The sequence below is a fragment of the Sphingomonas sp. AOB5 genome (genome assembly GCF_029433115.1).
GTDB lineage: Bacteria > Pseudomonadota > Alphaproteobacteria > Sphingomonadales > Sphingomonadaceae > Sphingomonas.
Window position 1 is genome coordinate 1 of record NZ_JARNTV010000028.1, and the last position, 44,104, is coordinate 44,104.

40 protein-coding genes and 1 tRNA gene are annotated in these 44,104 nt (G+C 66.7%); 19 read left to right on the plus strand and 22 right to left on the minus strand.

What is annotated here, in order from left to right; translation table 11 throughout:
* A partial coding sequence (locus P1X14_RS12975) for a zinc-binding dehydrogenase (protein ID WP_277315800.1) occupies positions 1-537 on the plus strand: 537 nt, incomplete at its 5' end.
* Between the two features lie 10 nt (positions 538-547).
* On the opposite strand, the gene P1X14_RS12980 is transcribed toward P1X14_RS12975, so the two are convergent.
* Positions 548-638: transfer RNA gene (locus P1X14_RS12980), tRNA-Ser, on the minus strand.
* Between the two features lie 78 nt (positions 639-716).
* On the opposite strand from P1X14_RS12980, the gene P1X14_RS12985 reads away from it, so the two are divergent.
* Positions 717-1,616: a peptidylprolyl isomerase gene (locus P1X14_RS12985; protein WP_277315801.1), complete on the plus strand. Its 900-nt coding sequence runs from the start codon at positions 717-719 to the stop codon at positions 1,614-1,616.
* A gap of 201 nt (positions 1,617-1,817) precedes the next feature.
* Here P1X14_RS12985 and P1X14_RS12990 read toward each other — a convergent pair whose 3' ends face one another.
* From P1X14_RS12990 to P1X14_RS13005, 4 genes are read right to left on the minus strand one after another with little or no spacing between them, the layout of a single operon-like run.
* Positions 1,818-2,405, minus strand: coding sequence for an ABC-type transport auxiliary lipoprotein family protein (locus P1X14_RS12990; protein WP_277315802.1), 588 nt, complete (start codon positions 2,403-2,405; stop codon positions 1,818-1,820).
* 10 nt (positions 2,406-2,415) lie between these two features.
* Positions 2,416-3,378 (minus strand): MlaD family protein, encoded by a 963-nt coding sequence (locus P1X14_RS12995; protein ID WP_277315803.1) that lies wholly within the window; start codon positions 3,376-3,378, stop codon positions 2,416-2,418.
* 7 nt (positions 3,379-3,385) lie between these two features.
* The gene (locus P1X14_RS13000; protein ID WP_277315804.1) at positions 3,386-4,225 is read right to left on the minus strand and encodes an ABC transporter ATP-binding protein; all 840 of its coding nucleotides are present in this window, start codon (positions 4,223-4,225) and stop codon (positions 3,386-3,388) included.
* Positions 4,222-5,322: an MlaE family lipid ABC transporter permease subunit gene (locus P1X14_RS13005; protein ID WP_277315805.1), complete on the minus strand. Its 1,101-nt coding sequence runs from the start codon at positions 5,320-5,322 to the stop codon at positions 4,222-4,224. Before P1X14_RS13005 ends, P1X14_RS13000 begins: the two co-directional genes overlap by 4 nt.
* A 79-nt stretch (positions 5,323-5,401) precedes the next feature.
* Between P1X14_RS13005 and P1X14_RS13010 the strand changes: the two genes are divergently transcribed.
* On the plus strand, positions 5,402-6,073 hold the full coding sequence (locus tag P1X14_RS13010) for an HAD-IB family hydrolase (RefSeq protein ID WP_277315806.1): 672 nt from the start codon (positions 5,402-5,404) through the stop codon (positions 6,071-6,073).
* 34 nt (positions 6,074-6,107) lie between these two features.
* Here the strand turns inward: P1X14_RS13010 and P1X14_RS13015 are convergent, their stop codons facing one another.
* From P1X14_RS13015 to P1X14_RS13025, 3 genes are all read right to left on the minus strand, one after another.
* Positions 6,108-7,313: a DUF445 domain-containing protein gene (locus tag P1X14_RS13015; RefSeq protein ID WP_277315807.1), complete on the minus strand. Its 1,206-nt coding sequence runs from the start codon at positions 7,311-7,313 to the stop codon at positions 6,108-6,110.
* Between the two features lie 105 nt (positions 7,314-7,418).
* A complete protein-coding gene (locus tag P1X14_RS13020) occupies positions 7,419-10,565 on the minus strand; it encodes an efflux RND transporter permease subunit (RefSeq protein ID WP_277315808.1) in 3,147 nt (1,048 codons plus the stop codon).
* 28 nt (positions 10,566-10,593) lie between these two features.
* A complete protein-coding gene (locus P1X14_RS13025; protein ID WP_277315809.1) occupies positions 10,594-11,793 on the minus strand; it encodes an efflux RND transporter periplasmic adaptor subunit in 1,200 nt (399 codons plus the stop codon).
* Between the two features lie 262 nt (positions 11,794-12,055).
* Here P1X14_RS13025 and P1X14_RS13030 point away from each other — a divergent pair, with 262 nt between their 5' ends.
* Positions 12,056-12,316 carry a GlsB/YeaQ/YmgE family stress response membrane protein gene (locus P1X14_RS13030; protein WP_277315810.1) on the plus strand — a complete coding sequence of 87 codons (261 nt, stop codon included), beginning with the start codon at positions 12,056-12,058 and terminating at the stop codon, positions 12,314-12,316.
* A gap of 82 nt (positions 12,317-12,398) precedes the next feature.
* The gene (locus P1X14_RS13035; protein WP_277315811.1) at positions 12,399-13,112 is read left to right on the plus strand and encodes an SIMPL domain-containing protein; all 714 of its coding nucleotides are present in this window, start codon (positions 12,399-12,401) and stop codon (positions 13,110-13,112) included.
* 165 nt (positions 13,113-13,277) lie between these two features.
* Here P1X14_RS13035 and P1X14_RS13040 read toward each other — a convergent pair whose 3' ends face one another.
* The 3 genes from P1X14_RS13040 to P1X14_RS13050 form a co-directional block, all read right to left on the minus strand.
* The gene (locus P1X14_RS13040) at positions 13,278-13,535 is read right to left on the minus strand and encodes a GlsB/YeaQ/YmgE family stress response membrane protein (RefSeq protein ID WP_277315836.1); all 258 of its coding nucleotides are present in this window, start codon (positions 13,533-13,535) and stop codon (positions 13,278-13,280) included.
* Between the two features lie 203 nt (positions 13,536-13,738).
* Positions 13,739-14,038, minus strand: coding sequence for a DUF1153 domain-containing protein (locus tag P1X14_RS13045; protein WP_169557411.1), 300 nt, complete (start codon positions 14,036-14,038; stop codon positions 13,739-13,741).
* A gap of 108 nt (positions 14,039-14,146) precedes the next feature.
* Complete coding sequence (locus tag P1X14_RS13050) at positions 14,147-14,374, minus strand: hypothetical protein (RefSeq protein WP_277315812.1); 228 nt, start codon at positions 14,372-14,374, stop codon at positions 14,147-14,149.
* 162 nt (positions 14,375-14,536) lie between these two features.
* Between P1X14_RS13050 and mnmA the strand changes: the two genes are divergently transcribed.
* Positions 14,537-15,643 carry a tRNA 2-thiouridine(34) synthase MnmA gene (gene mnmA / locus P1X14_RS13055; RefSeq protein ID WP_277315813.1) on the plus strand — a complete coding sequence of 369 codons (1,107 nt, stop codon included), beginning with the start codon at positions 14,537-14,539 and terminating at the stop codon, positions 15,641-15,643.
* A 147-nt stretch (positions 15,644-15,790) separates the two neighbouring features.
* On the opposite strand, the gene P1X14_RS13060 is transcribed toward mnmA, so the two are convergent.
* The 3 genes from P1X14_RS13060 to pdxH are packed head-to-tail and all read right to left on the minus strand — an operon-like array spanning position 15,791 to position 18,077.
* The gene (locus P1X14_RS13060; RefSeq protein ID WP_277315814.1) at positions 15,791-16,582 is read right to left on the minus strand and encodes a PhzF family phenazine biosynthesis protein; all 792 of its coding nucleotides are present in this window, start codon (positions 16,580-16,582) and stop codon (positions 15,791-15,793) included.
* Positions 16,579-17,502 carry a cation diffusion facilitator family transporter gene (locus P1X14_RS13065; protein WP_277315815.1) on the minus strand — a complete coding sequence of 308 codons (924 nt, stop codon included), beginning with the start codon at positions 17,500-17,502 and terminating at the stop codon, positions 16,579-16,581. The genes P1X14_RS13060 and P1X14_RS13065 overlap by 4 nt, the downstream gene beginning before the upstream one ends.
* The gene (pdxH, locus tag P1X14_RS13070) at positions 17,499-18,077 is read right to left on the minus strand and encodes a pyridoxamine 5'-phosphate oxidase (protein WP_277315816.1); all 579 of its coding nucleotides are present in this window, start codon (positions 18,075-18,077) and stop codon (positions 17,499-17,501) included. The genes P1X14_RS13065 and pdxH overlap by 4 nt, the downstream gene beginning before the upstream one ends.
* Positions 18,078-18,250: 173 nt before the next feature.
* On the opposite strand from pdxH, the gene P1X14_RS13075 reads away from it, so the two are divergent.
* The 8 genes from P1X14_RS13075 (at position 18,251) to P1X14_RS13110 (ending at position 26,265) form a co-directional block, all read left to right on the plus strand.
* Positions 18,251-20,731, plus strand: a complete 2,481-nt coding sequence (locus tag P1X14_RS13075; RefSeq protein WP_277315817.1) for a circularly permuted type 2 ATP-grasp protein — start codon at positions 18,251-18,253, stop codon at positions 20,729-20,731.
* On the plus strand, positions 20,731-21,621 hold the full coding sequence (locus P1X14_RS13080) for a transglutaminase family protein (protein WP_277315837.1): 891 nt from the start codon (positions 20,731-20,733) through the stop codon (positions 21,619-21,621). Before P1X14_RS13075 ends, P1X14_RS13080 begins: the two co-directional genes overlap by 1 nt.
* A 53-nt stretch (positions 21,622-21,674) precedes the next feature.
* On the plus strand, positions 21,675-22,616 hold the full coding sequence (locus P1X14_RS13085; RefSeq protein WP_277315818.1) for a DnaJ C-terminal domain-containing protein: 942 nt from the start codon (positions 21,675-21,677) through the stop codon (positions 22,614-22,616).
* Positions 22,617-22,694: 78 nt separating this feature from the next.
* Positions 22,695-23,588, plus strand: coding sequence for a YihY/virulence factor BrkB family protein (locus P1X14_RS13090; protein WP_277315838.1), 894 nt, complete (start codon positions 22,695-22,697; stop codon positions 23,586-23,588).
* Positions 23,585-24,388, plus strand: coding sequence for an enoyl-ACP reductase FabI (gene fabI, locus P1X14_RS13095; RefSeq protein WP_277315819.1), 804 nt, complete (start codon positions 23,585-23,587; stop codon positions 24,386-24,388). The genes P1X14_RS13090 and fabI overlap by 4 nt, the downstream gene beginning before the upstream one ends.
* Positions 24,385-24,912: an N-acetyltransferase gene (locus P1X14_RS13100; protein WP_277315820.1), complete on the plus strand. Its 528-nt coding sequence runs from the start codon at positions 24,385-24,387 to the stop codon at positions 24,910-24,912. Before fabI ends, P1X14_RS13100 begins: the two co-directional genes overlap by 4 nt.
* Positions 24,909-25,976: a chorismate synthase gene (aroC, locus tag P1X14_RS13105; RefSeq protein WP_277315821.1), complete on the plus strand. Its 1,068-nt coding sequence runs from the start codon at positions 24,909-24,911 to the stop codon at positions 25,974-25,976. Before P1X14_RS13100 ends, aroC begins: the two co-directional genes overlap by 4 nt.
* Before the next feature lie 28 nt (positions 25,977-26,004).
* A complete protein-coding gene (locus P1X14_RS13110; RefSeq protein ID WP_277315822.1) occupies positions 26,005-26,265 on the plus strand; it encodes a hypothetical protein in 261 nt (86 codons plus the stop codon).
* On the opposite strand, the gene P1X14_RS13115 is transcribed toward P1X14_RS13110, so the two are convergent.
* Together P1X14_RS13115 and P1X14_RS13120 are read right to left on the minus strand one after the other, a co-directional pair.
* Positions 26,266-27,555, minus strand: a complete 1,290-nt coding sequence (locus P1X14_RS13115; protein WP_277315823.1) for an adenylosuccinate synthase — start codon at positions 27,553-27,555, stop codon at positions 26,266-26,268.
* A gap of 142 nt (positions 27,556-27,697) precedes the next feature.
* Positions 27,698-31,057 carry a PAS domain-containing protein gene (locus P1X14_RS13120; RefSeq protein ID WP_277315824.1) on the minus strand — a complete coding sequence of 1,120 codons (3,360 nt, stop codon included), beginning with the start codon at positions 31,055-31,057 and terminating at the stop codon, positions 27,698-27,700.
* A gap of 90 nt (positions 31,058-31,147) precedes the next feature.
* Here P1X14_RS13120 and P1X14_RS13125 point away from each other — a divergent pair, with 90 nt between their 5' ends.
* The gene (locus P1X14_RS13125; protein WP_277315825.1) at positions 31,148-32,155 is read left to right on the plus strand and encodes a fumarylacetoacetate hydrolase family protein; all 1,008 of its coding nucleotides are present in this window, start codon (positions 31,148-31,150) and stop codon (positions 32,153-32,155) included.
* Here P1X14_RS13125 and P1X14_RS13130 read toward each other — a convergent pair.
* The 4 genes from P1X14_RS13130 to P1X14_RS13145 all read right to left on the minus strand — a co-directional run bounded on the left by P1X14_RS13130 (position 32,152) and on the right by P1X14_RS13145 (position 38,404).
* Positions 32,152-32,709, minus strand: a complete 558-nt coding sequence (locus P1X14_RS13130; protein WP_277315826.1) for a hypothetical protein — start codon at positions 32,707-32,709, stop codon at positions 32,152-32,154. The two genes, P1X14_RS13125 and P1X14_RS13130, sit on opposite strands and share 4 nt — an antisense overlap.
* Positions 32,696-36,034, minus strand: coding sequence for an error-prone DNA polymerase (locus tag P1X14_RS13135; RefSeq protein WP_277315827.1), 3,339 nt, complete (start codon positions 36,032-36,034; stop codon positions 32,696-32,698). Before P1X14_RS13135 ends, P1X14_RS13130 begins: the two co-directional genes overlap by 14 nt.
* Entirely contained in the window at positions 36,031-37,533 is a 1,503-nt protein-coding gene (locus tag P1X14_RS13140) for a DNA polymerase Y family protein (protein WP_277315828.1), read from the minus strand. Before P1X14_RS13140 ends, P1X14_RS13135 begins: the two co-directional genes overlap by 4 nt.
* A gap of 124 nt (positions 37,534-37,657) precedes the next feature.
* Entirely contained in the window at positions 37,658-38,404 is a 747-nt protein-coding gene (locus P1X14_RS13145; RefSeq protein ID WP_277315829.1) for a protein ImuA, read from the minus strand.
* A gap of 387 nt (positions 38,405-38,791) precedes the next feature.
* Here P1X14_RS13145 and P1X14_RS13150 point away from each other — a divergent pair, with 387 nt between their 5' ends.
* Positions 38,792-40,924 carry a M3 family metallopeptidase gene (locus tag P1X14_RS13150; protein ID WP_277315830.1) on the plus strand — a complete coding sequence of 711 codons (2,133 nt, stop codon included), beginning with the start codon at positions 38,792-38,794 and terminating at the stop codon, positions 40,922-40,924.
* Positions 40,925-41,139: 215 nt separating this feature from the next.
* The gene (locus P1X14_RS13155; RefSeq protein ID WP_277315839.1) at positions 41,140-42,270 is read left to right on the plus strand and encodes a PQQ-dependent sugar dehydrogenase; all 1,131 of its coding nucleotides are present in this window, start codon (positions 41,140-41,142) and stop codon (positions 42,268-42,270) included.
* 15 nt (positions 42,271-42,285) lie between these two features.
* On the opposite strand, the gene P1X14_RS13160 is transcribed toward P1X14_RS13155, so the two are convergent.
* Both P1X14_RS13160 and P1X14_RS13165 read right to left on the minus strand, forming a co-directional pair.
* Entirely contained in the window at positions 42,286-42,663 is a 378-nt protein-coding gene (locus P1X14_RS13160) for a PaaI family thioesterase (RefSeq protein WP_277315832.1), read from the minus strand.
* Entirely contained in the window at positions 42,660-43,088 is a 429-nt protein-coding gene (locus P1X14_RS13165; RefSeq protein WP_277315833.1) for a PaaI family thioesterase, read from the minus strand. The genes P1X14_RS13160 and P1X14_RS13165 overlap by 4 nt, the downstream gene beginning before the upstream one ends.
* Positions 43,089-43,213: 125 nt before the next feature.
* Here P1X14_RS13165 and P1X14_RS13170 point away from each other — a divergent pair, with 125 nt between their 5' ends.
* Positions 43,214-43,372, plus strand: a complete 159-nt coding sequence (locus tag P1X14_RS13170; protein ID WP_277315834.1) for a hypothetical protein — start codon at positions 43,214-43,216, stop codon at positions 43,370-43,372.
* Positions 43,369-44,104, plus strand: a 736-nt coding sequence (locus P1X14_RS13175) for a hypothetical protein (RefSeq protein ID WP_277315835.1), incomplete at its 3' end; no start/stop codon positions are given. The genes P1X14_RS13170 and P1X14_RS13175, both read left to right, overlap by 4 nt.

A 44,104-nucleotide genomic window follows, 5' to 3' on the forward strand; every position in this document is an offset into this window, starting at 1 on the left:
TTCGGCCTGGGCGGCATCGGCCTGAACGTGATCCAGGGCGCGCGGCTGGCGGGCGCGAACAAGATCATCGGCGTCGATATCAACCCGGATCGCGAGGCATGGGGCCGCCGCTTCGGCATGACCGAATTCCTCAATTCGAAGGGCATGAGCCGCGAGGACGTGGTTGCCCGGATCGTCGCGATGACCGATGGCGGCGCGGACTATACGTTCGACGCGACCGGCAACACCGAAGTGATGCGCATCGCGCTCGAGGCATGCCATCGCGGCTGGGGCACCAGCATCATCATCGGCGTGGCCGAAGCGGGCAAGGAGATCGCCACCCGCCCGTTCCAGCTGGTGACGGGGCGCAACTGGCGCGGCACCGCGTTCGGCGGCGCCAAGGGCCGCACCGACGTGCCGAAGATCGTCGACATGTACATGACCGGCAAGATCGAGATCGACCCGATGATCACCCACGTCATGGGGCTGGAAGAGATCAACAAGGGCTTCGACCTGATGCATGCAGGCGAAAGCATCCGCAGCGTGGTCGTGTTCTGATGTCTGGAAGTGGCGGAGCGGGAGGGATTCGAACCCTCGATACGGTTTTGCCGTATACTCACTTTCCAGGCGAGCGCCTTCGACCACTCGGCCACCGCTCCGCATGCTCTGGAAGGCGCGTGACCTAGCGGTTGCGCGCGGGCTAGGCAAGCGGTGCCGGGCATGTCAGGTTTCGCGCCATGCTGAAGCCCCTGATCGCGCTGACTGCGCTTGCCGCCGCCCTTCCCGCAATTGCCCAGACCGCCGCGCTTTCGGGCCGTCCGCCACAGGCGACGCCAGCCTCTGCCGATGCATTGCCCGAGGACTGGAAGGCCATTCCCGACAACGAGATTCTGGTCGTCACGCTGAAGGGCGGGCATCAGGTCTTCATCCGCCTCGCCCCCCGCTATGCCCCGGCGCATGTCGCCAATATCCGCAAGCTGGCCGAGGCGCATTGGTGGGACGGCACCAGCGTGTACCGGGTGCAGGATAATTACGTCTCGCAATGGGGCGGTGGAACCCAGAAGACCGAATTACCGGGTCTCGTGATCCCCAATCCGCCGCCCGAATATGAGTGGAACTATTGGGACGGCGTCACGACGCTGACCAAGGCCGATCCCTATTCGGTGAAATCCGGGCACAGCGCCGATGGCTGGCCGCTGGCGACCGACGGGACCAAGACCTGGATGCCGCATTGCTATGGCATGGTCGGCGTTGCCCGCGATCTGGCGCCGAGTACCGGATCCGGGTCGGAACTGTACGCAGTGATCGGCCATGCGCCGCGCCATCTGGATCGCAACATCGCCATTGCCGGGCGGGTGATCGAGGGGATGCGCTGGCTCTCCAGCCTGCCGCGCGGCACCGGCGGCGGGCTGGGGCTGTACGAGGATCCGGCGCAATATGTCGGCATCCTGTCGGTTCGGCTGGCGAGCCAGCTGCCCGAGGACGAGCGTCCGCGCTTTCAGTATCGCGCGACCGACAATCCGCGCTTCGCGGCGTGGATCAAGCTGCGCGAGAACCGCCAGCCGCCCTTCTTCACCTTGCCCGCGGGCGGGGCGGACATCTGCAATGCCGAGGCGCCGGTTCGCCGCGCGCAGTAAGGCCTTAGAGTCGCGGAACTTCGCTCATTCGTGACCTTTGGCCGAGGGGAAACGCGCATTTTGGCGCAAGCGAGCAGCGCCATGTGGATCGGGTTCCGACGGTTCAAAGAGCAGGTGCCGAAGCCGAGCAGCCGAAATCCAACATTGCAAGGCTGATCGATCGCTGGCCCTGACCGGCTGTCAGGAGAAGCGGCGGGGGCTTTACTTCCCGACCCAGTCGGCGACCTGTTCGGCGATCTGGTTCGCAGCCTGATTGAGCGCCACGCCTACCGGGGTGGCTTCGATCACCGAAACGGGCACCCGGGCCTCGAAGCGGCGTTTTTCGAATACGGCCGCGTTGCCGCGCACCAGCGTCGCGTCATAGATCACGACCGCTTCGTTGGTGCCCGCATCGACGCCGAAGCTGCGCAACTCGCCGGTGAGTTGGGCGCCGGGATCGACCTGGGACTGGCGGCCGCTGAGCACGACGCGGCCGGTGCGCACCGTCACCGTGTCGGCGAGCAGGCGCGCGAAGAGGCGCGACGGCATCTCGACCCATTGCGCGTCCTTCACATAGGCGATGGCGACTCCGCCCGAGCGGACCGGTACGCGCGATGTGGCGAGTTCCTGCGGCACCACCGGCACGCCGATGGTGATGGTCGGGCTGGTGCCGGAATTCTGCACCTCTCCGGCAGGGATCGTCGCCGCATGCTGCAGGGTCAGCAGCGAGGGCGGCGGCTTGGCCCCGAACGAGATGCAGGCGGACAGGCCCAGTGCGAGGGGCAGGGCGAGCAGAGCGTGTGTCTTCATGCCGTGATCCTCACTTCTTCTCGTAGTCGGGCAGCTTGGGCGCGCCGATCAGCCCGCCGGCGCCACCCTGATCGAGCTTTTCGGCGACCGACGTCAGCGCCAGCGCCATCTGGCGCAGGTCCTGGATCAGCTGGCCGACCTCGGGGATGGTTTTCTTGGAGAAGGCCTGCAGGCCCGGCCGCGCATCGCCGATGGTGGCGTCGAGCGTCTCCATGCTGCGCTGCGCGGACTGGATCGTGCGGTTCAGATTGGCGACCATCGGCCGTACCTCGTCGGCGAGCAGGCCGTTGGTGGTGCCTGCCAGATTGCCGATCTGTTCGGCGGCAAGTCCCGCCTTCTGGATCGTGATCCGCGTCTCGGCCAGCGTCGCCGCGATCTCCGGCCCGCGATCCGCCAGCGCGCGGCTGAGGCGATCGGTATTCGCGAGGATACCGGCGATCGAGGCCTGATTCTTGTCGCCGAGCAGCTCGGTTAGCCGCTCGGTCAGCGTCGAGAGGCGTTCTAGCAGGCGCGGCGCGGAGTTGAGCAGCGCACCGAGACCGCCGGGCTTGGGCGGGATGGTGGGCACGCCGAGCGGGCAGGCCGAGCGCGGATTCTCACGCGGGCATTCGATCGGCGGGGCATCCTTCACCGCACCGTCGAGCTGGATCGTGCTGGTGCCGGTGAAGCTGCCCAGGATGGTGGCGGTGGTCCCCTGAAGGATCGGCACTTCACCCTTCACCGCGATCCGCACGCGGACCAGGCTGGGATCGTCCTTCCAGAACGCGATCTCCTTGACGATGCCCGAAGGCACGCCGGAGAAGGTAACGGTCGAACCGGGACTGACGCCATCGACCGACTGTTTGAAGAAGATGTCGTATTCACGCTCGTCGGCAGTGCCGAGGCGGGCGAGCCAGACGGTGAACAGCGCGAGGACGAGGAGCAGGATCAGCACCACGGCGCCGACCAGCACATGATTCGAACGAGTTTCCATCAGCCCCTCACGTCCTTTTGCCGGTGGCGCGGGCTTTTCCCTTTTCCCGTTCGCCGCTGGCCACTGCCGCGCGTCCGCGCGGGCCGTTGAAATATTCCTGGATCCACGGATGATCCAACGCGAGCAGCTCGTCGATGGTGCCGACCGCGATCACTTTCCTGTCCGCGAGCACCGCGACCCGATCGCAGATGGCGTAGAGCGTATCGAGATCGTGGGTGATGAGGAAGACCGTGAGCCCCAGCGTCTTCTGAAGCGCGGCGGTCAGTTCGTCGAACGCCGCCGCACCGATCGGATCGAGGCCGGCGGTCGGCTCGTCAAGGAACAGCAATTCGGGATCGAGCGCGAGCGCGCGGGCAAGCCCGGCACGCTTCTTCATGCCGCCCGAAAGCTCGGAGGGATATTTGGGCGCGGCCTCGGCTGGCAGGCCGGTCATCACCACCTTGTACGAGGCGATCTCCTGAAGCAGCGCCTCGTCGAGCTTGGGATAGAATTCCTTGATCGGAACCTGGACGTTTTCCGAGACGGTGAGGGTCGAGAACAGCGCGCCGCCCTGGAACAGCACGCCCCAGCGCTTGCGGATCTCGACCGCGTCGGTCTCCTCGACGCCGATCGTATTCTCGCCGAACACCTCGATGCTGCCTTCGAGCGGGGTCTGCAGCCCGATGATCGAACGCATCAGCACCGATTTGCCGGTGCCCGATCCGCCGACCACGCCGATGATCTCGCCGCGGCGCACGTCGAGATCGAGGCCGTCATGGATCACCTGATCGCCGAAGCAATTCTTCAGCCCGCGCACCTTGATGATGCAATCGTCGCCCGATCCGGCGGATTTGCGCTGCGCGGTCATATCCAGCCGATCTCGCTGAAGAACACCGCGAAGAAGGCGTCGAGCACGATCACGAGGAAGATCGCCTGGACGACCGCGGTGGTGGTGCGGTGGCCGACCTGCTCGGCGTCACCCTCGACCAGCATGCCCTGGAAACAGCCTGCGATGGCGATGATCGCGCCGAACACCGGCGCCTTGATCAGGCAGACATAGAGGTCGCTCATCGGCACCACTTCGCGGATCTTCGAGATGAAGGTGACCGGCGGGATATCCAGCGCGATCCAGCACAGCAGGCCGCCGCCGATGATCCCGATCAGCGAGGAATAGAAAGCGAGCAGCGGCATCATCAGCACCACGGCGATGACGCGGGGCAGGACGAGCGCCTCCATCGGCGAGACGCCGATGGTGCGCATCGCGTCGATCTCCTCGGTCAGCTTCATCGTGCCGAGCTGTGCCGCGAAGGCCGATCCGGAGCGCCCGGCGACCATGATCGCGGTCATCAGCACGCCGAGTTCGCGCAGGGTGATGCGGCCGACCAGGTTGATCGTGAACATCTCGGCGCCGAACTGCTTGAGCTGCACCGCGCCCTGCTGCGCGATGACGATGCCGATCAGGAAGCTCATCAGCCCGATAATGCCCAGCGCCGAGACGCCGACCACTTCGAACCGCTGGACGGTGGCGTTGAAGCGGAAGCGATGCGGGTGGCGCACGACATGCCAGAAGGCGAGCACGGTTGCGCCCATGAAGCCGAGCAGGCCGTAAAGCGTATGGCCGGCGGTGACGACCGCATCGCCGATCTCGCCCAGCACGCGGTTGAACGGTGCCTGTGGTTTGGCCGGGCGGGCGATCGGGTGTTCCGCGGCGGCGACCTGCTCCAGCAGATGTTGGGCGTCGGGGCCGAGACCCTCGATGGTCGCGTTGCGTGTCTTGGCGAACCGATGGACGATCCAGGCGCCCACCGTATCGATCCGCTCGACCTTGCTCAGGTCGATCCGGGTGACGTCGCCATGCCATGCGTCGAGCCGGTCGTGGAGATTGCCGATACGTGCCAGCGACAGATCGCCGGTAAAGGCGATGGTGCCGTCGGCTCCCTGTGCGAAATCGGCGTCTCCACTCATCACGGGCACCTTTCCGCGATTTGGACTGGAACGGCAAGGCACGAGGACATTACATGCGTTAATGACCGCTCCCAAGCCCATGCAGCGTCTTGCAATCTACGACATGGACAAGACGATCACCCGGGCGCCGACCTGGACCGCCTTTCTGCTCCATGCCGCGAAGGCGCGCGCGCCATGGCGGCTGGCGCTGTTCCCGGCGGCGGCGATCGCCGGCGCGGGATATATGCTGAAGCTGGTCGACCGGGCCGGTCTGAAACAGATCGCCCACCGGATGATGATCGGCAAGGCGCTGCCCGAAGCCGATCTGCGCGTGGTGGCGGATGCCTATGCCGATGCGGTGATGGCGGGGAACGTGCTGGCGCCTGCGCTGGCGCGGATCGCGGAGGACAAGGCGGCGGGATACCGGCTGGTGCTGGCGACGGCATCGCACGGCTATTATGCGGCGGCGATCGGCGCGCGGCTGGGCTTCGACGATGTGATCGCGACGGTGGCGAAGCGCGACGACGCGGGACGCGTGCTTTCGGAGATCGAGGGCGAGAATTGCTACGGCCCGGCGAAGCTCCGCATGGTCGAGGCGTGGCTGGCGGGGCAGGGGATCGCGCGGGAAGACGCGCAGGTGCGTGCCTATTCGGACCATGTCTCCGACGCGCCATTGCTCGAATGGGCCGACGAGGCGTTTGCGGTGAATGCGCATGCGCCGCTGGTGGCGCTGGCGGGGGTTAAAGGGTGGCCGGTACTGGACTGGCGCTAGGCGTTCGCGCTTCGGTCTGTGCCGTAGCACAATGTTACAGCAGCGTATCCACCGCGTGGATGGTCAAGCCGACCAGCCCGCCCACCAGCGTGCCGTTGATGCGGATATATTGCAGGTCCTTGCCGACCGCATTCTCCAGCCGCCCGGTGACGGTCTGCGCGTCCCAGCCCTTGATCGTCTCCGACACCAGCTTGACGATGCCGTCGCCATAGTCGGCCGCGGCGCCGACGGCGGTGCGGCGGGCGAAGCGGTTGATCGTGTCGGCCAGGCGGCGGTCGTGCTGGATCGTCTCGCCGAATTGCTTGAGCGCGTCGCCAAGGCGTCCGGCCATGACGCGTTCGGGATCGCGCGCGGCGCGCAGCAGGGCGGCGCGGCTGGTTTCCCACAGCCCGGCGGTCCAGCTCTGGAAGGCCTGGTTTTCCAGCATCTCGTTCTTGAACGCTTCGACCTTGGCGCGAAGCTCGGGCTTATGCTGGAGGTCATGAGCAAGGGTGGCGAGGCCTTCCTCGGCCTTGGCGCGAAGGGGATGGTCGGGATCCTCGGCCATGTCGACGATCAGCTTTTCCAGCCCGGCGATGATCTTGTTGGCCAGCGTCTCGTCCAGCCCAGTCCAGCGCATGATGCCGCCGGCGCGGGCATGGACCATCTCGCGGATCAGATGTTCGTTCGAATCGAGGATGCGTGCGGCCCAGCGGATCATCCCGTCGAGCAACGGCACGTGGCGGTCGCTGGCGATGGCGGCGGTCAGCGCCTGGCCGAACAATGGCGCGATCTCGATGGCATGCAGGCGGTTCGCCACCATCCCCTTCACCATGCCGCCCAGCCGCTCCTGATCGAGCGATTCGAGCAGGTCGGCGGCGAGGCGCGAGGCGCCGGTGCCGATGCGGCCGCGGCCCTGTGGGGGATTGGCCAGCCAGCGTCCGGCCGCGCCCGCCACATCGACGCGGCGCATCCGGCGGGCGACCACGCCGGGGGTCAGGAAATTGTCGCGCAGAAAGGCGGCGAGGGTCCCGGCGATGCGATCCTTGTTGCGCGGGATGATCGCGGTGTGCGGAATCGGCAAGCCAAGCGGGTGGCGGAAGAGCGCGGTAACCGCGAACCAGTCGGCCAGGCCGCCGACCATCGCCGCTTCGGCAAAGGCGCGGATAAAGCCGACAACGGGGTGGACCGGCCCTATCGCTCGCGCGGCGATGAACAGGGCGGCCATCGCCACCAGCATGCCGGTCGCGACCAGACGCATCCGGCGAAGGCCGGGGGGCGGCGGGTCAACCCGGCGAGGGATGCGTGCGAACAGGTTCACACGCATCCCAATCGTCGAGAGGCCTTTAGGTTCACTTGGTGCCGATCACTCGGCGGGCTGGTCGCCGGGCTTGTAGTCGATATGCCCGCCGCGCTGGTCGATCAGCTGGCCGCCATGCTCGTCGCCGGGCGTGTAAGTCAGCAGCGACTTGCGCAGCTTCGGCCCGAGCCACTGTTCGACACCCACCGCCAGGCTGAAGCTGGCCGGCACGATGACGAGGGTCAGGACGGTCGACAGGATCAGGCCGCCGATCACGACGATGCCCATCGGCTGGCGCCACGAGCTGTCACCCGAGAGCGAGATGGCGGTGGGCACCATGCCCGCGACCATCGCGACCGTGGTCATCACGATCGGCTGGGCGCGCTTGTGCCCGGCGTCGACCAGCGCAGTGAACTTGTCGACGCCCTTCTCCATCTCTTCCAGCGCGAAGTCGATCAGCAGGATCGAGTTCTTCGCGACGATGCCGAACAGCATCAGGATGCCGATCAGCACCGGCAGCGACAGCGGGTGGCCGGTCAGCCACAGCGCGATCAGCCCGCCCAGCGGCGCCAGCAGCAGCGACCCCATGTTCACCAGCGGCGACATGAAGCGGCGGTACAGCAGCACCAGCACCGCGAAGACCAGGAAGATGCCCGCGACCAGCGCGACCATGAAGTTGAACACCATTTCAGCCTGCCACTTCGCCGGGCCGACGGTCACTTCGCCGACGCCCTGCGGCAGGTTCTTCATGATCGGCAGTTCGTGGATCTCGCGCATGATGTCGCCCGAGACATAGGGCTTCTTGGTCGCGGGATTGATGCCGAGATCTGCGCCGACGACGACGCGGCGCTGCAGGTTGGTGCGATCCACGCGGGTGGGACCCGCGCCGAAAGCGATGTCCGCGACCAGGCTGAGCGGCACCGAACCGCCCGACTGGGTCTGCACCGGCAGGTTCTGGATCGTCGACAGCCGCTCGCGCGCATTCTCGGCCAGCGCCACCCGGATCGGTATCTGGCGATCGCTCAGCGAGAATTTGGCGCTGTTCTGGTCGATATCTCCCAGCGTCGCGATGCGGATCGCCTGGCTGAGTGCCTGGGTGGTGACACCCAGATTGGCGGCCAGATCGGTGCGCGGCTTGATCACGATTTCCGGACGCTGAAGATCGCCCGAGACACGCGGTGCGATCACCTTGCCCATCTTGGCCATCTGATCGACCAGGGTGAGCGCGGTCTTGTTGAGCAGCTCGGGATCCTCGCCGCCCAGCGTGATCGTCAGCTCGCGGCCATTGCCGCCCCAGCCGCCCTGTGCACGGAAGCCGACACGGGCATCGGGGACCGCCCGCAATTCGGGCGCCAGACGACGCGAGAACTCGTCGCTGGTCTCGGTCTTGTCTTCCTTGAACATCGCGGTGACGCGGCCATTGCCGACGAACGCACGCGAATAGACGTCGCGCACGTTCGGCTCGCGCTGGAGCCGTTCGGCGACCGCGGCAACCACGCGCTCGGTCTGTTCGAGCGTGGTGCCCGGGACCATCTCGACCGTCGCGGTGACGCTTTCCTGATCCTGGGTCGGCTGGAAGGTCATCGGCAGCGGGCCGCCGAACGCAAGGAACAGGGTGAGCGCGAGCGACACGAAACCGGCAAGGACCGAGGACCAGCGATGCACCAGCGTCCAGCGCAGGATCGCCATGTACCAGTTCATGATCCGGCCTTCGCCGTGTGAGGCATGACCCTTGGCCTTCAGGAAATAGGCCGCGATCATCGGCGTCAGCAGTCGTGCGACCGCGAGCGACATCAGCACCGAGGCCACGACGGTGAGGCCGAAATTCTTGAAGAACTGGCCCGAGACGCCCGGCATCATGCCGACCGGCAGGAACACCGCGACGATCGACATGGTGGTGGCGAGCACCGCGACGCCGATTTCGTCGGCTGCATCGATCGACGCCTGATAGGCGGTCTTGCCCATTCGCATGTGCCTGACGATGTTCTCGATCTCCACGATCGCATCGTCGACCAGCACGCCGGCCACGAGGCTGAGCGCGAGCAGCGTCATCTGGTTCAGCGTGAAGCCGAGCAGGTCCATGAAGAAGAAGGCGGGAATCGCCGATAGCGGGATGGCGAGCGCCGATATGAACGTCGCGCGCCAGTCGCGCAGGAACAGGAACACGACGATGACCGCCAGAACGGCGCCCTCGATCATCGCTTCCATCGCCGAGTGGTACTGCTGCTCGGCATATTTGGAGTTGTTCTCGAGCAGTTCGAACCGGACGTTCGGGTTGCGCTCGGTCAGCTTGGCCAGGCGCGCTTCGACTTCGTGGAAGACGGTGACGTCCGACGCACCCTTGGCGCGCTGGAAGTCGAACGAGATCACCTGACGGCCATTGAACTTCGCAAGGCTGCGCTGTTCGGCATAGGCGTCGCTGACCTGCGCGATATCGGCAAGGCGCACGGCGCGGCCGCCGCCCAGCGGGATCTGCATCTGGCTGAGCGAATAGGCATTGGTGGCGTTGCCGAGCACGCGGACCGACTGTTCATAGCCCGAAATCTCGGTGCGGCCGCCCGGTGCGTTGAGGTTCACCTGACGCAGCTGCTGGTTCACCGCGCTGGCGGTGAGGCCATAGGATTGCAGCTTGGCCGGATCGAGCCGGATGCGGATCTCGCGGCTGACGCCGCCGTTGCGGCTGACGCCGGCCATGCCGGGGATCGCGAGCAGCTCCTTGGAGACCGTATTATCGATATACCAGCTGAGCTGTTCGACGGTCATGTCGTTGGCGATCGCGGTGAAGCCGCCGACATCGTTGCTGGTCGTATCCGCGCGGCCGACCTGCGGCTCGAGGATGCCGTCCGGCAGGTTGCTGCGGATCTGCTGGATCGCGCTGCGCACGTCCTCGACCGCGCGATCGATCGGCGTGCCGATGGCGAGCTGGACGACGGTCTGCGAATTGCCTTCGGAGACGGTCGAGTTGATCTCGTCGATACCCTGAAGGCTGCGCACCGCGGATTCGACCCGCTGCGTCACCTGCGTCTCGAGCTCGCTGGGGGCTGCGCCCGGCTGCGAGATCGAGACCCAGACGATCGGGAAGTCGATGTCCGGATCGTTGTTCACGTCCATGCGGCCGAAGCTCATCATGCCGGCGATGGTCAGCGCGATGAACAGGACGATCGGAGGGACCGGGTTGCGGATGGCCCAGGCCGAGATGTTGCGGAAGCTCATGATCGACGATTCCTAGCTACGGCTGGGCTTACTGCTTCTTCTGCTGGACCGGCTTGACCTTCTGGTCCGGGTTCAGGAACGCGCCTGCGGTCAGCACCACGCGCTCATTGCCTTCCAGGCCGCTGGTGATCACCACGCCTTCGTCGGAAACGTCGCCGGTGGTGACGGGCCGCTTTTTCGCGCGATCCTGACCATCGAGGATATACACGAAATTGCCCTTCTCGTCGCTCTGAATGGCGGACTGGGGCAGGAGCGGGGCGACCTGGGCACCGGCGATGATGCGGGCCGAGGCGAAACCGCCCGGACGCAGCGCCGGATCATAGCTGAGCGAGACCCGGGCGATGCCCTGACGCGTCTGCGGATCGATGACCGGCGAGACCTGCCACACTTCGCCGCTGAAGGTCTGGGTGCTGCCCACCGGCGTCACCTGCGCGCGGGTGCCGGCGCGGACGCGCTGGAGATCGCCTTCGGCGAGCTGGGTGCGCAGCTCCATCTGGCCGCCCTGGGCCATGCGGAACAGCACGCCCGAACCCGAGCTGACGATCTGGCCCGGCTCGACGCTGCGGGTCAGCACCAGCCCTGCGGCGGGCGCGCGGATATCGAGACGGCGATTGCGCGCCTGGGTTTCGCGAAGCTGCGATTCGGCGACACGGACGCGCGCGGCGGCGGCATCGCGAGTCGCGGTCTTGCGATCGATATCGGCCTTGGACACGAATCCGCGACCGAGCAGCGCCTGGGCGCGATCGAGTTCGGACTGGGCAAGCGCGGCATCGGCGCGGGCAACGCGCACCTGCGCCTCGAGCGAAGCGGCGGTGTTGGACTGGACCGAGCGATCGACCGTGGCGAGCACCTGACCGGCCGCGACCCACTGGCCCGGCTCGACCAGCACGCGCGTGACCATGCCGCCTTCGCCCGCGACGCCGACCGGCATTTCGCGGCGGGCAGCCAGGCTGCCGGTGCCGGTGATCACGGTCTCGATCGTCGAGCGGCCGGGGACCGCGAAGGTCACGGTCGGCAACTGCTGGTCGCCGCCGTCCTTCTTGGCCGCGTCACCCGCGGGCGCCTTGGCCGCAGTCTGACCGCCGCCGCGCATCATGAAGCCCGCTGCGATCAGCGCGAGGACGATCAGTCCCCCGACGATCCACAGCCAGCGACGCCGGCCCCGGTTTTCCTCGCCGACATATTCGAGCCGCTCGCTTCTGCCCAACATTCCTGCCTCGTAGTTCATATGCGCCACCCTGTTCCGGCACGATGCCGGTGCCCCAGGAAAGCACTGTATTAGATGAATAAGGCACCGACCACAAGTGGTCGTTTCCTCCCCGGTCGCGCATTGCCCGTTTCGATATATTTCCGCAAGCGCGAGCGGTTCGCGAAAGGCCCGGAATGGTGGCGTTCGCGACGGGCGGAAGAATCGGGTTGCATTGGCCGCGCCGTGGCGCGACCTTCCGCGCCGGGCCTGGAATGGCGGGCCGAAAACAGGAGGAAGACCCATGCCTACGGGGATTATCGGTTGGCTTCTCATCGGCCTTGTCGCGGGCGCCCTCGGCAAGCTCATCATGCCGGGCAAGGATCCGGGCGGCATCATCGTCACCATCCTGCTGGGCATCGCCGGTGCGCTGCTGGCCAAATATCTGACGCCGATGATGGGCCTGACCATCGAAGACAGCACCTGGCAGGCCTATGCCGCCGCCACTGCCGGCGCGGTGATCCTGCTGATCGTCTATCGTCTGGTGATGGCCAAGCGCGTCTGACGCCGCCGGCCTTCGTTCAGATTGGGTTAGTCCCGCGCGCGGCAGGCCGTGCGCGGGACTTTTCATTTTCAGGAGTATCGAAATGCGTGCGATGATTCAGGGACTGGCAGTGCTGGCGGTGTTCGCGGCGGTGCCGGCCGCGGCGCAGGACATGCCGCCCCGCCCGCCGATGATGCAGGACGGCACGCTGCTCGAAATCACTGCCGAGGGCCATTCGACGCGCGTGCCCGATGTGGCGATCATCGAGGCGGGCGTGACGACGCAGGCGCCGACCGCGGCCGACGCGCTGGCGCAGAACAATGCGCAGATGAACAAGGTGATCGCGGCGCTGAAGGCTTCGGGCGTGGCCGATCGCGATATCCAGACCTCGACCATCTCGCTCCAGCCGCAATATCGCAACGTCGCGGACGGCCAGCCGCAGGTGATCTTCGCCTATATGGCGTCCAACAGCGTGAGCGTGCGTTTCCGCGACGTTTCGAAGGCAGGCTCGATCCTCGACCTGCTGGTGAAGCAGGGCGCGAACACGATTTCGGGGCCGAACCTGACGCTGAGCAAGCCGGAAGAAGCGCTGAACGAAGCGCGGGTCGACGCGGTGGCGCAGGCGCGGGCCCGGGCCGAGCTCTATGCCAAAGCCGCGGGCTTGCGGGTCGATCGTATCCTTTCGATCTCGGACGGATCGCCGTCGCGCGTCTATCCGATGGCCGAGCGCTTCGCGATGGCGGACAAGAGCGTGCCGGTGCAGGCAGGCGAGCAGCAGATCAGCGCGACCGTCACGATGCGGTTCCTGCTGAAGTAAGGCGGTACCGGCCCGTTCCCCCACCCGGCCACCCATAGAATATACTTCCGTTGGGTGGCCGGGTGGGGGAGCGGGCCGGTACCGTACCGTTCGGCGCAGCCGAACCGCCAACGAAAAAGGGCCGCCCCAACCGGGACGGCCCTTTTTGTTCGGTACCCTTGTCGCTTAGCGGACGGCGCCGCGGCGAACCAGGTTGACGATCGCGAGCAGGATGATCGCGCCGAGCAGCGACACGATGAACGCCATCGGGTTGGTCGGCGTCTGATTGATCGAGCCGCCGAACAGCGCTCCGGCGATGAAGGCGCCGACGACGCCGACGACGATGTTCAGGAAGATGCCCTGCTGGCCATCGGTGCGCATGATGATGCTGGCCAGCCAGCCGACCACACCGCCGATCACGAGCCAGATAATAAGACCTACCATTGCCTGTCCTCCGTTATGCCCGGCCGAACCGGACGTGCGGACAAGAAAATCCCCGACCGGCATGGTTGGTTCCGGATGCGGAATTTTCGTTTCGAGGCGGAACCGGCTGACGGGATCGCCGTTCGATCCCGCTTGCCCCAAACGAAACGGCCCGCCTCTCGGGTGAGAAGCGGGCCGGTCCATTCCCGATGGGAGCGGGAAAATCAGTATTTCTGCTGGCGCTCGTAGAGCGAGCGGTAATGCTGGATGCGGGTGACCCGCAGCCCCGGCATGCCCGACCGGTCGATCGCGCGCTGCCAGCCGGCGAATTCCTCCACCGTCAGCCCGTACCGCGCGCAGACTTCGTCCACGCTGAGCAGGCCGCCATTGACCGCGGCAACCACTTCCGCCTTGCGCCGTACGACCCAGCGGGTCGTCTCGGGCGGGGGAAGCGAGTCCAGCGTCAGCGGTTCCCCGAGCGGGCCAATCACTTTCGCGGGACGGATTTTCTGGTTCTCAATCATCTAGCAACCTCGATCGGGGCGGGGGGCCCCCTCTCCACTCTCAACACAAGAACGACCGTAGAAGACCCGACTTGAACATCGGCTAAAACGGCACGGTAAACGCAGTCTTCATTCCCGTTGCCAGCGCGTGAACGCGGCGGCGACGGCCCGGTGAAAGGATGCGTGCAGCGGTGCGAGCAGCGCTTCGGCGGGCGTCACCAGATCCAGCCGGGCCTGGGCCCGGGCGGTGGGAGACGACGCCTGCCGCGCGGCCACGCCGACCAGCAGAACCGCCAGCTCGGTGGGCATCGCGGTGACCGCGAAATCCCTGTCCAGTCTGGCGAAGCTCAAATCCACGAACACACATCCAATCGAATTTCTATCGGATGACCATTCCTAACGAGGATCAATGAAGGCGCCGTAAAAGACGTGAAAACGGGGGCTTAACTCTTGGTCCCATTCTGGGGCGGAAGCGTCCCGGACTGGCGCAGAACGGCTTGTGCCCCTATGTGCGCGGCCATGATGACCGGGGATTTCCAGCTAGGCGAACCGTTGAAGGCGCGACGTATCGTCGTTGCCATGTCGGGCGGAGTCGACTCGTCGGTGGTGGCAGGACTCGCCGCGCGCACGGGGGCTGAGACGATCGGCGTCACGCTGCAGCTCTATGATCACGGCGAGGCAGTGGGCCGTGCGGGCAGCTGTTGCGCGGGCCGCGACATCCGCGATGCGCGGGCGGTGTGCGACATGCTGGGCATCGCGCATTATGTCTTCGATCACGAGAGCAGCTTCCGCGAGACGGTGATCGACGATTTCGCCGACGAATATCTCGCCGGGCGCACGCCGATCCCCTGCGTGAAGTGCAATATGGGGCCGAAATTCACCGATCTGTTCGCGCTGGCCCGCGATCTGGGCGCCGATTGCCTCGCGACCGGCCATTATGTGCAGCGGGTGATGGGCGCGGCCGGCCCCGAACTGCACCGCGCCTTCGATCCCGCGCGCGACCAGAGCTATTTCCTGTTCGCCACCACCGCGGCGCAGCTCGATTTCCTGCGCTTTCCGCTGGGCGGCATGCCCAAGCCGCAGGTGCGCGAGTTGGCGGCCGAGCTGGGGCTGGGCGTGGCGGGCAAGCCGGACAGCCAGGATATCTGCTTCGTGCCCGATGGTGATTACGCCACGCTGGTGAAGAAGCTGCGGCCCGAGGCCGATCTGGGCGGCCACATCGTCGACGAGAGCGGACGCAAGCTGGGCGAGCATAAGGGGTTGATCCACTTCACCGTGGGGCAGCGCCGCGGCCTCGAGATCGGTGGTAGCCCCGAGCCGCTTTATGTCCTGCGCCTCGATCCCGCGACTCGCGACGTGATCGTGGGACCGAAGCGCGCATTGGCGGTGCGTGCGGCGCGGATCGAGAATGTGAACTGGCTGGGCGGCGATTATGCGGGCGAGATGACCGTCAAGGTCCGCTCGATGGCGAAGCCGGTGCCCGCGCGCTTCGACGGCGAGCGGCTGGTGTTCGAAACGCCCGAATATGGCGTCGCGCCCGGGCAGGCAGCGGTGCTGTATGCCGGCGATCGTGTGCTGGGCGGGGGATGGATTGCGGAGACCGAGCGGGCGGAATTGGTTTCCTAACTCCCTCTCCCCCTTGGGGGAGAGGGAAGGGGCCGCCGCGAAGCGGTGGGAAGGGTGAGGGTCCGTAACAGGCCGTCCCGCACTTAGCCCTCACCCGTCGCCGGACCTTTGGTCCGTCTCTCCCTCTCCCCCAAGGGGAGAGGGATTTTACAGGCTGAAGCTCCCCTCGATCACCGTTACGCACTTGCCGCGTAGTACCACCCGGTCGCCTGCAAGCTCGCAGCCGACATGGCCCCCGCGCTTACTCGCCTGAAACGCGGTGAACCGCTCGCGGCCAAGGCGGGCGGCCCAATAGGGCGTCAGCACCGAATGTGCGGAGCCGGTCACCGGATCCTCATCGATTCCCGCAGCAGGGGCGAAGACGCGGCTCACCACATCGGTCTCGCTGCCCGGCGCGGTGACGATGTTGAGCGTGTCGCCGATCGCTGCCAGCGCCTTGAAATCGGGCTGGAGCGCGAGGACGGCTTCGGCGTTGTCGAGCACGACCAGATCATAGCCGTTCGCGTGGCGCAGCACCTCGCCCGAGGTGACGCCTAGCGCCGCGAGCAATCCCGGTACTTCGGTGGGTTCGGGCGGATAGGCTGGGAGGGCCATCGCATAGCCATCGCCTTCCCGCGTGACTTCGAGGATGCCGGCCTTGCGCGTGCGGAAGGTGACGCGCTCGAGGGCCGGATCGCCGGTCAGCACATAATGCCCGCTCGCCAGCGTGGCGTGGCCGCACAAAGCGACTTCGACCGCGGGGGTGAACCAGCGCAGCTCGTAATCCGCCGCGCCGCTGGCATCGGGGATGATGAACGCGGTCTCGGCGAGGTTGTTCTCCTCGGCGATCGCCTGAAGCACCGCGTCGTCGAGCCACGCGTCGAGCGGCATCACCGCGGCCTGATTGCCGGTGAAGGGCCGGTCGGCGAATGCGTCGATCTGGACGAAGGGCAGCTTCATTGCGGGTCTTCCTTGAGGGTTGCTGTCTCGTCCGCTTCGGTCAGCGGATTGTCGGTATCGATCTGGCCTTCGGGATCGACATGGATGATGAACTCGGTGCCGGGGAACTCGCTCGCCAGCCGCGTCTCTAGCGCGTCGACGATGTCGTGCGCCTCGGCGACGGTCATCGCCGGGTTCAGCCAGATATGGAATTGCGCGAAATCGCTCGATCCGCTGGTGCGGGTGCGCAGATCGTGCAAGCCTTTGAGCTGCGGGTGGCTGGCGGCCAGTTCGACGAGACGGCGGCGCTTATCGTCGGGCCATTCGCGATCCATCAGCTGGTCGAGCGCGGCTTCGCTGGCCTTCCACGCGCCGAAGAACAGCCAGAAGGCGATGGCCACGCCGAACAGCGCATCGGCGCCGCGAATGCCCGCGACCGAGTCGATCAGCAGCGCGGCGATCACCGCGACGTTGAGGAACAGGTCCGAACTGTAATGGATCCGGTCGGTGCTGATCGCGATCGACCCGGTCTGGCGCGCGACCATCGCCTGATAGCGGGTCAGCCCCAGCGTGACTGCGATGGCGATCAGCGAGACGCCGATGCCGAATTCGGGCGCTTCGGTCGAAGTCCCGGCGATGAACTGCTCGATCGCGCGGACAAGGATGGCGAAGGCCGAGATCGAGATGACCACCACCTGAAACAGTGCCGCCAGCGCCTCGGCCTTGCCATGGCCGAAGCGATGCTCCTTGTCCGCCGGCTGCGCCGCCCAGTGGACCCCGCCGAGCGTTACCAGCGAAGCGAGCAGATCGAGGACCGAATCCGCGAGGCTGGCCAGCACCGCGACCGATCCGGTCCTGTACGCGGCCCATGCCTTGAGCAGGCCGAGAAGGAGCGCGACGGTGACGCTGGCGAGGGCCGCGCGCTGGGCGAGATTGCTCACGGGTACAGCAGCCCCTCGGTCCAGCCGTCCGCGGTGCGGGTGAAGACGCGGCGTTCGTGGAGGCGATGCGCGCGGTCCTGCCAGAATTCGATCCGTGCGGGCGTCACGCGATAGCCGCCCCAATGTGGCGGGCGAGGAACATCGCCGCCCTCGAACCGCGCCTGCATCTCGGCGAATCGCGCCTCGAACGTCGCGCGATCGGCGAGCGGGCGCGACTGGTCGCTGGCCCAGGCACCGAGCTGCGAATCCCTGCTCCGGGTCGCGAAATAGGCATCGCTCTCGGCATCGGTGGCGCGGGTGACTGCACCCTCGATGCGGATCTGGCGGCGCAGCGACTTCCAGTGGAACAGCAGCGCCGCCTTGGGCGTCGTTTCCAGCTCGCCTGCCTTGCGGCTCTCACGGTTGGTGTAGAACACGAACCCGTCCGGCCCATGGCCCTTGAGCAGCACCATCCGCACCGAGGGCTGGCCATCCGCATCGACTGTGGCCAGCGCCATCGCGTTGGAGTCGTTCGGCTCGGTTTCGCGCGCCTCGGCATACCAGCTGTCGAACAGGGCGAAGGGGTCGGTGGTCATGGGCGAGCCTCTACGCCCCCGCCGATTTGGTGTCGAGGAACGACTCCTTTGCCGCGCCCGCCAATCGCTTCGCGGCGATGTGTTGCGGATCGGACACGGATCGGCGTCCGAACCTTGTTGCCATGCAGCATGGATTGCCGCATTCCGGATCGCCTGAAGGGGAACGGGTGTCGATGGCCAGCGCGCCTAGCGGATTGTTTGACGTGGGGGTCATCGCGGACCGGTGGATCGCGGACTATTGCGCGCCGGGCCGGGCAAGCGACGTGCTGTGCGCGCGGCCTTCCGGCGATTCGGCGTGGAACGCGGTGTTCGAGGAACTGGCGGGGCTTTCCGGCGACACGCTGGAGCATGCCCGCGAGCGCGCCCAGCGCCATGCCGACGACATCGGCACCGGATTCCGTATCGCCGGCGAGGGCGAGGAGCGCCCCTGGCCGCTGTCGCCTGTCCCGCTGCTGATCGAGAGCGACGAATGGCGCGGGATCGCAGCCGGTGTTTCGCAGCGTGCCGAGCTGATGGAGAAGGTCCTCGCCGATATCTATGGCGAGGGCAGTCTGGTCCGCGACGGCAATATCCCCGCGGCGCTGGTCACCGGCAGCCCCTTCTTCCTGCGCCCGCTGGCGAACCTGACGCCGCCCGGCGGCTATCATCTCCAGTTCGTCGCGTTCGACCTCTGCCGCGATCCGTCGGGCGAATGGCGGGTGCTGGCCGATCACCTCCGCGCGCCTGCGGGTGCCGGCTATGCGCTGGAAAACCGGCTGGCGATGGCGCGCACGCTGGGCGGGTTGCAGAACCGGCTGAATATCGAGCGGCACGCGCCGTTCTTTGCCGCGTTCAAGGGCGGGCTGGCGGAACTGTGCCGCCGTGCCGATCCGCGCATCGCACTGCTCACCCCCGGGCGGCTCAATGCCAGCTATGCCGAGCAGGCGCATCTGGCGCGCTATCTGGGCTTTCTGCTGGTCGAGGGTGCCGATCTCGCGGTGCTGGACGACAAGCTTTACGTGCGTACGATCGCCGGGTTGAAGCGCGTCGATGCGCTGTGGCGGCGAGTCGATCCGCGCATGCTCGATCCGCTGGCGCTCGATTCGCATTCCGCGATCGGCGTGCCGGGCGTGGTCGATGCGATGGCTGCGGGCAATGTGGTGATCGCCAATGCGCCGGGGGTCGGCGTACTCGAGGCGCCGGCCTTCTCGGCATTCTTCCCGGCACTGGCCGAAGCGGTGCTGGGCGAGTCGCTGAAGCTGCCCAATATCGCGACCTGGTGGTGCGGGCAGGATGGCGAGCGCGCGCATGTCGAGGCTGCGCTGGATACGCTGCTGGTCTCGCCCGCCTTCGGGCCTTCGCCGCTGGGGCTGCCTGATGGCGCGGCGCTGGGCTCGGCGATCACCGGCGAAGCGCGCACGGCGCTGCTGGCCGATATGGCGCGGCGGCCGCAGGATTATGTCGGGCAGGAAGTGGTCACGCTTTCCACCATGCCGGTGGTGTCGGGCGATGAACTCGCGCCGCGGCCCTTCACGCTGCGGGTGTTCGCGGCGCGTGGGAGTGACGGCGAATGGACCGTGCTGCCCGGCGGCTTTGCGCGGATCGGCGAGCATGCCGATGTGCGCGCGCCGGTGATGGGCGAAGGCGTGTGGTCGGCCGATGTGTGCGTGCACGGACCCGATCCGGTTGCGCCGATCTCGCTGCTGCCCTCGGGCGATTCGACCCAGCTGCGGCGCAATCCGGGCACCTTGCCCAGCCGCGTTGCCGACAATCTGTTCTGGCTGGGCCGTTATCTCGAGCGCGGCGAGGCGCAGCTTGCGGCGCTCCGCGTGCTGCTGGGCCATTCGATCAGCGCGGATACCGGCGCGGCGCTGGAACCGGGGACGGTACAGCGGCTGGTCAATCTGGTCGTCGCCAGCGGTGCGGCGCCCGCGCCCAAGTCGCTGCGCCGCGCCGAACTGCAGCAGTTTGCGCGCACCGCGCTGGAGGATGAGGACGGCTGGTATTCGATCCGCGCGATCAACCGCCAATCACGCGGCATCGGCGAGGTTTCGCGGGATCGCCTGTCGGCGGACATGATCCAGCTGCTCGACGCGCCGTTCCCGACCAAGGGATCGTTGCTCGACAAGGCGGGGTCGCTGCACCGGCGCTATTCGGCGCTGGCGGGGCTTTCGGCCGAGCATATGGGGCGCACCGATGCGTGGCGCTTCCTCGATGTCGGCCGCCGGATCGAGCGTGCGCTGGCCGCGATCCGCACCGTACGAGCGCTGGGCGGGACCGACGCGACCGCGGACGATCTTTCGACCCTGCTCGATCTTGCCGACAGCCAGATCAGCTATCGCCAGCGTTACCTGACCGGGATCGCGCGGGTGCCGGTGCTCGATCTGGTGACGCTGGACAGCTTCAATCCGCGTGCGATCGCGTTCCAGATCGGCAAGCTGGCGGCGCATCTCAACAAGCTGCCGGTGCTGTCCGACGATGGGCTGGCCGAGCCACAGCAGGAACAGGCGCGTCAGCTGGCGGCGATCCTGGTCACCGCGCGTGCCACCAGCATCGATACCCCGATGCTGTGGGACATGGAGAACCGGCTGGGCACGCTGTCGCAGGAGATCGCGCGGCGATATTTCCTGCAGGGTGCCGAGCCGCTGCGCGAAGCGGGCATGATCCTCGCGTGATGCTTTACGCAATCAAGCATGTGACGCGGTTCGAATATGCCGAACCGGTCGGCTTCTCGCGCTGTAACCTGCGGCTGCAGCCGATCCTGTGGTCGGGGCAGGAAGTCGAGGATTACAAGCTGACCATCCAGCCGGGCGGGCGGGTATCTCCGGCGCGGGCCGAGGCAGGTCTCGCCAATGTCGTGCGGCTGGTGGTCGATGTGCGGACGCGCTCGCTCAGCATCGAAAGCACCGCGCGGGTGCGGGTGGAGCGGCCGATCCCGATCCCGTCGCCGTCAGATCCGACGCTGGCGCAGATCGCCTTGTGGGCGCGGGACAGCCGCGACATGTCGCCTGCCAGCCCCGCCAGCTATCTCTTCCCCTCGCCGCTGATCCCGCTCGACCGCGAGATCGCCGCATGGTGCGCACAGGAACTCGATCCGGGCCGCGGCGCGCTGGACGCGGCGATCGGCCTTGCGCTGCGCATCCAGAACGAGTTCGACTTCGATCCGACCGCGACTTTGGTGGATACGCCGCCGCGACAAGCCTTCGACAAGCGCCGGGGCGTTTGCCAGGATTTCGCGCAGATCATGATTTCCGGCCTGCGCGCCGCGGGTCTGCCCGCCGCCTATGTCTCGGGCTATCTGCGCACCCTGCCGCCCCCGGGCCAGCCGCGGCTGGTGGGTGCGGACGCCACCCATGCCTGGGTGCTGATCTGGTGTGGCCCCGATCTGGGCTGGGTCGGCGTCGATCCGACCAACGGCATCTGGATGGCCGAGGATCATGTCGTCGTCGCCATCGGCCGCGACTATGCCGATATCGCGCCGATCGACGGCATCGTGCTGGGATCGGGCGCGCAGAAGATGGACGTGTCTGTCGACGTCGAGCCGCTGGAAGAAGTGGCCGCCTAGGGTTGCGATATCGATCCGGCGAGCCGATGTACGGCGCGGACAAAGGGACAAGAATGGCTGATCCGTACGCAACCCTGGGTGTCGCGCGTGGCGCGAGCGAGGCCGATATCAAAAAGGCCTATCGCAAGCTCGCCAAGGAGCTGCACCCGGACACGAACCAGAACAACCCCAAGGCTGCCGAGCGTTTCTCCAAGGTCGCGCAGGCCTATGATCTGTTGGGCGACAAGGACAAGCGCGCGCGGTTCGACCGGGGCGAGATCGATGGCGACGGCAATCCGACTTCGCCATTCGGCGGCTTTGGTGGTGGACCCGGCGGGCCGCAAGGCGGCTTTCGCCAGGACGATTTCGGCGGCAGCGGCGGGGATTTCGGCGACATTTTCGAAGGGCTGTTCGGCGGCGGACGCCGCGGCGGGCAGGAAGGCGGGTTCAACGGGGGTTTCGGCGGGTTCGGCCGGCGCCAGCCTCCGCCCAAGGGCGCCAATATCGCCTATCGCCTGTCGGTGAGCTTCGAGGATGCGGCCAGGCTGGCGCCGCAGCGGATCACGCTGCGTGACAGCAAGACCATCGACCTGAAGCTGCCCGCGGGTGTCGAGACCGGCACCCAGATGCGGCTGAGCGGCAAGGGCGAGGCCGGGCCGGGTGGCGCGGGCGACGCGATCGTCACCATCGAAGTGCAGCCGCACCCCTATTTCAAGCGGAGCGGCGACGATATCCGGCTGGACCTGCCCATCACGCTTTCCGAAGCGGTGCTGGGCGAGCAGGTCCGCGCGCCGACGCCCGAGGGCGCGGTGATGCTGACGGTTCCCAAGGGCGCGACTTCGGGCAAGACGCTGCGGCTCAAGGGCCGCGGCTTCCACAAGAAGGGTGGCACGCGTGGCGATCTGCTGGTCACGCTGATGATCGACCTGCCTGCCGACGATGCCGAGCTGCGCGCCTTCGTCGAGGGCTGGCAAAGCCGCGATCAGGGGAACCCGCGCGCGAAGATGGGCGTCTAACCCCGCGTGGAGCCAGCACAACCGCCCGGCATTTCGCCCGAATCCCCCGAAGCGCGTCGGCGCGGCTTCGGCACGGCGCTGAGTGGCGGGTTGCGGTCGATCGGGATCGGCGAGCGGTTCAAGGTGGTGGTGAAGCGGGTCGCGGTCGGCACCTATACCGACGGCTTCACCTATGCCGGCAACCTTGCCTATCTCAGCCTCGTCACGCTGTTCCCCTTCTTCATCGTCGCGGCGGCGGTCGCGCGGCTGATCGGGCGGACGGGCGAGGGCCTGCATGCGCTGAACGTCTTCCTGCAGACTGTGCCACCCCAGGTCGGTAATGTGCTGCGCCAGCCGGTGCAGGACGTGCTGGAGGCACGATCGGGCAGCCTCTTGTGGTTCGGCGCGATTGTCGGGCTATGGACCACCGCGGGTTTCATCGAGACGATCCGCGGGATACTGCGGCAAGCCTATGGCACCCAATCCTCGACGCCCTTCTGGCGCTACCGGCTGGGTGCGATCGGTGTGGCGGCGGGATCGGTGGTGCTCGCAATGGCCGCGTTCAGCTTCCAGGTGATCCTGACCGGCGTCGAGCAGTTCCTCTACCGCGTCTTCCCCTTCGCCAGCGATGCGCAGACGCTGATCAGCTACACGCGCATCGTGCCCGCGCTGGCGCTGTTCGCGGCGCTCTACATGCTGTTCTACTCGCTGACGCCGCGCAAATACCGCAAGTCGAAATGCCCCAAATGGCCGGGCCCTGCCTTCGTCACCGCATGGTGGATGGCGACTACCGCGCTGTTGCCCGGTGCGCTGGAGACGCTGACCAATTACGACCTGACCTATGGCAGCCTGGCCGGGGTGATGATCGCACTGATCTTCTTCTTCATCATCGGGCTTGGAGTGGTGATCGGCGCCGAATTGAACGCGGCACTGGCGGAAACGCCCGATGAAGGGCTAGAGACGCCCCAAGAGCAGGAGGTTAAGCCGACGTGACGGGATTGATGCAGGGCAAGCGCGGGCTGATCATGGGTCTGGCGAACGATCGTTCGCTGGCATGGGGCATTGCGAAGAAGCTGCGCGAACATGGCGCGGAACTGGCGTTCAGCTATCAGGGCGAGGCGCTGGAAAAGCGCGTGCGCCCGCTGGCCGAGGAATTGGGCAGTGATTTCCTGATCGATTGCGACGTGTCCGACATGGCGGCGCTGGATACCGCGTTCGCGACGCTGGCCGAGCGCTGGCCGACGATCGACTTCGTGGTCCATGCCATCGGCTTTTCGGACAAGAACGAGCTGCGCGGCGGCTATGTCGATACCAGCCTCGATAATTTCCTGATGACGATGAACATCAGCGTCTATTCGTTCGTGGCGGTCTCTAAGCGCGCCGCGGCGATGATGCCGAACGGCGGATCTCTGCTGACGCTCAGCTATTACGGCGCCGAGAAGGTGATCCCGCATTACAACGTGATGGGCGTGGCCAAGGCGGCGCTGGAAACCAGCGTGCAGTATCTCGCGGTCGATCTGGGCAAGGACAATATCCGGGTGAACGCGATCTCGGCCGGGCCGATCAAGACCCTGGCCGCATCGGGCATCGGCGATTTCCGCCTGATCCTGAAGTGGAACGAGTTGAACTCGCCGCTGAAGCGCAACGTCACCATCGAGGATGTCGGCGGTGCGGGCCTCTATTTCCTCAGCGACCTGTCGAGCGGCACCACCGGCGAGACCCACCATGTCGACGCCGGCTATCACGTCGTCGGCATGAAGGCGGAAGACGCGCCGGACATCGCGCTGGCGTGACCATCACCATCCGCGGCGCGACCGGCGGCGATGTCGCCGCGATCGACGCGTTGCTGCGCACCAGCTTTCCCCAGCCCGCCGAGGCGCAGCTTGTCCAGCAGCTGTGCATCGATGGCGACATGGTGCTGACCCTCGTCGCCGATGACGAGGAGACCGGCATGCTGGCGGGCGTCGCGGTGTTCAGCCGGATGGCGGTGGAGATCGACGGCAAACCTGTCGCCGCGGTCGCGCTGGCGCCCGTTGCGACCGCGTCGATGCACCGGCGTCAGGGCGTGGGCGAAGCGCTGATCGCCGCCGGGCTGCGCCATCTGGGCGATGCCGGGGCGATGCTGGCCTTCGTGCTGGGCGACCCGGATTATTACGAGCGCTTTGGTTTCTCTACTGACTGGGCAAGCGGATTTGCGTCGCCCTATGCCGGCGACTACTTCATGGCCATGCCATTGCAGGGCGGCGCGATGCCGTGCGGCGTGCGGGGCGAGGCAGCGCATGCCCGCGCCTTTGCGCAACTGGGCGAGGAATCATGAGCTTCAACACGTTCGGCCGCGTCTTCCGCTTCACCACTTGGGGGGAGAGCCATGGGCCGGCGCTGGGTGCGGTCGTGGATGGCTGCCCGCCGGGGCTGGCGCTGAGCGAAGCCGATATCCAGCCCTTTCTCGACAAGCGTCGTCCGGGCCAGTCGCGCTTCACCACGCAGCGGCAGGAGCCGGATCAGGTCCGCATCCTCTCCGGTGTGTTCGAGGGGCGGACGACCGGCACCCCGATCAGCCTGATGATCGAGAATGTCGACCAGCGCTCGAAGGATTATTCCGACGTCGCCAAGGCCTATCGCCCCGGCCATGCCGATTATGCCTATGACGCGAAATACGGCTTTCGCGACTATCGCGGCGGCGGGCGCAGCTCGGCGCGCGAGACAGCGGCACGGGTCGCGGCGGGCGGCGTGGCGCGGCTGGTGATCCCCGAGGTGAAGATCCGCGCCTGGGTCGAATCGATCGGCGATGACCGGATCGATCCCGAGAATTTCGATGCGGCGGAGATCGACCGCAACCCGTTCTTCTGCCCCGATCCCGCCGCGGCGATGCGCTGGGAGGCTCTGGTCGACAAGGCGCGCAAGGCGGGATCGTCGCTAGGCGCGGTGATCGCGTGCGAGGCGACCGGCGTGCCGGCCGGCTGGGGCGCGCCGATCTATGCCAAGCTGGACAGCGAGCTTGCCAGCGCGTGCATGTCGATCAACGCCGTGAAGGGGGTCGAGATCGGCGACGGCTTCGGCGCGGCCCTGCTGTCGGGCGAGGAGAATGCCGATGCGATGCGGCCGGGCACCAACCATCCCGAATTCCTGGCCAATCATGCCGGCGGGATCACCGGCGGTATCTCGACCGGCCAGCCGGTGACGCTGCGCGTGGCGTTCAAGCCGACCAGCTCGATCCTGACCCCGGTCGAGACGATCGACCGCGAGGGCAATGCCGCCGAGATCATGACCAAGGGCCGCCACGATCCCTGTGTGGGCATCCGCGGCGCGCCGGTGGTCGAAGCGATGATGGCGCTGGTGCTGGCCGATCAGAAGCTGCTCCACCGCGCGCAGTGCGGGTGAGGTCCTTGTGCTGTGCGGCGCGACCGGATTGCTCGGCACTATCTTCGGCGCACGCAAGGCCCGGCTCGATCGGGATCGCGACCAGCACCATCTGGCGTCGATGCTGATTTCCATCGCGGCAGGACGCGACGAGGTGTCGCGCGCCGATCTGGACGCCTTTGTCGCTGCGAAAGGCTGGTCGGGTGCGGACTGGTCGGTGCGGCGCAGTCACGCGGCGAAGCTCGCGGGGACCGCCGTTTCGGGCGAGCTTTACGACAAGGTCATACAACTCGCCCGCGATATCGGCTGATCAATCCGCGAACGGATCGCGGACCAGGATCGTATCCTCGCGCTCGGGGCTGGTCGAAACCAGCGCCACCGGGCACTGGATCAGCTCTTCGATGCGGCGGATATATTTGATCGCCTGTGCCGGGAGATCGGCCCAGCTGCGCGCGCCCGCGGTCGATTCCTGCCAGCCGGGCATGGACTCGTAAACCGGTTCGATCGCGGCCTGATCGGCGGCGTTGGACGGGTAATAGTCCAGCGTCTCGCCGCGCAGCTTATAGCCGGTGCAGATCTGCACTTCGTCGAACCCGTCGAGCACATCGATCTTGGTCAGCGCGATGCCGGTGATGCCCGAGACCGCGGCCGACTGGCGCACCAGCACGGCGTCGAACCAGCCGCAGCGGCGCTTGCGGCCGGTGACGGTGCCGAACTCATGCCCGCGCGTGCCGAGCCGCTCGCCGGTCTCGTTATCCTGCTCGGTCGGGAAGGGGCCGGAGCCGACGCGGGTGGTGTAGGCCTTGGTGATGCCCAGCACGAAGCCGACCGCGTTGGGGCCAAGGCCGGTGCCCGACGCGGCGGTACCCGCCACCGTGTTCGACGAGGTGACGAACGGATAGGTGCCGTGGTCGATATCCAGCAGTACGCCCTGTGCACCTTCGAACAGGATGCGGCGGCCGCGCGAGCGCGCCTCGTGCAGCATCCGCCAGACCGGCTCGGCGAAGGGCAGGACGAAGCCGGCAATCTCCTCGAGCTGGGCCATCAGCGCGGCGCGATCGATCGGGGCAGCACCGAAGCCGGCGCGCAGCGCATCGTGATGCGCGAGCAGGCGGTCGATCTGCGGCCCGAGTTCGTGGAGATGGGCGAGGTCGCACACGCGGATCGCGCGGCGGCCGACCTTGTCCTCATAGGCCGGGCCGATTCCACGGCGCGTCGTGCCGATCTTGCCGGTGCCGCTGGCATCCTCGCGCATCCCGTCCAGTTCGCCGTGCAGCGGCAGGATCAGCGGGCAGGTGTCGGCGATCTTGAGCGTGTCGGGCGTGACGTCGACGCCCTGGCCGCGCAGCTTCTCGATCTCGGACTTCAGGTGCCACGGATCGAGGACGACGCCGTTGCCGATCACCGAAGGCGTGCCGCGGACAATGCCGGAAGGAAGCAGCGAGAGCTTGTAGACCTTTTCGCCCACCACCAGCGTGTGGCCGGCATTGTGCCCGCCCTGAAAGCGGACGACGACATCGGCGCGCTCGGCGAGCCAGTCGACGATCTTGCCCTTGCCCTCGTCACCCCATTGGGCGCCGATCACTGCGACATTTGCCATGGATACAAGTCTCCGCCTGCCGGGCGGACCCGAAGCCGCCCTTCGACAGGACTCGGCGGCATGGGCTGTACAAGGGCGGGGCACATCGCCCGAAGCCGCGGCGCGAATGGCGCTCCGAGGCTCGTGCGTCAAGGGCTATATTCTACCCGTCCAGCGCGGCGCGGATTCGGATGGCGAGCTGGTCGAGCGAAAACGGCTTTGCCAACACCGTGTCGGCTTCGGAACTTACCGCTTCGCGCGAATAGCCGCTGGTGAAGAGCAGCTTCAGCCCCGGCAGGTGCTGCGAAGCGCGCTCGGCAAGTTCGCGGCCGGTCATTTCGGGCATGACGATATCGGTGAAGAGCAGGGTTACGGACTGGCCGCTTTCGATGATGCGCAGTGCGTGCGGGCCGTCGGGCGCGTCGAGCACGGTGTAACCAAGCTCGCGCAGCGCCTCGACTGAATAGTTGCGCACACGCTCCTCGTCCTCGACCACCAGCACGATCTCGTCCTCGCGTCCGCGGGGTAGCTCGGCAGGGGCGGCATTGCGCTCGATATGGGCGAGGTCGCCTTCGTGGACGGGCAGGTAGACGCGGACGATCGTGCCGCGGCCTTCCTCAGAATCGATGCGGACATGGCCGCCCGACTGGCGGACGAAGCCGAACACCTGGCTGAGGCCGAGGCCAGTGCCCTTGCCGACATCCTTGGTGGTGAAGAAGGGATCGAAGGCGCGCGCGGCGACGGTGCTGGACATGCCGATGCCGGTATCCGCCACTGCGATCATCACATAGTCGCCCGTGGCGATGCCGAACGCGATCGCCTCCGCGCCGTCGATGGTGCAATTGTCCGTCTCGATGATCAGCAACCCGCCCTGCGGCATCGCGTCGCGGGCGTTGACCGACAGGTTGAGGATCATGTTCTCGAGCTGGCTGGGATCGGCCATGGCGTGGCGCAGGCTGCCGGGCAGGCGCGTCTCGATCCTTATATCCTCGCCCAGCGTGCGGATCAGCAGCTCGGTCATTTCCGAGATGGTCCGGTTGGCATCGACCGCCACGGGTGCAAGCGGCTGCTGGCGGGAAAAGGCGAGCAGCCGCTGGGTGAGCGCCGCGGCGCGGGTGGCGCCGTCGCGTGCGGCGGTGACGTAGCGCTCGACATCGGTGCGGCCCTGCGAGATGCGCCGTTCGAGCAGGTCGAGCGCGCCGATCACCACCGCGAGCATGTTGTTGAAATCATGCGCTATGCCGCCGGTCAGCTGGCCGACCGCTTCCATCTTCTGTGCCTGACGCAGCTGCTGCTCGGCGGTCATCAGCTGGCGGGTACGTTCCTCGACCGCGCGCTCCAGTTCGGCGCGCGATCGGCTGAGCACTTCGCGCGCGTCGACGATATCCTGGATATCGGTGCAGGTGCCGAACCAGCGGGTGATCGTCCCTGCATCGTCGCGCACCGGCTGGGCCGATCCCAGCACCCAGCGATATTCGCCGCTGTGATGCCGCAGCCGATATTCGATGCGATAATGATCGCCGGTTTCGAGGCTGTGGCGCCACACCGCCCAGGCACGCTCCTGATCCTCGGGATGGAACATGCCGTTCCACGCCTCGCCATCGGTGCTGCCGGGGGGCACGCCGGTATATTCGTACCAGCGATCATTGTAATAATCGTGATAGCCGTCAGGCCGGGTCGACCAGACCATCTGGTCGATCGAATTGGCGATGGCGCGGAATTTCTCCTCGCTCTCCCGCAGCGCCTGCGACGCGCCGACGCGTTCGACCGCGTCCCATGAGATCTCGGCGACGCCCTCGACGAAGCGGATCTCCTCGTCGCTCCAGTCGCGCGTCTCGGAGCTGTTGACGTACATCGTCGCCACCCAGATGCCGTTGCGCAGCAGGGGCACGCCGATCCCCGCGGGCGAGATGCGGCCCATCGCCTGATCGGGATGCTCGCGCGCGGTGTCGCGCATCACCACCGTCTGCCCGCTGCGATAGCGTCCTGCGGTAAAGGCGACTTGTTCGGCGGACATGGTGCCTTCCAGCGCGGGCAGCTTGTCGCTGACCCAGCTGGGGCCGAACTGGATCAGGCCGCTGGCGAACACCCGGTAGAAGCCGACCCGGTCGAGCCGCATGCGCCGTGCCAGCGCCGCGGCGGTGAGGTGCATGATCGCTTCGGGCGTATCGAGGCCGCGCTGCTGTTCGGCCAGCGCATAGATGAAGGCCTGGGTCTCATAGGCGTGCTGCAGATCCTCGGCAGCGGCGTGCGCGGCTTCCTCGGCGTTGCGCCGCTCGGTCACGTCGAAGCTGACCCCAGCGAAGCGCTGCGGCTTGCCGTCTTCGAACGAGCAGCGGCCCTGCGCGCTCAGCCAGCGCTCGGAGCCGTCGGGGCGGACGATGCGATACTCGATATGATAGGGGACGCCGCTGGCCATCGATGCCTGGATCGCATTGCGTACCCGCTCGCGATCGGCCGGATGGACCAGCGGATAGAATGCGGTCATCGATCCGCCTGCGGCCAGCAACTCGGGCGGCATGCCGAACAATTCGGCGAAGCGCGCATCGCCGGTGACGTGATCGCGCGGCACGTCGTAATCCCAGATGCCGATGCCAAGCGAGGCGTCGAGCGCGATCTGGAGCCGTTCCTGGCTGTGGCGCAGCGCCTTTTCGGCATTGGCGCGATCGGTGACGTCGGTCGCCTCGACGAAGATCGCTCGGGTCTGCCCGCCGGCATTCTTGATCGGCTGATAGACGAAATCGAGAACCCGCGTTTCTGGTTCGGCGCCGGGGATGCGCTGGAGCTGGACCGGGGTGCCGTTGGCGCGGAAGGCCACGCCGCTGGCGCGGACCCGGTCGAGCAGCTCGATAAAGCCCTGATCGACCACCTCGGGCAGCGCCTCGGCCAGCGGCTTGCCCAGCACGTCGCGGCCGCCGATCAGCTCGAGATAGGCCGGGTTGGCCATTTCGACCACATGATCCGCGCCGCTGAGCAGCGCGACCGCGGACGGCGCCTGTTCGAACAGCTCGCGCAGCCGGTCGACCTGCGCGGAGCGGCGCTTTTCGGCCAGCACGAAGCGAGTCGTCTCGTTGCCCTGGTTGAGCAGGCCCAGCACCTTGCCCGATTCGTCGCGGATCGGGGTGAAGCTGTAATTCCACCAGGTGTCGCGCAGGCTGCCGGCGCGCATCATGCTGAGCGGCTGGTCATAGGCGGCGAAGCCGGTGCGGCTGGCGACCGCGGCCTGCATCTGCGGGCCGACGATATCCCAGATCTCGGGCCAGATCTCGGCGCCCGGCTTGCCCAGCGCCGCCGGGTGGCGCTCGGCCGGGATCGACGACCAGGCGTCGTTGTAGAGCAGGTGGAAGTCCGGCCCCCAATAGATCGCGGTGGGAAAGGACGAGGCCAGTGCGGTATCGAGCGCGAAGCGAAGCGGCTGGGGCCAGGTTTCCGGGTTCCCAAGCGGGTGCGCCGACCAGTCCATGTCGCGGATGCGCTGCGCCATTTCGCCGTCATGATCGAGAAAGGGCAGCACCGGACTCATCGTCCGACCGTTGCGGCGCACGACGGGGCTGTCAACCGCTCGACTTATCGGCGATGCTGTCTAAGGAGAGGTGCGAGGAGAAAGTAACAAATGAAACTAGCCAGCCTCAAGCAGGGCCGCGACGGCCGACTCGTCGTCGTATCGAACGATCTCGCCTGGTGCGCCGACGCCACCGCCATCGCGCCGACGATGCAGGCCGCGCTGGACGATTGGGATCAGGTGGAGGCCGATCTGCGCAACCTCCAGACCGATCTCGATCACGAAGCCATCCCGATGATGCGCTTCCATGAGCGTCAGGCTGCCGCACCGCTGCCGCGCGCCTATCAATGGGCCGACGGATCGGCCTATGTGAACCATGTCGCGCTGGTGCGTCAGGCGCGTGCCGCCGACATGCCCGACAGCTTCTGGCACGATCCGCTGATGTATCAGGGCGGATCGGACGGGTTCCTGGGGCCGCGCGATCCGATCCCGCTGAAGGACGAGAGCTGGGGCTGCGACCTTGAGGCCGAAGTCGTGGTGGTGACCGGCGACGTGCCGCTGGGCGCCAGCCGCGAAGAAGCGCTGGCCGCGGTGCGGCTGGTGGGCCTGACCAACGACGTTTCGCTGCGCAACCTGATCCCGGGCGAACTGGCCAAGGGTTTCGGCTTTTTCCAGTCCAAGCCCGCTAGTGCCTTCTCGCCGGTGTTCGTGACGCCGGACGCGCTGGGCGACTGGTGGAAGGACGGCAAGCTGCACCGCAAGCTGATGGTCGACCTGAACGGTCAGCCGTTCGGCCGCGCGGAAGCGGGCGAGGACATGACCTTCGATTTCGGGGTGCTGATCGCGCATGCGGCCAAGACCCGCGCGCTGGGCGCCGGCACGATCATCGGATCGGGCACCGTTTCGAACCGCGACAGCGACGGCGGCCCGGGCAAGCCGATCGCCGAGGGCGGCGTGGGCTATTCCTGCCTCGCCGAAGTGCGCACGGTGGAAACGATCCTGCGCGGCAAGCCCGAGACGCCGTTCCTGAAGGCCGGCGACACCGTCCGCATCTGGGCCGAGGACGACAAGCATCACCCGATCTTCGGGACGATCGAACAGGTGGTGACGGCGGGCTAGAAGTCGAGCGATCCCTGGCGGGGGACCAACTGCCAGTTGGCAATTGGTTCGTGCCGTCCCTTGCCATGGATGCTGACGGCGAAAAGCAATTCATCGACCGGCCAGCGGATCGGCGCGATCGAGCGGAAACCGTCCGGTGCGACGCCATAGGTCAACGAAACATGAGGTGTGCCCTTCTTTATAGGCCCGGATAGGCCGACCCGGGCGAAGGCCGCAGCCAGCGCGTGTCGAAAGGATCGGTAGGCCTTCATATCGCTGCCTCTGAGCTCCCGGCCTCGGACATGGTCGAGCACGACGTCAAATGGCCTTGCGTCCAGCAGCCTGATCGCTTCGCCGAGGCGTGCGAGATCGTCGCGGGTCAGCGCGCGGAGATCGCCGATTAGCGCGATGGTGGAATGAAAGCGGTTGGCGCCATAATTGCTGATGATGCCAAGCATGCGGCGAGTCTGTTCCATCTCTGTAGCGATCGCGACCGATGGCTTGAAGAAGAGATAGGCGGGCAACGGGCCATCGTGCGCCGACCATTTGTCCAGCAGGTGATCAATGGAAATCATGCGAGCGCACCGGGATGACATCGTCGTCGCGGCCACCTGACCGGGGCGGCCAGCTTTCCAATGCGCGCTGACGGGGCAGGTTGAGGCGGTCGCGCGGGTCGATCGTGCCGCCATGGGTGGCGCCGTCGCCGGGCATGGTCATGCGGGGCAGGTCGAGATCGCCGATGGTGCGCAGCATCGGAGTCAGGTCGGTCAGGCTGTCGGCGACCAGATGGATCACCAGCCCTTCCTTCTGGACGCGGCCGCGGATCGCCAGCATCGTCGCCGTCATTACCGTCCGGCGATTTGCCTCGAACCGGTCGCGCCACAGAATCGCGTTGGCGATGCCGGTCTCGTCTTCCAGCGTGATGAAGACCACGCCATTGGCGCTGCCGGGCCGCTGACGCACGAGGATGAGCCCCGCGACTTCGACATGCGCGCCGTCCTTGATGGAAGCGAGATCGCCGCAACGCCGGATGCCTTGCAGATCGAGCCGGCCACGCAGAAAATGGACGGGGTGCATGCGCAGCGTGAGCTGGGTGGCGCGATAATCCTCCACCACTTCGCGGCCATCGGTGAGAGGTTGCAGTTCGACCGGCGCCTCATGCGCTTCCGGCGCGATGACGCCTTGCCGTGCGTCGGCTTCGAGCAGGAGCTGCAACGGGGCGTCGCGGAGGCCCTTGATCGCCCATAACGCCTGACGCCGGTTCAGCCCGAGTGTGTGGAAGGCATCTGCGCGGGCCAGAGATTCCAGCGCGTCCGGCTTCACCTTCGTGCGCCGCCAGACCTGCTCGATCGAGGTGAAGGGGCCACCGGCCATGCGCGCGTCGACGATGTCGTTGGCATCCTTCGCGCTCAGTCCCTTAACGGCGCGCATGCCGAGGCGCAGCGGCAAGAGGTTCTGCCAGTCTTCGTCCGTGCCGCAAAAGCCGGGATGCCGAGGGGGCCGGGAGCCGGACACATAGCGCTCGACCGACATGTCCCATTCGCTGGCGTTGATGCAGACCGGCCGCACCTCGACGCCATGCTCGCGCGCGTCGCGGACGATCTGGGCGGGGGCATAGAAGCCCATCGGCTGCGAATTGAGCAGCGCCGCGCAGAAGATGTCGGGATGGCGGCACTTCATCCAGGACGACGCAACTGCGATCTTGGCGAAACTGGCGGCATGGCTTTCGGGGAAGCCATAATTGCTGAAGCCTTCGATCTGCTTGACCAGCCGTTCGGCGAATTCGTCGCCGATCCCGTTGTCGCGCATGCCCGCGAGCAGCTTGGGACGGAACTCGCCGATCGTGCCGTCGGCCTTGAAACTGGCCATGGCGCGCCGCAGCTTGTCGGCTTCGTTGGCGGTGAACCCCGCGCCGACGATCGCCACCTGCATCGCTTGTTCCTGGAACAGCGGCACGCCGAGCGTCTTTCTCAGCACGGTTTCCAGTGCGGGCGAGGGATAATCGACCAGCTTCGGATTCTCGCGCCGCTTCAGATAGGGGTGCACCATGTTGCCCTGGATCGGTCCCGGCCGGACGATGGCGACCTGGATCGCGATATCGTAGAAATCGACCGGCTTCAGCCGCGGCAGCATCGACATCTGCGCGCGGCTCTCGATCTGGAAGACGCCGAGCGTGTCGGCACGGCGGATCATCTCGAAAGTCGGCTCGTCATTGTCCTGCATGATGGATGAGGACAGGTTCAGCCTGATCTGCTTGCGCGTCTCCAGCAGATCGAAACAGCGCCGCATGCAGCCGAGCATGCCGAGTCCGAGCACATCGACCTTCATGAAGCCGAGTTCCTCGATATCGATCTTTTCCCATTCCACGACGCGCCGGTCGATCATGGCCGCGGGTTCGACCGGGATCAGGTCGTGCAGCCTGTCGCGCGTCAGCACGAAGCCGCCGGGATGCTGGGACAGATGGCGCGGCGTGCCGATCAGTTCGCGTGCCAGCTGCAGCATCAGCGCGATGCGATGATCGTTTCTGTCGAGATTGAGCGCATCGGCATGCCTGTCGTCGACATCGTTCGACCAGCCCCAGACCTGACCCGACAGGGCCGCGGTCAGATCCTCGGGCAGGCCCAGCGCCTTGCCGACCTCGCGCAACGCGCCGCGCGAACGGAAGCGGCTGACCACGGCGGTCAGCGCGGCATGATCATGGCCATAGCTTTCGTAGATCCACTGGATCACTTCCTCGCGCCGCTCATGTTCGAAATCGACATCGATATCGGGCGGCTCGTGGCGCTCGGTCGAGATGAAGCGTTCGAAGAGCAGCTGGTGCTTGATCGGATCGATCGAGGTGATGCCGAGCACATAGCAGATCACCGAATTCGCGGCGCTGCCCCGGCCCTGGCAGAGGATCTGCTGGCTGACTGCGAACTGGACGATCGAGTTCACGGTCAGGAAATAGGGCGCATAGCCCATCTGTTCGACCAGACCGAGTTCATGAGTCAGCAGGTCGCGATAGGCCTGGGGCGGGTTGCCCGCGAATTTCTGCTTCAGGCCGTTCCATGACAGCGCGTGCAGGGCTTGTTGCGGGGACTTGCCGAGGAACACATTCTCTTCGGGATACTGATGCTTGAGGTCCCGCAGCGTGAAGGTGCAGCGTTCGGCGATCGCCTCTGCGGCCATCAGCGCTTCGGGATAGCGACGCATCCGTCGCGCCATTTCCTCGGGCGGTTTCAGGTGCCGGTCGGCATTGCGTTCGCGGCGGAAGCCGAGTTCGTCGATCGTGCATTTCTCGCGGATCGCGGTAACGACGTCCTGCAGCATGCGCTTGTCGGGATGGTGATAGAGCGTGTCCCCGGTGGCGAGCGGGGACAGTCCGTGGCGGCGGGCGGCCTGATCGAGCAGGTGCAGGCGCATCGCATCACCGGGACGGCGATGATGGGTCAGGCACAGATGGCCGCGATCGCTGCCGAACACGTCTGCCATCCAGCGCAGCGCCAGTTCATCTCCGGTATCGGCGATGCCCGGAACCAGCGCGGCGACCAATCCGCCGCAATGCGCCGCGACGTCCTCCCAATGGAGGAAGCATTTGCCCTTCTCGCCATGCTGGGCGTCGGCGCGCGACTTGCCGAGGGTGAGCAGGCTGGTGAGACGGCTCCACGCCGCGCGATCCTCGGGCCAGACGAGGATGCCGGTGCCGTCGACCAGATCGAGGCGGCAGCCGGTGACCAGCTTCACGCCGGTCACCTCGGCTGCGACCAGCGCACGGACGACGCCCGCGACCGAGTTGCGATCGGTCACGCCGAGCGCGGTCATGCCCATCAGGGCCGCGGACGCGAACAGTTCCTCCGGCGCCGACGCACCACGCAGGAAGCTGTAATGCGTGGTCGTCTGAAGCTCGCACCAGCTCATCCGAAGATGCCGTGCAGATACCAGCTGAGATCGCCGGTCACGCCACGTTCGCCATCCCCCTTGCGGAACAGCCAGTAGCGATGGCCTTCATCGTCCTCGACGCGGAAATAATCGCGCACGCTGTGCGTCTCGCTGCGGCGTTTCCACCATTCGCCATGCACGCGTTCGGGGCCGTCGGCGCGAACGATGCGATGCGTGGCGCCGCGCCAGGTGAAGCGGCGCGGGGCGTGATCGGGCAGCTCGGCCAGGACATGATCGATCCGCTCGGGGCGGCGGAGCAGGCGGGCGGGCTTGGGCCAGTGCGGATGCCAGGGCTCGAGCATGGGATTGCGCGAAAGATGACGAACATCGCCTGGTTTGAGGCGGGCGCCGGGTCGTTCGGGCGGGTCGAGGACGGGGCCGCGGGCGGCGCTGCGCTCAGGCACGTCGCTTTCGACCGCACGCATCCGCCAGAGCCGATCGAGGCCGATCCGTGTCGCGAGCGTATCGACCAAGGGCGCGAGATCGGGCGCGGCTTCCTCGTCGAGCCGTTCGACAAAGGGTTCGGGGCCGAGCGGGCCGGAGCGGCGGACATGGAGTGCGATCGAATCGATGCCGAAGCCCGGTTCGACATCCTCGATCCGGCGCTTGAGCAGGCGCAGCAGATGCGCGGGATCGCGGTTGGGACGGGCCAGACCCAGGCGGATGCGCTGGGGCACGCCGTCGATACGGTCGGCGACGAATTCGAGGCGGAGGGCGCCGAGGCCGGCCTGTGCGAGCGCTTCGGCGAGTTCGGGGACGAGCTGGCCCAGCCAGTGCGCGATGGCGTCTTCGGTCAGGATGGGTTCGGCGAAGCGGCGCGCGGTGGCGATGTGCAGGGGCGGGATGACCGGATGCAGCGGCTCGGGTAGGGTGCCCAGCGCGCGGTTGATCCGCGTGGCGATGGTGGCGCCGAACCGTTTGACCAAAGGCGCGCGTGGGATTTCGGCAAGCTGGCCGACGCGTTCGATGCCGAAGCGGCGCAGCAGCTCGACCTGCGCGGATTCGATGCGGAGCGATGCGGTGGGGAGACCGGCAATGGCTTCGGCATGGCCGCCGGGCGGACATAGCGTGACGGGATCGCGGGCATGATGCGCCAGTGCCCAAGCCGCGCCCGGCGTATCGGCGATAGCAATTCGTGCGGTAAAGCCGAGCCGGGCGAGCAGGCGGACGATGCGGCGCGCCATCCGGGCTTCGCCGCCGAACAGATGATCGGTTCCGGTGGTTTCGAGGAAGATCGTGTCGCTCCCCTCGATCGCGACGATCGGCGAATAATGACGCGCAAAGGTGATCGCGAGGCCGTGGAGCGATGCGAGATCGCCCTCCGGATCGGCGGGGCGGATATCGAGGCCGCGGACCAGCACGCGCGCCTGGGCGAGGGCCATGCCGGGCATCAGGCCGAGCGCGAGCGCATGCGGGCAGGCCGCGGCGATGGTCTGGCGGCTGCCCTCGCGGAGGCTGGTGACGAGGGGAGGCTGCAACGAGCGGCTCGCTCGCGACGCTGGTCCTCGCGGAGGGGATTTGAAGGAATCGTCCCGTGCCCAGCGGGCACCCGGGCGCCAGCCGCCATTGCGGGGTGCGGGCTGGATCGGAGAGGCGGCCGCTTCAGGCGGCGCGGCGGTTCGCCCGGCCCGTCGCAGCCGTTCGATCGGCCATTGCGGCAGGCAGAGCGCAGCGACCCGTTTCATCGCAGGCCTCCACAAGCTGGCTGAAGGGATCGCCGCCTTTCTGGCGGACGAGCGCGAGGTGCCAGCGTGGCCGGCCAATGCCCTCGACCGGGAGCGGCGTGGATGGCGCGCAGCCGATCCGCCAGCGCGTGACCGCAGCGGAAGGTGCTGAAAGCGGATCGTCGCCTTCGCGGGCATGGCGGCGCAGCAGCAGCGCGATGGTGCGCCCGCCCTCGGCGGCAAGCTGGAGGCGGCGGGTGGCGGTCATGTCCGCCCGCTTGGCCTCGCCGATCACCGCGCCAAGGCCGCGATGGCGCAGCCCTTCCTCCATGATTGCCAGCATCTCGGCATCGTCGGCGGCCTCGGCATAAAGAAGGCGCTGGGCGTCGAGGCCCGATTGCGACAGGCCGGGCGCGAACAGATCGTGGCGGCGCACCACCCATAGCACCGGCCCCCAGGCGCGCGCGGCGATTCCCGCCATGAACAGGGTGGCGGCGCAATCGTCCGACATGTCGTGCGATCCGGCCGCGACCTCGTGCAGCGCATCGAGGCGCAGGCCGCCATTGGCGAGCCGCGAATCGACCCGATCGATCCCGAAGGGCAGCACCGGGCGACGGCGGAATCCCCCGGTTTCGAGACTGCTGAGCGTCTCGCGCAATTGCTTCAGGACGGCAGGATCGGCCATGATACAGCGACTCGTGGGGCGACTCGGAACGATTGAATGTTCCTATTTTGTTCTCAATCCGGCAAGAGTCAAGCTGTGTCGCGGGCCTTGGCCGGAAGATGGAGCGCCTTTCCCCTACTTGCCTTCCCCAGCGAAGGCTGGGGCCCAGGCTGGCTGATGGAGGTGGAGAGGACTGCGCTTCCCAACCGATACCTTTGCAACTGGGCCCCAGCCTTCGCTGGGGAAGGCGATTTGGTTGCGGGACATGTCCGGGGCCAAACAGGCTCAGCATTTCGGAAGATTGTTACCGGTTGTTTCCGCGGCCTCTGCCCCTGTTGCTATTCGCATCATCCGGCCTAGGGTGTGTCATCCCGATATCACGGAGCCATATCCCGCATGACTTCCCGCATGACCCGCCGACAGGCGCTGCTCGCCTCCGCCACCACAATCGCCGCCATGCAGTTCGGCGGCGCGATCTCCGCGCTGGCGCAGGCGGCCGGTGCCGTCGATGCTTCGCCCTTGCTCAAGCCCTGGCCGGGCAATTATGGCGGCACTCCGCCCTGGGACAAGTTCACGCCGGCGATGTTCCCGGTGGCGTTCGAAGCGGCGATGGGCGAGCTGCGCACCGAGATCCACGCGATCCGCGATGCCAAGACCAAGCCGACCTTCAAGACCGTGTCCGAGAAGATGGAGCTTTCGGGCGAGACGATGGACCGGGTCCAGTCCGCCTGGGGTGTCTACACCAGCAACCTGGCCGGCAAGGAGGTCCAGGCGATCGCGCGCGAATGGAGCCCGAAAATGGCTGCATTCTATGACGAGCTGTTCCTCGATCCCAAGCTGTTCGGCCGGGTGAAGGGCGCGTACGACACGCGCGCCTCGCAGGGACTGAATGCGCAGCAGAACCGCCTGCTCGAGCGCAGCTATCGCGGCTTCGTGCGTCGCGGCGCGCTCCTGTCCGACGCGCAGCGCGCCGAGGTTTCGAAGATCAACCAGACGCTCGCATCGGCCTATGCCGAGTTCAGCCGCAAGGTGCTGGCAGACGAGGAAACCTGGATCGTCATCGAAAGCGAAGCCGATCTCGCAGGGCTCTCCGACAGCTTCAAGGCGTCGCTCAAGTCCGCCGCGGACGAACGCAAGGTAACCGGATGGGCGGTGGTGAACACCCGCTCGTCGGTCCAGCCCTTCCTGGCGGCATCGACCAACCGTGCGCTGCGCGAGAAGGTGTGGCGCGCATTCGTCAGCCGTGGCGACAATGGAGACGCCAACGACACCAAGGCGATCATCGCGCAGATCCTGAAGCTGCGTCAGGACCGCGCAGTGCTGCTCGGCTTCAAGAATCACGCTTTCCTGCGCATGGACGACACGATGGCGGAAACGCCGGCCAACGCATCGAAGCTGATGATGTCGGTCTGGCCCGCCGCCCGCGCGCGGGTGGGCGAGGAAGTGGCCGACATGCAGGCGGTGGCCGATAAGGAAAACGCCGGCATCAAGATCGAGCCCTGGGACTATCGCTTCTATGCGGAGAAGGTCCGCAAGGAGAAGTACGACCTCGATGAAGCCGAGGTGAAGCCGTATCTGGAGCTGAACAACATCCTGCAAGGCGCGCTGTACGCCGCGGGCCGTCTGTACGATCTCGACTTCAAGGAAGTGAAGGACGTGCCGGTGTTCGATCCGAACGTGCGCACCTTCGAAGTGACCAACCGCGTCACCAAGAAGCATGTCGGCATCTTCTATTTCGACAATTATGCGCGTTCGGGGAAGCGTTCGGGCGCCTGGGCGACGCGCTATCGCGGGCAGAAGAAGTTCGGCGGCGTCACCAATACGCTGGGTTCGAACAACAACAACTTCGTGAAGGGCGGCGCCGGCGAACCGACGCTGATCAGCCTCGACGATGCGACCACCCTGTTCCACGAATTCGGCCATGGCATCCACAGCCTGCTCCAGAACGTGACCTATTCGGGGCTGGCCGGCACGCCGCGCGACTTCGTGGAATATCCCAGCCAGGTGAACGAGAACTGGCTGCTGACCCGCGACGTGCTGGATAAGTACGCGAAACACTACAAGACCGGCGAGCCGATGCCGCAGTCGCTGGTCGACAAGATCGAGAAATCGTCGACCTTCAACCAGGGCTTCGACACGGTGGAATATCTCGCCTGCGCGATCCTCGACATGCAGTTGCACGATCGCGAGACGCCGGTGACCGATATCGACGCGTTCGAGAAGGAAGCGCTGGGCGCGCTGGGCATGCCGAAGGAAATCGCGCTGCGCCACCGCATGCCGCAGTTCAACCACCTGTTCTCGTCGGACGCCTATTCGGCCGGTTACTATTCGTACCTGTGGTCGGAAACGATGGACGCCGACACCTGGGAAGCCTTCACCGAGACCGGCGACGTGTGGGACAAGAAGACGGCGGACCGGTTCCGCCTGACCCTGCTCTCCACCGGCAACGAGACCGACCGCAAGGAAGCCTATCGCGCGTTCCGCGGCCGCGACCCGGACGTGAAGGCGCTGTTCAAGCGCCGCGGTTTCCCGGTGGCGTGAATGATAATCCTCCCCCGCCAGGGGGAGGTGTCAGGCGCAGCCTGACGGAGGGGGAGGATTCGACAACAGGTGTTGGAAGAGTCCTCCCCCTCCGTCGCCTTCGGCGCCACCTCCCCCTTGCGGGGGAGGATTGAATTGGCTCAGTCTTGATCAGCCCCACGGACCCGCCGCGCCGCCCGCGCGTTGCCCGGACGAGACAGGATAAAGGACCCATGATGCCCAACGCACGCATGCTCATCCCCGCGATCGCGCTGCTCGCCGCCTGCACCGAGGGCAATGATGCCGTTGCCCAGTCGGCGAGCGGGGCGCTGCCCTTCACCGTCACCGAAGTGGCAGACTTCGAATCGCCCTGGGCGATGACCTTCCTGCCCGACGGGCGGATGCTGGTGACCGAGAAGGCCGGGCCGATCCTGCTGGTCTCCGCCGATGGCAAGGACCGCAAGGTGGTGTCGGGCACGCCCGCGGTTTCCAGCGCGGGGCAGGGCGCGATGATGGACGTGGTGCTCCATCCCAAGTTCGCCCAGAACCGGCTGGTCTATTTCAGCTTCTCCGAAGCCAATGCCGAGGGGCTGAAGGGCGTGGCGCTGGCGCGCGGCACGCTGAAGGACGGTGCGGAACCGGCGCTGGAGAATGTCCAGGTGATCTTCCGCGCGACGCCCTATGTCTCGGGCGACGGGCATTTCTCGGGCCGGATCGCCTTTTCGAAGGACGGCCATCTGTTCTTCACCAATGGCGAACGCCAGAAGTTCGATCCGGCGCACGATCCCAAGGCGACGCTGGGCAAAGTGCTGCGCCTGAACGATGACGGCACCCCGGCCGCGGGCAATCCGCTGGCCGCCAAGGGCTTCCATCCGGCGGTCTGGTCCTATGGCCATCGCAACCTGCTCGGCATTGCCTTCGATGCGAAGGGCAATCTGTGGGAACAGGAAATGGGCCCCAAGGGCGGGGACGAGGTCAATCTGATCCTGCCGGGCAAGGATTATGGCTATCCGGCGGTGTCGAACGGCGATCATTATGACGGCCGCGACATTCCCGATCACAAGCCGGGCGACGGGTTTGAGCCGCCCAAGGTGTGGTGGAACCTGGCGATCTCGCCGGGCGGGCTGATGGTCTATTCGGGCAAGTTGTGGCCGGAGTGGCGCGGCGACCTGTTCATCGGCGGGCTTTCGAGCATGGCGCTGATCCGCGTCGATGTGGACGGCACCAATGCCACCAAGGGCGACCAGTGGGGCATGGGCGCGCGCATCCGCGAGGTGGAGGAAGGCCCCGATGGCGCGATCTTCGTGCTGGAGGATGGCGGCCGTGGATCGAACGGGCGGATGCTGAAGATCACGCCGAAGAAGTGAATGGGTGGCGCGGGCCTACCTCACGATCAGGTAGTTCATCCGCGCCGCCGCGATCGGCTTGGTCTCGTCATCCTGCCACGCGATCACCTCGACATTGGCGACGCGATTGCCGAGGCGGGTAACATGGCCGCGGGCATGGGTCGGTTTGTCGCGGCCCCCGCGCATATAGTCGACCGTGACGTTGACCGGCTTGATGCGTCCGCCGCCTTCCGCGGCGAGCGCCTGACGCAGCGCCGCGATCGATGCGACGTCGAGCAGCCCGCCGATCGCGCCGCCATGCAGGAAACCCGGACGGCCGGTGACATGATCGCCAAAGGGCATCGTCAGCACCGGCGCTTCCTCGCCGGGCTCGACCGTGATGCCCAGTATGGCGGCATAGGGCGGGAGCGTCACTTGTAGCTTCCCGTGGTCATGAAGGTGCCGGCGACATGGGCGAGCGGATCGGCGGGATCACCGTCATGCGCCTGCCCGCGCACGAACGCGATCGAGCGCGTGACGCGATAGCATTCGCCGCGGCCGATCACCGTCTTTCCCGGGACCGCAGGACGCAGATAGTCGATGCGCAGATCGAGCGTGGCGTGCGGATGGAACTGGCCCAGCTTCAGCCACACGCCGACGCTGGCCGCCATGTCCATCAGCGCAAGGATCGGGCCGGAAGCGAGCACGCCGGATTCGGGATCGCCGACCAGATCCTCGCGATATGGCAGGGTCAGCTCGCACCAGTCTGCGCCATAGGCGTTCAGCCCGATGCCGAGCTGGCCGCCATGGCCGCGCGCGCCGCCATCGAAGAAGCGTTCCGGATCGAAGACGAAGGTCATGGCGGCGCGCTTAGCAAGCGCGGGCGGACTGTCCAACATTACAGCGATTTAATTAGCCTGGAGCGGGGCCGCCGATAGCCTTTCGCGTGCGGGCGCCGCTGCCCGCTGGTGACAGGGGAATGATGATGGGGCTGGTCCAGATCGATGTGGCGCAGATTGCCGAGCTCGGCACGCAGGTGGCGATGCACGGATCGGTGCGCGCGGGCGAGATCGTGATCGACGATGTGTTCGAGCTGATCGTGAGCCTGGTTTCGGTGGTGGTCGAGTCCGTCGCGGTCGTATGACCCCGCTGCCCGAAGCCGTGCGGGCCGCGATCCCTGCGGCGCGGGCAGCTTCGCGCGAGACGGCGCTGCGCTGGCGCGAGAGCGAGGCGTGGCGGGCGGCGAGCGCGGGTTTTGCGGACGATGCCGATGCGGCGGCGTTCGCTGAAGGGTTGCTTGGCGATGGCGCGTGGGTGTCGGCATTGCTGGCACCCCTGGTCGAGGCGCTGGCATGCGATCCGCTGTTCGAGCCGCCCTTCCGGCTAAGTCGCGATCCGGTGCGGACCGGCGCGGTGATCTTCGATTGCCCGGCCGCATCGATCAGCGCGAGCGTGCTGGATGCCGCGGCGCTGGCCGCAATGCCGGTGCCCGCGACGATCGTGTTTCCCGGCCGGATGACGGTGACGCGCTATCAAAAGGCAGGCGGGGCGATGCTGCGGCGATGGGAAGCCGACCGGCTGGGGACGGGTGTCGGCGCGGCGCCATGTCGTGCGTTGCCCGCGGTGCAGCTGGCGGATGGGCAGGTGCAGCGCGTCGACGGGCGGGTGCAGGCGCAACTTCTGTGTGGGGCGCAGACGGACGTCGTGCTGCTGACCGCGACGATACGGGCGGGGAGCGATCCGCTGATCCGTGAGTATCGCACGGCGGACGGGGCGTTCGTGCGCGCGGCCAGCGCCGATGACGGCGCGTCGCGGACCGAGATGCTGCTGACCTTCCTGCGCCTGTCGGGCCGGGCCGATGCGGGCGCGCGGTTCG

What these genes read in the sequence shown, in the direction of transcription:
- P1X14_RS13135 (WP_277315827.1), bottom strand. Translation starts at nt 36,034, where the DNA reads ATGAGCTGGTGCGAGCTTCAGACGACCACGCATTACAGCTTCCTGCGT.
- P1X14_RS13080 (WP_277315837.1), top strand. Translation starts at nt 20,731, where the DNA reads ATGCTTTACGCAATCAAGCATGTGACGCGGTTCGAATATGCCGAACCG.
- P1X14_RS13005 (WP_277315805.1), bottom strand. Translation starts at nt 5,322, where the DNA reads ATGAGTGGAGACGCCGATTTCGCACAGGGAGCCGACGGCACCATCGCC.
- P1X14_RS13170 (WP_277315834.1), top strand. Translation starts at nt 43,214, where the DNA reads ATGGGGCTGGTCCAGATCGATGTGGCGCAGATTGCCGAGCTCGGCACG.
- P1X14_RS13010 (WP_277315806.1), top strand. Translation starts at nt 5,402, where the DNA reads ATGCAGCGTCTTGCAATCTACGACATGGACAAGACGATCACCCGGGCG.
- P1X14_RS12990 (WP_277315802.1), bottom strand. Translation starts at nt 2,405, where the DNA reads ATGAAGACACACGCTCTGCTCGCCCTGCCCCTCGCACTGGGCCTGTCC.
- aroC (WP_277315821.1), top strand. Translation starts at nt 24,909, where the DNA reads ATGAGCTTCAACACGTTCGGCCGCGTCTTCCGCTTCACCACTTGGGGG.
- P1X14_RS13115 (WP_277315823.1), bottom strand. Translation starts at nt 27,555, where the DNA reads ATGGCAAATGTCGCAGTGATCGGCGCCCAATGGGGTGACGAGGGCAAG.
- P1X14_RS13040 (WP_277315836.1), bottom strand. Translation starts at nt 13,535, where the DNA reads ATGGTAGGTCTTATTATCTGGCTCGTGATCGGCGGTGTGGTCGGCTGG.
- P1X14_RS13025 (WP_277315809.1), bottom strand. Translation starts at nt 11,793, where the DNA reads ATGAACTACGAGGCAGGAATGTTGGGCAGAAGCGAGCGGCTCGAATAT.
- P1X14_RS13120 (WP_277315824.1), bottom strand. Translation starts at nt 31,057, where the DNA reads ATGAGTCCGGTGCTGCCCTTTCTCGATCATGACGGCGAAATGGCGCAG.
- mnmA (WP_277315813.1), top strand. Translation starts at nt 14,537, where the DNA reads ATGATGACCGGGGATTTCCAGCTAGGCGAACCGTTGAAGGCGCGACGT.
- P1X14_RS13130 (WP_277315826.1), bottom strand. Translation starts at nt 32,709, where the DNA reads ATGATTTCCATTGATCACCTGCTGGACAAATGGTCGGCGCACGATGGC.
- P1X14_RS13030 (WP_277315810.1), top strand. Translation starts at nt 12,056, where the DNA reads ATGCCTACGGGGATTATCGGTTGGCTTCTCATCGGCCTTGTCGCGGGC.
- P1X14_RS13085 (WP_277315818.1), top strand. Translation starts at nt 21,675, where the DNA reads ATGGCTGATCCGTACGCAACCCTGGGTGTCGCGCGTGGCGCGAGCGAG.
- P1X14_RS13165 (WP_277315833.1), bottom strand. Translation starts at nt 43,088, where the DNA reads ATGACCTTCGTCTTCGATCCGGAACGCTTCTTCGATGGCGGCGCGCGC.
- P1X14_RS13145 (WP_277315829.1), bottom strand. Translation starts at nt 38,404, where the DNA reads ATGGCCGATCCTGCCGTCCTGAAGCAATTGCGCGAGACGCTCAGCAGT.
- P1X14_RS13150 (WP_277315830.1), top strand. Translation starts at nt 38,792, where the DNA reads ATGACCCGCCGACAGGCGCTGCTCGCCTCCGCCACCACAATCGCCGCC.
- pdxH (WP_277315816.1), bottom strand. Translation starts at nt 18,077, where the DNA reads ATGACCACCGACCCCTTCGCCCTGTTCGACAGCTGGTATGCCGAGGCG.
- P1X14_RS13045 (WP_169557411.1), bottom strand. Translation starts at nt 14,038, where the DNA reads ATGATTGAGAACCAGAAAATCCGTCCCGCGAAAGTGATTGGCCCGCTC.
- P1X14_RS13125 (WP_277315825.1), top strand. Translation starts at nt 31,148, where the DNA reads ATGAAACTAGCCAGCCTCAAGCAGGGCCGCGACGGCCGACTCGTCGTC.
- P1X14_RS13060 (WP_277315814.1), bottom strand. Translation starts at nt 16,582, where the DNA reads ATGAAGCTGCCCTTCGTCCAGATCGACGCATTCGCCGACCGGCCCTTC.
- P1X14_RS13035 (WP_277315811.1), top strand. Translation starts at nt 12,399, where the DNA reads ATGCGTGCGATGATTCAGGGACTGGCAGTGCTGGCGGTGTTCGCGGCG.
- P1X14_RS12995 (WP_277315803.1), bottom strand. Translation starts at nt 3,378, where the DNA reads ATGGAAACTCGTTCGAATCATGTGCTGGTCGGCGCCGTGGTGCTGATC.
- P1X14_RS13075 (WP_277315817.1), top strand. Translation starts at nt 18,251, where the DNA reads ATGGCCAGCGCGCCTAGCGGATTGTTTGACGTGGGGGTCATCGCGGAC.
- P1X14_RS13155 (WP_277315839.1), top strand. Translation starts at nt 41,140, where the DNA reads ATGCCCAACGCACGCATGCTCATCCCCGCGATCGCGCTGCTCGCCGCC.
- P1X14_RS13015 (WP_277315807.1), bottom strand. Translation starts at nt 7,313, where the DNA reads ATGCGTCTGGTCGCGACCGGCATGCTGGTGGCGATGGCCGCCCTGTTC.
- P1X14_RS13020 (WP_277315808.1), bottom strand. Translation starts at nt 10,565, where the DNA reads ATGAGCTTCCGCAACATCTCGGCCTGGGCCATCCGCAACCCGGTCCCT.
- P1X14_RS13000 (WP_277315804.1), bottom strand. Translation starts at nt 4,225, where the DNA reads ATGACCGCGCAGCGCAAATCCGCCGGATCGGGCGACGATTGCATCATC.
- P1X14_RS12985 (WP_277315801.1), top strand. Translation starts at nt 717, where the DNA reads ATGCTGAAGCCCCTGATCGCGCTGACTGCGCTTGCCGCCGCCCTTCCC.